Source organism: Microbacterium sp. ZW T6_19, assembly GCF_044987465.1.
In the GTDB taxonomy this organism is placed as follows: Bacteria; Actinomycetota; Actinomycetes; order Actinomycetales; family Microbacteriaceae; genus Microbacterium; species Microbacterium natoriense_A.
Window position 1 is genome coordinate 56,982 of sequence record NZ_JBJDRH010000003.1, and the last position, 55,970, is coordinate 112,951.

Sequence of the window (55,970 nt, forward strand, 5' to 3'; positions counted from 1 at the left end):
CTCCGGCTCCGCCGTCCACGGCGACCATGACGTCGCGTGTGGTCGTGGGGTCGATCTGCACCTGTGCCGAGAACGAGTAGCGCTGCCCCGGCGTGAGACCGGTGACCGTCTGGCTGATCGACGACGCGGGCGATCCGAGCACGACGATGTTGTCGCCTCGCGAGGCGTTCTTGGCCGTGCCCTCGTCCGTGCGCGCGAGCGTCACGTCTCCGATCGGATGCCACACGTCGAGCGAACCGGAGTTGAAGCCGGGGTCGTCGAGTCCGGCGTCGTGATACTCGGCCGCGGCGCGCTGCGCCCCGCCTTGAGGAACGACGACATAGGCGGCGCCCTTCTCTCCTGTGATCGTGAGCTTTCCGTCGGCCGCGTTCACGGTACCGGTCTTCTGCCGGCCCTGGTCACCCAGCCGGAAGACGTCGAACGCGGTGTTGCCGCTGAAGGCGTCGGTGAGGCCGAAGGTCTTCTCGCCGCCAGAGGCGGAGTAGAAGTACATCTTGTCGGCATCCACCGGGGATCCCGCATCCGCGTGCGAGTCGAGGCTCTGCCACGGCAGCAGGTACGAATCGCCCCGGAGCACTGTGTCACCGCCCATCGTGATGACGCGCGTGCTGCCGTCCATGGAGATCTTCACGTCGTCGGTGAGCGTCGCGCTCTGCCCGGCCTTGTAGCTGAGCAGATCGAAGTGCTGGATGAACTTCGTCGGCAGGCTCTGAGACCAGATGTTGTCGATGAAGCCGTCCCAGTTCTTGTTGCCCTGCCAGCCCTCGGCGTCGATCAGTCGCTGCTGGCCGAGGAGCGGGTCGTTGTTCCAGATGTCGGCCTGGCCGTTCTGGATGAAGCGCACCATCGTCGAGTTGATGCCCTTGTTCGTCACCCCGCCGTAGCTGAGATCGTTCGGCCAGTGCGACCAGACCGTGTTGTCGACGAACTTGTCACCCCACTCGGTCGCGACCTCGAGGCCCATTCCGTGCAGCTCGTCTGCGAGCTCTTCGGCGACCCAGCCGTTGGAGAAGTACACGTCGATGTACACGCCGCTGAGGCCAGGGACCTCGTCGCGCAGCTCGTGGAAACGGTCGATCACCCGGCCGGAACCGAGGTCGGCCTGCTGGTTGATGTAGTACGACTGATCGAGCCAGTTCCACCCCGGCTTGTAGGGGGCGGCGCCGTCGATGATCGCCGAGTCGAAGGCGTTCGCCTGCGGGTACATCTCGGTGGCGTTGACGTGCACGCTCATGTCGGCGTTGAGCTTGCCGCCTTCGTCGACGAGGTGGTTGAGGCCGGCGACCCCACCCGCCCGCTCGTTGAAGTTGTCGCCGTAGTCGGTGTTGGCCGAGTCGTGGCCCTCGCTGCCGAAGCCTTTGTTGAGCACCCACTGGCCCAGGCCGTCGGTCTGGTTGGCGATGCGCTTGGTGTTGTCGAGGGTCAGGTCGAAGTAGTTCGTCGCACTGGAGGCGAAGTTGAACGGGATGCGGCTGACGACGCGCTCCGGGACTCGGTCCGCGCCGAGACGAGGTGCGTCGATCTCGCGGTAGCGGATGCCGGCATCCTGCCAGTCCACGACATCGTCGCCATTGCGGTCGCCGGCGAACAGCACGGTGACCTTCGGCAGCTCGTACGTGGTGACTCGGCTGTCGACCGCGGTCGTCGGGTGGATGAGCCAGCTGTTCGACGCGATCTCTGCCGTGCGGCCGTCGACCTCGGTGACTCGCGTGAGCAGCCTGGTGTTCCACGATGGTGTTGCGCCTGAGGCCTGCGTGGTGGCGTTCGTGATCACACCGCCGATGACCTCGCCGTTGCCGAGGAACGCGAACGATGCGCCCTTCTGCCCGGTCGGGGTCGTGCCGTTCAGCGCGATGTGCTCGTCGGCGTTCTTCGTGCTGTCAGGGCTGATCACGGTGCGGTCGAGCGTCGATCCCGGGTCTGCCGAACTCGTCGAGAGGAAGGCGTTGTCGGGCAGCCCGAGGGTGTTGACGGGCGCCGATCCCTCGACGGCGGTCACCTCGAAGGCGACGGTTCCGTCGCCCGCGACGCGGATGCTGCTGCGCACTGTGACGTCGATCCCCGTCAGCCGTGAGACGTAGTCGATGCCGGAGGCCGAGGGCGCCGACGTGGTCTGGGACGCGTAAGAGGTGCCGTTCACGGCCCACTTGCCGCTCGATGCACGCTGGCCCCCGATGGTCGTGCCGTCGATGTCGTAGCCCACGATCTGCGGGAAGGTCTTCGAGACTGTCGCCGTGGTGCCGCCGGCGGCGATCTGCACGGTGTCGCCGGCCGGCGGGTTGCCCGGGTCGGTGGCGACCGGGGGAAGCGCCTGGTCCGAGAAGATCTCGATCTCGCCGGCGCCGCCGCCGTTGCCCGCGGGGTCCTGGGCGTCGAGCACGACGAGAGCGACGTATCGCCCGGTCTTCGCCGTGGCGAGCTCGATGCGCTGCTTCTCGTCGTTGGCGGTCGGAGCGTGCAGGGCAGCCGTCCCCACGGCCGCTCCCCACCCGCCGTCCTTCGGCGAGGCCGTCGCCACCGCCGCATCATCGGTCACGTAGACCTCGACGTTCTTGGCGTCGATGCGCTGACCCTTCTTGCCCGAGTAGTCGAGCGCCTTGATCGAGATCGGACGCTGCAGGTCGATCGAGAGCCAGTGCGGCGCGGGTGCCGGCACGGTGTAGCGCGAGACCCACTGGGTCGCATAGTCGCCGTCGAAGGCGCCGAGCGCGGTGCCGTCGAGGGCCGGTGGTGCCGGGTAGGCATCGGACTCGCTCGACACCGCCGCCAGTCGGTAGTCGGTCTTGGGCACGGGGATCAACGCGGCCGCCTGCGCGGGCACGGCTTGCAGGGCGACGCCGCCGAGCACGAGCACGGACGTCAGCAGCGTGCTGACGATGCGTGTCGCGCGGGGAGGTCGGGATGGATTCGACACGATTGCCTCTCGGACGGGCAGGTGCTCGGAGAGGGAGTCGCTCCGATGCGCCCTGGCTGTAGTCATCGTTCGCACGATGTTTGCGCAATCAACATATGGGATGTGCCCCGTGAATATCAAGGGCAACTGCCTAGCTAGCGCAAACATTCTGGATCCTGAATCCTCGAGCAGGAACACGACAGGCCGCCCTGCTCTCGAGGCAGGGCGGCCTGTGGGGGCGCAGCCGGGTCAGGATCCGATGAACTCCTCGGTCTCGCCGAACGACGGATGCTCGCGGATCTCGACGGACATGCCCAGACCGTCGGTGTCGAGCACGACGATCTCGTTCGCCCCCTGACGCCACAACGGCGCCGGGGCGTACAAGGTCTCCTGGGGGCCCACCTTCCAGTAGCGCCCCAGCAGGAAGCCGTTCAGCCAGGCCATGCCCTTCGATCCGCCCGGGAAGGCGAGCCAGGCGTCGAGCGGCTCCGCGACGTCAAGAGACGCGACAGCGACGCCGTCGGATGCAGGCCTACCGGGGGCGGCATCCGGAACGTCCTGCGGCACGACGCGATGTGTCCAGCCGTTCACGAGGCGACGTCCGATCATGACGCCCCGCATGATGCCCTTGCCCTCACCCGTGTACGGACCGTAGTTGATGCGCCCCAGGCTCTCCACCACGATCGTGAGCACACCGCTGCCGCCCGTAGCCGGAAGGGCGAGCGAGGTGACGCCGTCACGTTCGAGCGTGCCCAGTCGTTCGTCGTCGAGGAGCACCGTCGCCCGGTCGTGCAGGCCGTCGATCGTCAGCTCGGCATCACGCCCGAACGACACCTGCGCCTCATACGCGACGAGGCCGTCTTCCGCACCCAGCTGTTCGAACGTCTGCGGCCGCGGCGTCGCGACGCCTGTCGCGGGCAGCGAGCGCACGAGCTCGAGGAGCGGGCGCACAGGAGACAGCGGAGCCGATGCGGCCGCCTGACGGCGCGGAGCCGCGGGTATCGCGGGCAGCTCCCCTGCGTGGAACGGAGCGAACAGGGCGCGCAAGGCGTAGAACTTGTCGTTCAGCGTGCCGTCCTCTCCGATCGGGGCGTCGGAGTCGTAGCTGGTGACGGTGGGCTGGAGCACGCGGTCGTGATTGGCGCCGTTCCACAGGCCGAAGTTCGTGCCGCCGTGCGCCATGTACACGCTCACCGACCCGCCGGCGTCCAGCAGCTCTCCGACCGTGCCGCTCATGCTGGACGCGGAGCGGACATGATGCCGCTCGCCCCAATGGTCGAACCACCCTCCCCACAGCTCGCTGCACATCAGCGCCTCGCGGTCGCGCCGCAGCTCGACGGCTGCGGCGACTCCGGTGCCGAAGGTGAAGGTCGTCAAGGCGCCGGCCACCGAGCCGTGCTCGATCATGTCGGCGGTGATGCCGTCGGCCGTCGTGAGCATCTCGATCACGCCACGCGACCGCAGGCCGTCGCGCAGGTACGCGAGATAGCCGGCATCGCTGCCGAAGGATCCGTATTCGTTCTCGACCTGCACCGCCACGATCGGCCCGCCGTACGCGGCCTGCAGCGGGACGAGTCGCGGAATGAGCTCGTCGTACCAGGCATCGACCGCCGCGAGAAAGGCCGGGTCGCTCGTTCGCAATGATTCCACCCGGCCGGAGAGCCAGTGCGGAATGCCGCCGTTCGACCACTCGGCGCAGATGTACGGGCTCGGACGCACGAACACGTCGAGTCCGAGGTCACCGGCCAGGCGTACGAAGCGCTCGATGTCGCGCCATCCGTCGAAGCGCACATCGCCTTCGACACGCTCGTGGAAATTCCAGGCGACATAGGTGTCGACCGTGTTCGCGCCCGTCGCGGCGAGGCGGCGCAGACGGTCCTCCCACTGGTCGGGGTGCACCCGGAAGTAGTGCACGGATCCGGCCAGGATGCGGTGCGGAGCGCCATCGCGCAAGATCTCGCCGTCGCGCCAGGACAGGGCGGGGAGAGGGGGGCGGTTCGCGGATGCCGGAACGGCACTGGTCGCAGTCAGGCCGTCGACAGCGGCGGCGAGAAGGTCGGACATAAAGCTCCAAGCATGAGTGTTTGCGTTCACATTATCGCATGATCGCGTCCCCGGGTGACTGTGATTCCGCCATTTGATCGCTACCATTGACCCATGTCACCTCGCCGTCATCAGGTCGATCGCTCCCCGAGCCAAGTCGATGTCGCCAAGCTGGCCGGTGTGTCGACGCAGACCGTCTCGCGTGTCATGTCGGGACAGGACAGCGTGCGCCCCGACACCGCCCGGCGGGTGCTCGCCGCCGTCGACGAACTCGGCTACCGGGTGCATGCGGCGGCGGCTTCTCTCGCCTCTGGACGCACCCGTGTGCTCGGCGTGATCGTGGTCTCCACCGACCGCTACTCCTCTGCGGCGCTCGGGGTCGGCATCCAGCAGGCCGCCGCTGCCAACGGCTACACGGTCTCTACGGCGGCAGTCGCCGACCACGCCTCGGCTGAGGCGTTCCTCGACGCGTTCGACCGGCTGGAGCGTCAGGGCGCCGAGGGGATCATCCTCGGCATCCCCGTCGAGCTCGAGACGCCGGCGATGCGCGCGCGCATGGAGCGCACCCCCGCCACCCGCAGCGAGCGCACCTCCCTCGACGGCGACGCCCCTCTCGCGGTCGATCAACATGCGATCGCGCGCCTGGCCGTCGAGCACCTCCTTGATCTGGGACACAAGACCGTGTGGCACGTCTCCGGTGACGACTACTGGACGGAGACGCAGCAGCGCAGCGAGGCGTGGGAGCAGACTCTGCGCGACCGAGGCATCGTGCCCCCGCCGGTGATCCCCGCCGACTGGACCCCCGAGTCCGGTTATCGCGCCGGCCGCACGATCGCCGCCATCCCCGAGGTCACCGCGGTCTTCGTGTCCAGCGACGAGATGGCCTTCGGCCTCATCCGCGCCCTCCACGAAGCCGGCCGCAACGTGCCCGAGGACGTCTCGGTCGTGAGCGTCGACGACATCGCTCTCGCGGCCTACGCGTCGCCTGCGCTCACCACGGTCAGGCAGCCCTTCGAGGACATGGGTCGCGCAGCGGCCCTGCGTCTGATCGCTCAGATCGAGGGCCACGAGGCGATCGGCGAGATGCCCTCGACCGACCCTCAGCTCATCGTGCGGGCATCCACCGCTCCGCCGCCTGCCGTCAGCTGAGCGCGTTCCTGGGCTGCGTCGTGCGACCCGGCCCGGTCACCAACGGCCGTACCGGCGCTCCCAGTCCTCTTCGATGGTGCGACGTCGTCCGGCGATCCATCCTGCCGGGATCACCGCGATCAGGACGCCGACGAGCAGCAGCAGCGGTACCTGCCAGCTGCCGGTCGCCTCGTGCAGCACCCCGATGAGAAGCGGGAACAGCGCAGCCACTGCGTAGCCGATGCTCTGCGCGAACCCGCTGAGCGCGACGGCGCTCTCGGGCGTGCGAGAGCGGATGCTGAGCAGCACCAGGCTCAGCGGGAACAGCATCGGCGCGAGGCCGAACATCGCGACCCAGAGCGGAAGGCCCACCGTCGGCACGAACAGCAGCCCGGCGAGACCGATCAGGCCGCAGGCGATCCCGAAGAAGAAGACGGGACGGGTCGCGTGGAAGCGCACGATCAGGATCGGCACGAGGAGCGAGCAGGGCATGCCCATCAGACCGAACAGGGAGAGCAGCAGCCCCGCGTCGGCGGCCGACACTCCTCCGACGTCGATCAGGATCGCGGGTAGCCATGCGAACGATACGTAGGCGAGCGTCGAGGAGGCTCCGAACACCAGGGCGATCGACCAGGCCATCGGCAGCCGCCACAGCCGACCGAACACCTTGGGGTTCGCGGGACTCGTGACGATCGGACCGGTCGCCACCTCGGCCGCGTCGCGGTCGTCGGGATTCTCGACGAAAGGCGGCTTGACCAGCGCATCCGGCGCGCCGCTCGCGCCAGTGCGGTCGGTCAGCAGCATCGTCACCCACGGGATCAGCGCGAGAGCGGCGAAGACTCCCCACAGCCCGAGCGAGACACGCCACCCCGCGGAATCCGCGATCGGCACGGCCACGAGCGGCGGCACGAAGGTCGACACGGCCATGGTCGTCGAGTACACGGTCATCATGAGGCCGAGGCGATCGGGGAAGTACTTCTTGACGAGCGGCGGCATCAGGATGTTGCCCGAGCCGACACCGGCGAACACCACCGTGGTCGCCGCCAGCAGCGACATCGAGTCCACGGAAAGGCTGCGCAGCACGAGACCCGCGGCGATGAGGCCGATCGCCGCGACGGCGACGCGTTCGAGACCGAACCGCCGTTCGAACAGCGGCGTGAGCAGCCCGAACACGGCGAAGCAGACGGGCGGCGCTGCACCGATGAGCCCGGCCACGACCGAGGAGATCGGGAACTCCTCGGCGACGTGGTCGATCACCGGCGACAGTGACGCGACCGCCGAGCGCAGCGAGAACGCGACGAGGACGATGCCGAGCAGCGCAAGAGCCCGGCCCTCCCAGAGAGGCCGGCCCTTCGGCAGGCTCAGGGACCCGGACATCAAGAGGTCTGCGACTCCTCGACCCAGCTCAGGTACTCGTCGCTCACCGTGCCGGTGACATAGCGGCCGTCGAAGCAGCTCATGTCGAGTTCGGTCACGCCCGACCCCTCGGTGATCGCGGCCTTGAGGTCGTCGACCTCCTGGTAGACGAGGTGGTCGACGCCGAGCTCCGCGGCGATCTCGGGGATCGTGCGGCCGTGGGCGATGAGCTCGTGCCGAGAAGGCATGTTGATGCCGTAGACGTGCGGATGCCGCACCGGCGGCGCGGCAGAGGCGAACGTGACGGATTTCGCACCGGCATCCCGAGCCATCTGGATGATCTGCTTCGAGGTGGTGCCGCGGACGATCGAGTCGTCGATGAGCAGCACGTGCTTGCCCTTGAACTCGGTGGACATCGCGTTCAGCTTCTGACGCACGCTCTTCTTGCGCACCGCCTGGCCCGGCATGATGAAGGTGCGGCCCACGTAGCGGTTCTTGTAGAAGCCCTCGCGGTATTCGATGCCGAGCTTGCGGGCGACCTCCATCGCGGCGGGGCGCGAGGAGTCGGGGATCGGCATCACGACGTCGATCTCGTCCATCGGCACGTGCTTGGCGATCGTGTCGGCGAGGCGGTCGCCCATGCGCAGGCGCGACTCGTAGACCGAGATGCCGTTCATGACCGAGTCCGGGCGTGCGAGGTAGACGTACTCGAACGCGCACGGCGCGAGAGTCGTGTTCTCGGAGCACTGCTGCGAGTGCAGCTCGCCGTCGTTCGTGATGAACACGGCCTCGCCGGGTTCGACCTCGCGGACGACCTCGTAGTCGCCGTTCTCGAGCACCAGCGATTCGCTCGCGACGACCCACTCGCTCTTTCCCTCGACGGCGGCCGAGGGTCGACGGCCGAGGATGAGCGGACGGATGCCGAAGGGATCGCGGAACGCGAGCAGACCGTATCCGGCGATCACCGCGATGACGGCGTATGCGCCCTCGATGCGCTGATGCGTGCGGGCGACGGCCTCGAACACGCGCTCGGGGTCGAGATCGACGGTCGAGGTGGTGTTCTGCAGCTCGCCCGCGAGCACGTTCAGCAGCAGCTCGGTGTCGCTCGAGGAGTTCAGGTGGCGGCGGTCGCGCTTGGCCATGTCGGCGGTGAGCTCGCGCGTGTTGGTGAGGTTGCCGTTGTGGATGAGGATGATGCCGTACGGCGCGTTCACGTAGAACGGCTGCATCTCCTCTTCGTTCGAGGCGGTGCCCTTGGTCGCGTAGCGCACGTGTCCGAGGCCGACATTGCCGAGAAGCGCGCGCATGTCGCGGGTGCGGAAGGCCTCGCGGACCATGCCCTGCGCCTTCGCGTTGTGCATGACGCCGTTCGACTCGGCGGTGGCGATGCCCGTCGCGTCCTGCCCGCGGTGCTGCAGCAGGAGCAGAGCGTCGTAGATGTCCTGGTTGACCGGGGCCGTTCCGACCATTCCGACGATGCCGCACATGGAGTGTCTACTTCATCCGTTTCTTCAGTGAGAGGCGTATGCGCCGACGAGGCGCACCGCTCCGCCGTCGACGCCCTTGGCGCCCTGTTCGAACTCTCCGGCCGGACGTGCGCCGAAGCCCACCGTCGCGACCTGCCACGCGGGCATGCCCTCTGCGGCGAGCGCCGCGATCGCGGCATCCTTCTTGTCCTGCGCGATCACCGCGAGGAAGCCGATGCCGAGGTTCCAGGTGCCCTCCGCAGACTCGAGAGAGGAGCCGGCGATGTCGCTGAGCACGCGGAAGACCGGGCTGGGCGACCAGGTGCTGCGGTCGACTTCGGCCCAGCTCCCCTGCGGGAGCACACGTGCGAGGTTCGCCGCGATGCCGCCGCCGGTCACGTGGCTGAGCGCGTGCACGGCTGGGGCCCCTGAGCCGCCTGTCGAAGAGCCGAGCGCGTCGATCAGGCGCAGCAGAGGAAGCGTGTAGAGCCGCGTCGGCTCGAGCAGCGCCTCGCCCCAGGTCGTGCCGAAGTCGGCGGCCTGGTCGGCGTATGCGATGCCCGCGTTCGTGATGATGTGGCGCACGAGCGAGTAGCCGTTCGAGTGCAGACCGCTCGACTGCACGGCGAGCACGACGTCGCCGTCCTGCACGCGCTCGGCGCCGAGGATCGCGTCGGCCTCGACGACACCTGTCGCAGCTCCCGCCACGTCGTAGTCGCGCGGACCGAGGAGGCCGGGGTGCTCTGCCGTCTCGCCGCCGACGAGCGCCGTGCCCGTGGCCGAGCACGCCTCGGCGATGCCGCGCACGATGTCGGCGATGCGCTGCGGGACGACCTTGCCGCACGCGATGTAGTCGGTCATGAACAGCGGCTTGGCGCCCACCACGACGATGTCGTCGACGACCATGCCGACCAGGTCCTGGCCGATCGTGTCGTGCTTGTCGATCGCCTGGGCGATCGCGACCTTCGTGCCGACGCCGTCGGTGCTGCTCGCGAGCAGCGGACGGCGGTAGCCGAGCAGCGCGCTGGCATCGAAGAGGCCGGCGAATCCGCCGACACCGCCGAGCACTTCAGGGCCGTGCGTCGCGCGCACGGAAGACTTCATCAGCTCGACGGCGAGATCACCTGCAGCGGTGTCGACGCCGGCTTCGGAATAGGGATTGGTGGGGGAGGCAGCCACCCCTCGATCCTACCGTCCCGCCGCCTGCCCGATCTCCGAGAAGGCGGAGAGCGGATGCCGGGGCACCCCGCCGAGCGGAAGGTCCGGCACGCCGGTGAGTCGCTGACCCCGCCGCCCGCCCGATCCGCGGCCTCAGACGATCATCGCCAGGCCGTCGGATCCGCTCTGCGGGAACCAGATCACTCCGGTCGCAGTTCGCGCCGCTGGCAGCATCCGCCTCTCGGTTCCGGTCGCAGTTCGTGCCGCTTCCATCCGAATGAGGCGGCACGAATCGCGACCGGAACCGCCGGGACGGGCGACGAGACGGCACGAAGTGCGACCGGAACGAGGCGGATACGACGGGAAGAACGCGGCGGGATTCTCCGCGGAGGGGCGCGGCGACCGCCGCGCGAAATACGATGGGCACATGTCTGAGAAGCCGCAGTGGCTGATCCGCGAAGACGCGGGCGTTCCGGTGCTCGTCGCGCTCGCGCTGCGGCAGGCGCTCGGCATCCGCGTGCCCGCAGACCTTCCGAGCCTGCGCGATCTGCCGGTCAGAGCGCATGACGCGATCGAAGCGACTCCGGAGATCGAGAGCCAGTGGCTCGACTACTGGGACATGACGGTGGAACCGCGCGCCCACCCCTCCGGTGTGCCGCTCGAACTCGTCGACGGATTCGACACCCTCGTCGCACTGCCGGCGTCGGGCGCAGCGGAGCTCACCGCCGCGATCGCGCCGCATGCGGCATCCTCTCTGCAGTACGCACGGGCCGCTCACGATCGCTACGTGTCCTCGGTCAAGAGCCACACCGGCGGCGACTCCTACCGCGCGTACGCCAGTGCGATCGCCGAGTTCGAACGCGAAGTCGGCCGCCGCGCGCATTCCTTCGAGCTGAACGTGCAGGTGCTGCCGTTCTCGCAGCGGGGGATCTGGTGGATCGGAGCGCTCACCGTCGCAGTGACCGACGGGCTGCGTCGCGACATCGTCGCGTTCGACGGGGCGATCCGCCCCATCATCGGCGAGCTGGCGTGAGAGCGGTCAGTCGCTCTCGATGATCGTCTCGCGCTGAACCCGCACGACGTGGTCCTTGCGCCGCGCGAAGCGCTCGGCGATGAGTCCGGCGACACCGCCGAGGGCGAGGCCGATCGGCGCCGTCCACAGCAGGAGGAATCCGAAGACCTGGCCTGCGGGGTAGACGACGTTCAGCGCCTCTGAGGGCTCGAAGCTGCCAGCGAACGTGAGGACGCCTGCGACGATCACGCCGACCACGACGCCGATGCCCATGAAGACGCCGTAACGCGGAACCTTGCGCACTGTCGCGGAGGCGATCTGAGCGGAGTCTGAGGGGGCCATGCGTCCATTCTCCCACCGTTGCCTGTGGGGCGCACCGCCCTGCAGGTCGCCGCGGGCGCACACCTGCAGGGCCGAAGCCCCCCGATCCGGCCCTGCAGCGCCCCTCCGGGTGAGGCGGTCGAGCTCAGCCCTCCGCGACCTCGGCGACCTCGACCCTCCGACGTGCGATCAGCACGCCGCCGCCGACGAGGAGCAGCACGAGCACGACCCCGCCGCCGATCCACGGCCACACCGGTGCACCCTCGTGAGACGCGATCTCGGTGACCGCGCTGAGTGCCGTCGCAGCGTCCGTCTCCTCTTCGTCCGAGGCGGCGGCCACGCCGCACTCCGCCCCGACCGGGATCACCGCGCTCACCGGGTCGAGCTGCTCGCCCGCGGCGTAGGTTCCAAAGGCTGCCGCTCCGGCATCGGTCAGCGTGGCCGCAGCCGCGTCGACCGTGATCGCACCGTCGGCCGCCTCGGGCAGCGCGAACTCTGCGAAGCGGACGTCCTTCTGATCGATGCTCTCGCCCGCCTGCGTCGTGCCGCTGACGTCGACCACGATGTAGCCCGTCTCGCCCGCCAGCTCGATGCGGAAGTTCGACACGGTCGTGTCGAGAGCTCCGTCGTGACCCGTGAACGCGATGGCGCCGCCGTAGGTCACCAGACCCGCACGGGTCTCATCGTCGAGCGAGCCGCTGCCGCCGCTCCAGACGAAATCGGGGTATTCGTACGCGACGTCGGTCAGCGTCCAACCGCCGTGCGCGATGCCCTCGATGTAGGTGCGGAACGACTCCTTGAAGCCCCAGCTCAGAGTGGCGCCTTCGATCGAACACGCTCCGATCGCGGTCTGCCCGCGGGTGAGTGTGAACGCGAGTCCGCGATCGACCGAGCCCTGCAGCGTCAGCGTGTGCTCGCCGTTCTCGAGGGTCGCCGGCAGAGAGCCTGTCCAGCTGGCGGCGCCTGCGGCATCCGCGGTCACCGTGCCGAGCAGAACGGGCGTGGAGTACACGACGACTGCGATGTCCTTCTCGTTGGGCTGGAATCCGGACGCCGTGATCGTCGCTGTGCCGCCGGCCTGGAGAGCGGCGAGCGCCGCCTCGTCGATCTCGATGCCCGACGAGGAGGGAGCGGATGTCGGGATCGGCTTCTTCTTGACGACGGATGCCGCCGCCACCGTGCCCGTGGAGCCTGCAGGCGCGGCTGCCGCGGCGCCGACGGTGAAGCTCACCGGACTCAGCGCGGTGGAGTAGCCCTGCAGCACCTGATCGCGCCCGGCACTCGTGAGCGTTGCGGGCGCCTGTGAGTACGTGACCGCTCCGTTCGCCGTGATCTTCGCGGCCCGCGACAGGTCGAGAGTCGCGAAGGCGACCTGGCTGCCGCCGTTCGTCACGAACAGCGTGGCGGTGTCGGCAGTGCCGATGCGGATCTGCGGGCTCGAGATCGTGACGTCCAGCACCCCGTGGTGTCCGGTGAAGCGCACAGCGCCGACGTAGGACACCGTGCCGAGGCCGGTTGCGGCATCGAACGTGCTGCCCGCGGCCTGACCGAACTGGAACTGGCCGTTCGATCGTGTCGCGCCGCCTGACACGTCGATGGCGCCCTGCGCGATCGGGCCGGTGATGTAGTCGACGAACGAGGTCGACACCGCCCAGCGCAGAGAACCGCCGGGGACCGTGGCGACGGGGGACGTCGGCGTGCCCGGATCGACGGGGACCTCCGGTCCGGGCTTCAGGATGTCCCACTGCTGCGGCGTGATGGTCACGGCGGCCCGGGCGAGGATCGTGTCGGCGCCCGGCATGGTGTGCTGCTTCCACACGATGACCTCGTAGGCCTTCGTGCGGTCGAGCGTCTCGGCCGCCGCGGTCAGGTCGACCGTGAACGCGCCGCCGGTGATGCCGCGGACGTACTGCATGGCGGCGAATCCGCCGCCATCGGTGACCTCGGCCTCGGTGCCCGCCTCGATCAGGGCGACATAGGCGCCCGTGATCGTTCCGAGCCGCGCTCCGGCGGCGGAGATCGTGAGACCGTCCTTCGCCGTCGCGGACTTCACGGTGGCTGCGACGGAGGGCGCGTCAGGTCGAGGTGCGACAAGGTCCCAGTCCGCCTCGCTGATCGCGACGGCGGCCCGGGCGAGGATCGTGTCGGCGCCCGGCATGGTGTGCTGCTTCCACACGATGACCTCGTAGGTCTTCGTGCGGTCCAGTGCTGCGGCGGGCGCGTCGAGGGCGACCGTGAACGCGCCGCCGGTGATGCCGCGGACGTATTGCATCGCGGCGAATCCACCGCCCGCGGTGACCTGGGCCTCGGTTCCGGTCTCGATGACCGCCGCGTAGACCCCGGTGGTCGCGCCGAAGTTCTTGGCCGTCACGGTCGCCGTGATGCCGGCCGAGCCCGCAGACACGGCCGATGCGACCGAGATCGTCGGTGCTGTCGAGTAGCTCACTGCGACGCTGCGCTCCTGGTCGGCGTTCACGACACCGCCCGCGCCGTAGGTGTAGACGCCGTATGAGCCCGGCTTCGCGGGTGCGTCCTTCAGGGTCAGCGTCGCCTGGAACGTGCCGTCGGCGGCGATGTCGACCCACTGCGCGCGGATCGCCGACTGGTACTGCGTCGGCACCTGATCCAGCACGCCTTCGGCGAGCGCCCAGACCTGCGTTCCGACCGAGCGGGTGGAGGATGCGGCACCGGCGGACGGCTGCCAGTTCTCCGCGAAGTTGCCGAAGACGACGTAGGTGCCCTGAGGCAGGGTCGACGGGATCGGAACGCCGCGCCCGCCGACGTTCGCAGTCGGGTCGTAACCGGCGCCCTTCACGACGATCCGGTCGCCGGCCGTGAGCACGGCCCCTGCCGCAGGCGTGACACCGTCGGAGAGGAAGACCGAGAGCGATGCGGATGCGGGAGGCGTCGTGCCAGGGTCGGTGCCGGGATCGGTGCCCGGGTCGGTGCCGGGATCAGTCCCGGGATCAGTTCCAGGGTCGGTCCCTGGATCGGTTCCCGGCGACGTGCCGAACACGGAGTCCCACTGCCCGCCGCTGATCGCGACGTCGCCTCGCCCGTAGATCGTCGTGGCGTCGGGGTTCGAGTGCTGCTTCCAGATCAAGACCTCGTACACCTGTGCGCGGTCGAGCTTGTCGGCCGGCGCGGTCAGAGTGAACGAGCTCGCTCCGCCCGACACCGTCGGGAACGGGATCGCGAACGCCGCGTATCCACCGCCGCCGGAGAGCCCGGCTTCTGTGCCCTTGACGATCAGCGCCGCGTAAGCGCCGGTCGCGTCGGCCGGAAGCCCGGATGCCTGCACCTGAACTGTGAGCCCCGATGCGTCCGCCGACGTCACAGAGGAGGATACCGAGCCGTCAGCCGCGTGCGCGGGAACGGCGACCGAGAGCCCGGTCACGAGGAGGAAGAGCGTTATCAGGGTGGCGAGGATCGCACGGGTGCGCGTGCTCGCCGAGGATGCTGTGGCTGTGTCGTTCACGGATTCTCTCCGGACCCCGCGGGGCGCACGTGAGCGCATGCCGTCGGTGCCGCTGTACAGTCGGACGAAGGGGAGTGTTTGGTTAGGCTTAGCTAAGTCCTACCGTTTCCGACAGTAGACCGGCGCATCGGATTCCGTCAACTTTTAGGTTAGCCTTGCCTAATGCGTCGCCTTCTCGTCGTCTTCGTCGCCGTCGCTCTGGCGGCGGGCCTCACCTCTTGCAGCACCGCCGGTCCGGTGGCCGCGCCGCAGAACGTCCCCGAGGCCTGCGCGGCAGCATCCGTCCCTCTCCGCTCCCTCGATCTGGTGAGCGACGTGCGCGCGGTCACCGGGCAATCGACGGCCTGCCTGCCGAGCAGTGCGATCGAGCCGGTCGATGACAGCACCGCGCCGACGCTGCCCGTGACCGTGACCGACGACGAGGGGCGCGAGGTCGAGGTCACCGATGTCGACCGCATCCTGCCGATCGACATCTCGGGCACCATCTCATCGACGGTGTTCGCTCTGGGCCTCGGCGACCAGGTCGTCGGACGCGATTCATCCACCGACTTCGCAGGCACGGAAGACCTTCCCGTCGTCACCAAGACCGGCCACACCCTGAACGCCGAGGCGATCATCGAGCTGGCTCCGACCGTGGTCCTCACCGACACGACCATCGGGCCGAAAGAGGTCCGTCAGCAGCTGCGCGACGCGGGAATCGCCGTGGTCGTGATCTCCAGCGATCGTCGACTCGACACGACCGACCAGCTCGTCGCGCAGATCGCAGCAGCTCTCGGCATCCCGAGCCGCGGACGCGCACTGATCGAGCGACTCGACGCTCGACTCGACCAGGCCCTCGCCGAGATCGCCGAGGTCGTCCCCTCCGACGAGGGCGACCGGGCGCGCATGCTGTTCCTCTATGTGCGCGGCAGCGCGAACGTCTACTACATCTTCGGCGCGGACTCCGGGGCGGACTCCCTGATCGACGCCGTCGGAGGGGTCGACGTCGCCGGCGAGATCGGATGGGAGGGCATGAAGCCGATGACCGCCGAGGCCCTCGTCGCAGCGCAGCCGGACGTGCTCGTCATGATGACCGACGGCCTGGAGTCGGTCGGCGGTATCGACGGCCTCATCGATCGGATACCCGCTGTGGCCGAGACGCCGGCCGGCGCGAACCGCCGAGTGATCGACATGGCGGACACGGCCGTGCTCAGCTTCGGCCCGCGCTCGGCCGACATCGTGCTCGCACTCGCCCGCGCTCTCTACGCCCCCGAGCCGTCGAAGTGACCGGCGAGGTCGTCACCTCGATCCCCGCGACGCACCGCGGGCTGCGGTTCGCGCTGGTCGTGGTCGGACTCGTGGTCGCGCTCGCGATCACCTGCGCGGCCTCGATCACGAACGGCCAGTACCAGCTCTCACCCACAGGCCTCGTCGGCGTGCTCCTGCGCGGCATCGGGATCGACACCGCCTGGGCGCCGGATGTCGCCGCGGACTACGGCGTGATCTACAGCATCCGTCTGCCGCGGATCGTGCTCGGCCTGCTCGTCGGGGCGGCTCTCGCCGTGTCCGGCGTTCTCATGCAGGCGATATTCGGCAACCCCTTGGCGGATGCCGGCGTCGTCGGCGTCTCCTCCGGCGCAGCCCTCGGCGCCGCAGCCAGCATCACGCTCGGGCTCGCCGCGTTCGGCATGTGGACCACGCCGGTGTTCGCGTTCCTCGGCGGCCTCGCGGCGGTGCTCGCGGTGTACTTCATCAGCCGCTCGGGCGGCCGGACCGAAGTCGTCACGCTGCTGCTGACCGGCATCGCGATCAACGCGATAGCCGGGGCGGGCATGGCGTTCCTCACGTTCCTCGGCACCACCTCGACCCGCGAGCAGATCGTGTTCTGGCAACTGGGTTCGCTGAACGGAGCGCTGTGGTCGCACGCCGCCCTGGTCGCACCGCTCGTCGCGGTCGGTGTGCTCGTCGCGCTCCTCGTCGCGCGGAGACTCGACCTCTTCGCTCTGGGCGAGCGCACGGCCCGACATCTCGGACTCGACGTGGAGGCGCTCCGGATCGTCGTGATCGTGACCGTCGCGGTGCTCGTGTGCGCCGCCGTGTCGTTCGCCGGCATCATCGGCTTCGCCGGTCTCGTCGTCCCCCATCTCATGCGCATGATCATCGGCCCGGCCCACCTTCCGCTCGTTGTCGCGTCGGCGCTCGGCGGGGCTCTGCTGATCTCGCTCGCCGACCTGTTCGCCCGCACCGCGGTGCCGCTGGCCGACCTGCCCATCGGCATGATCACAGCCCTGGTCGGGGGCCCTTTCTTCCTCTGGCTCCTCGTCAGGACGCGGCGGCGCTCGGGGGGATGGGCGTGAGCGTGCGCCTGTCCGGTCGAGGCGTGACCGTGCGCGTCGGCGAAGGCCGCGAGATCCTCGCCGGGGTGTCGATCGAGGTCCGCGCGGGCGAAGTCCACGCGCTCGTCGGCCCGAACGGCGCCGGCAAGTCGACGCTGTTCGGGGTGCTGGCGGGCGATGTCTCCCCCGCCGAGGGAGTCGTGGAACTCGACGGCGCTCCCATCGGCGGCATCCGCCCCCGGGAGCTCGCGCGACGGAGAGCCGTACTGCTGCAGGAGAACACCGTGACCTTCCCGTTCACGGCCGCGCAGGTCGTGCGCATGGGACGCGCACCGTGGGCGCACACCGCCGCGGGCGATGATGACGACGACGACGAGATCGTGTTCTCCGCGATGACGGCGACAGAGGTGCTGCCGCTGGCCGATCGCGCGGTGACGTCGCTGTCCGGCGGGGAGCGGGCGCGGGTGGCGCTCGCCCGCGTGCTCGCACAGCGCACCGGCATCCTGCTGCTCGACGAACCGAGCGCCGCCCTCGATCTCAAGCATCACGAAGACGTCATGCGCCTCATCCGCACACAGGCCGACGCCGGCACCGCGGTGGCGATCGTGCTGCACGATCTGAATGCCGCGCTCGCTCACGCCGACCGGGTGACGCTCCTCGCCGATGGCCGAGTCGCCGCGACCGGAGCACCGGCCGAAGTGCTCACCGCCGCAAGGATCGAAGAGGTCTACGGGCAGGCGGTCGATTTGTTCCCGCACCCGGGCACGGGGGTGCCGCTCGTGGTCGCCCGGCGCTGAAGCGGTGCGTCCGCGCGCACGGAGGCGCAGGCGTCAGGGGCGCAGCGGCAGGACTCCCGAGAGATCCGCGCGGGTCCCGGAGGCGTGGGCTCGGCCGGATGCCGCGGCATCCGCCCAATCCTCGACCCCGGTCGCGACCGCGATCCAGGTCGCCGCGTCCATCTCGACCACGTTCGGCGGGGTGCCGCGGGTGTGGCGCGGCCCCTGGATGACCTGCACCGCTCCGAACGGCGGCACGCGCACCTCGACGGTGCCTCCCGGCGCCTTCTCATCGAGCAGCTGCAGCAGGTACCGCACGGCGGTGGCCAGTGACGTGCGCTGCGGTTTCTCGCCCGCGGCATCCGCGGCGCGCACCGCGTCGAGAGCCGTGCGCCCGTCGATGATGTCGATCTTCTTCGGAGGCATGATCCCAGCGTACGCACCCGCCCGATCCGGCCGCAGCGGGCATAGGCTCGAGCCGATGACTTCGAAAGAGACCCTGCACGGCGCCCGCGCCGAGCTGATCGCCGCAGCCCGGCGCAGTTCCGGGTGGGCCGCGCCCTTCCCGCCGGTCGTCGGCAGCGCGCACGAGGCGTCGGTCCTCGTGCTGTTCGGCAAGCTCGACAGCATCCCCGCGCGCACCGACGAGCTCACCGTCGCGGGCGATCTCGACGTGCTCCTGCAGCGCAGGGCGGCCACGCTCTCCTCGCATCCTGGCCAGGTGTCGTTCCCCGGCGGACGACGGGAGGAGCAGGACTCGGATGCCGTCGCCACCGCGCTGCGCGAGGCCCAGGAGGAGACCGGGCTCGACCCGGCCGGAGTCGAGGTGCTCGCGACCCTGTCCGAGTTGCCCCTGGCCGCCAGCAACCACCGGGTGACGCCCGTGCTCGGCTGGTGGCGGTCGCCCTCGCGCGTCGTCGCGGTCGATCACGCCGAGACCGTCGAGGTGTTCCGTGTTCCCGTCGCGCAGCTGCTCGATCCGAACATCCGCTTCACCTCGACCATCAGTCGCATGGGACGCACGTGGAAGGGCCCCGCGTTCGATGTCGACGGCACGATCGTGTGGGGCTTCACGGCGATGGTGCTCGACGGCATCTTCGACGCGGCCGGCTGGACGCGGTCGTGGGACCGGTCTGTCGAGCGCCCCGTCACGGTCTGACTACTCTCCGACACGAAAATAGGTCAACCGCGCCGACATGAAAATAGGTCAACCGCGCCAAAAGAGGAGAAATCCTCCGCATCCTTCCTCCATTCGTGCGGTTGACCTGTTTCGGGCAGGGGGCCGCGAAGCGAGGCAGCCGAAACCTCGCCCGGCGACCTCGGTAGTCTGGACGAGTGAAGATCCTGGTCCTCGGTTCCGGTGCCCGCGAGCACGCCATCATCCTCGCCCTCCGGGCCGAGCAGACGGCGCACGAGATCTTCGTCGCTCCCGGCAACGCCGGGATCGCGCAGGATGCCACGCCCGTCTCGGTCGACCCGCTCGACGGCGCGGCGGTGACCGCCTTCGCCAATGAGCACGCGATCGATCTCGTGGTCGTAGGTCCCGAGGCGCCGCTGGTCGCCGGGGTCGCCGACGTGCTCCGCGCGCACGGCATCCCGGTCTTCGGTCCGGGCAGAGCGGCGGCGCAGCTCGAAGGGTCGAAGTCGTTCGCGAAGCGGATCATGGATGCCGCGGGCGTGCCGACCGGACGCGCGGTCCGCGCCGCCCGCATCGCCGACGTCGAGAAGGCCTTCGATGAGCTCGGCGCTCCCTACGTGGTCAAGGCCGACGGCCTGGCCGCGGGCAAGGGCGTGATCGTCACCTCCGACCGCGCCGAGGCCCTCGCCCACGCAGAGCACTATCTGCCTGCCGGCCCCGTGCTGATCGAGGAATTCCTCTCCGGCCCCGAGGTCTCGCTGTTCTTCCTCAGCGACGGCGACACCGTGCGCGCCCTGAGCCCTGCGCAGGACTTCAAGCGCGCACTGAACGGCGACGAAGGCCCCAACACGGGCGGGATGGGCGCGTACTCTCCGCTGCCCTGGCTCGACGAGCAGTTCGGCAGCGAGAAGGCCTTCGTCGAGGAGGTCACGCGCGACGTCGCGCTCCCCGTCATCCGCCAGCTGGATGCCGAGGGCACGCCGTTCATCGGCCTGCTCTACGCTGGCCTCATCCTCACCCCCGCCGGTGTGCGGGTGATCGAGTTCAACGCCCGCTTCGGCGACCCCGAGACGCAGATCGTGCTGCCGCGCCTGGTGACCCCGCTGTCGGAGCTGCTGTTCGCCGCGGCATCCGGCACCCTCGAGGACCAGCCGGAGCCCGTCTTCGGCGACGATGTCGCGATCACCGTGGTGCTCGCGAGCGAGGGATACCCCGAGGCTCCGCAGACCGGTCGCCCGATCGAGGGCCTCGCCGACGCCGCTGCTGTCGAGGGCGTGCGTCTCGTGCACGCGGCGACGGCCTCACCCGACGCTCCCGGCGGCTCGCTCATCGCGACGGGAGGCCGCGTCTTGAACGTCGTGGCCGTGGCATCCGACTTCCGCACCGCCCGCGACCGCGCGTACGAGGCGATCGCGAAGATCTCCCTCGACGGATCCCACTACCGCACCGACATCGCCGCCCGCGTCGCGGAGTAGCGGCGCGCATCGCGGCGCGCGTCGAGATCACGCGAAGTCGTCGAGTGCACGGCCCCTCGACGCGAACTTCCCGAGCGCTCGGCGAGTGCACGGGAAGTCGACGCGGAATGCGCAGAGAAGCGGATGCCGCGCTCAGAGCACCTTGGAGAGGAAGTCCTTCAGGCGCTCGTTCTTCGGAGCTCCGAACAGCTCGGCAGGCGGGGCCTCCTCGACCACGACTCCGCCGTCCATGAACACCGTGCGACCCGAGACCTCGCGGGCGAAGCCCATCTCGTGGGTCACGAGCACCATGGTCATGCCGCCGGACGCGAGATCGCGGATCACCTGCAGCACCTCGCCGACCATCTCGGGGTCGAGTGCGCTGGTCGCCTCGTCGAAGAGCATGATCTCGGGGTCCATCGCGAGTGCGCGGGCGATCGCCACACGCTGCTTCTGGCCACCGGAGAGGGATGCGGGCCTCGCATCCGCCTTCTCCGCCAGGCCGACGCGGTCGAGCAGCGAGATCGCGCGCTCGCGAGCCTCGGCTTTCGACATCCGTCCGAGCTCGATCGGGGCGAGCGTGATGTTCTCCAGCACGGTCATGTGCGGGAACAGGTTGAAGTGCTGGAACACCATGCCGATGCGCTGACGCACCTCGTCGAGCTTGACGCTCTTGTCTGTGAGGTCCACGCCGTCGACGATCACGTGACCCGCCGTGGGCTCCTCGAGCTTGTTGAGGCAGCGCAGCAGCGTGGACTTTCCCGAACCGGAGGGCCCGATCACGGCCACGACCTCGCCGTCGCCCACCTCGAGATCGATGCCCTTGAGCACCTCGTTGTCTCCGAAGGCCTTGTGCAGGTCCTTCACGACGATCTTGCTCATGCGTTGAACTTCCTCTCCAGACGGTTGGCGAGCAGCGTCAGCAGCGTGATCACGACGAAGTAGATCACGGCGACGATCGTCAGCACCTGGGCCGACAGGTAGGTCGAGGCGATGATCTGCCGCGACTGGAAGGTCAGCTCGGCGAGTCCGATCACGCTGATCAGCGAGGTGTCCTTCAGGGTGATGATGCCCTGGTTCACGAACGACGGGATCATGATGCGGAACGCCTGCGGGAGAACGACCTTCTGCATGGTCTTCCAGTGGCCGAGACCGAGCGAGCGCGACGCCTCGTTCTGACCGGGGTCGACCGCCTGGATGCCGCCGCGGATGATCTCGGTCATGTAGGCGCCGGTGTTGAGCGACAGCGTGATCGCGCCGGCGACGAAGGGGTTGAACGTGAGCCCGGGGAACAGCTGCGGGATGGCGAAGAACACGAAGAACGCCTGCACCAGGATCGGCGTGCCGCGGAACACGTAGACGTAGGCGGTGGCGAGCCAGCGGAACAGGAAGAAGCCCGAGATCCGGCCGAACCCGAACACGATGCCGAGCACGAATGCGGCGACGAGGGCGACAAGCGTCGCGAGGATCGTCAGCCACAGGCCGTTCATGAGAGCCGGCCAGTACTTCACGGCGACCGAGATGATGTCGGTGGGCTGATCGGATGCCTCGCCGCTCAGGTAGGTGTCGACGATCTTGTCGTAGTCGCCCGAGGCCTTCAGGTTCGCGAGGCCCTCGTTGAACATCTCGACGAGCTCGGGGTTCTGGCCCTTGTTGACTGCGAAGCCGTACTCTCCGCCGAGCTCGGGGTCGCCCACGAGGCGGAAGCCCGAACCCTGCTGAATGCCGTACGCCAGCACCGGGAAATCCTCGAAGTAGCCGACGGCCTGGCCGGCTTTGACGGCATCCACCATGTCGGTCGTGTCCTGATAGGGGGTGACCTTGAAGCCGTACTTCTCCTGGTTCTCCTCGGCGAAGGTCTGTCCCTGCGTACCCGTCTTGACCGCGACGGTCTTGCCGTCGAGGTCGTCCAGCGACTGGATGTCGCTCGCATCGAGCACGCCGAGCTGGATGCCGCTGGTGAAGTACGGATCGCTGAAGTCGAAGGTCTTCTTGCGCTCGTCGGTGATCGACATCCCCGCCATGACGGCGTCGACCTGGTTGGACTGCAGCGCCTGCACGGCCGCGTCGAATCCGAGCTGGCGGATCTCGACCTCGAAGCCCTGGTCTTCGGCGATCGCGTGGAGCAGGTCCATGTCGATGCCGACCAGCTCGCCGTCGGAGTTCGTGAACTCGAACGGGGCGAAGGTCGTGTCGGTGCCGATGATGTACTTCTCATCGGCGGCGGTCGCGGTCGACGAGACGCCGAGAATCGCGCCTGCAGCGAGGAAGGCGGTGATGGTCGCGGCGCCGGCGACACGGCCCAGTCTGCGCAGATGCGCGATCGCGGAAGAGGGGTTTCGGATCACGACGGATGCTCCTCGGGGTCGGATCAGACGACCGTTTGACCGTCGACCACCCACCTTATCCGCCGCTCGTCCGCTCACCCGCAGGACGAGCGGACGTCGGAACGCGAAGATGCCGGGCGACGGATGCCGTTACAACGTGACCCAGTACCGGCGCAGCAGGGCGTGGCCGCGCTCCGACTGGTCGCTGACGTCCTGCAGCACACCACCCGCTCGCTCGATCGTGCGCGCCGAAGCGATGTTGTCGTCGTCGCAGGTGATGAACACGCGGTCGAGTCCGATCTCGCGTGCACGGTCGAGCGCGAGCGCGAGGGCCGCCGACGCGTATCCGCGCCGGCGACGCGACGCGCGCACGGCGTAGCCGATGTGGCCGCCTGCCTCGCGCAGCCAGTCGTTGAGCGTGTGCCGGAACGACAGGAACCCCACGACCTCTCGGCCGTCCACGATCCAGTACAGGTCGTTGTGCACGCGGTCTTCGGGCGGCGCCACGGACGTGTCGGCGAGCCGGGCCGCGTTCTCGATGAGCTCGTCGAGGGTGACCCGACCGGGGATGACCGGCGCCTGCAGACCAGAACCGTCGATGTGCCCGCCACCGAACTCGGCCACAGCAGCGGCCCAGCTGTCATAGAGGTCGGCGGTAGGACGGATGAGCGCGATCGTCATCACCCGAGCACATCACACGACCTCTTGTCCTGCCAAAACGACCGCCGAGCGCACGGCCTGTCGCCGAGTGCACGGGCGCATTGCGGCGACGAGCCGTGCGGTCGACAGCAACCGGTGCACTCGGCGCCGGGCGGCCGCGCGGCCGCCCGGCCGGCGGATTCAGCCCTTCGGCGCGTCGGCCGGATCGTACCGACCGAGGAACAGCGAGGCCACGAGTGCGACGGCCATGACGCACGCCGGCAGCACGATCGCCTGCGCCATGCCCGCGGAGAACCCGTCGGCGACCTGCGGGGGCAGCGCGCCGCCCGTGCCGATGCCGGCAGGGGCGTCCGACAGGCCGGGCAGGTTCGCCTCGAGACGCGCCTGCATGAACGCGGCGATCGACGCCGAGCCGATGACCGAGCCGATCGTGCGGGTGGTGTTGTAGATGCCCGCGCCGGCGCCGGCCTGACGCGGCGGCAGCTTGCGGGTCGCGGTGGTGGCGAGCGGACCCCACATGCCGGCGTTCCCTACGCCCATCAGGGCCGACGGCAGCAGGAACATCCAGATCGGCGTGTCCATGTTGATCAGAGCCGAGTACCAGACCAGCGCTCCCGCCACGCTGAGCAGGCCGGGGACCAGGATGATCCGCGGATCGATGCGGTCGAGCAGCTTGCCCGCGAACGGAGCGAGCGCGCCGGAGAGCACCGCCATCGGGATCATGAGCAAGGCGGCTTCGGTCGGGGTGAGACCGCGCGCGATCTGCAGGAAGAACATCAGCGGCAGCGACATGCTCGTCACAGTGAAGCCGACGGCGGCGATCGCGACGTTGGCGCCCGAGAAGTTGCGGTCGCGGAACAGGCCGAGCGGCACGAGGGCCTCACTGCGCGTGCGCGCCTGCTGCACGATGAACAGCGCGAGCACGACGAGACCCGCGATGATGAGGCCCCACACCGAGATCGGGCCCCAGATGACGCCCCAATCGAACTTCTCGCCCTCCTGCAGTCCGAAGACGAGAAGGAACAGGGCGACAGCGCTGAGCACGACGCCGAGCACGTCGAAACGATGCGGGTGTGTCGCGAGCTTCGGCACGTAGATCCACGCCAGGACGAATCCGATGACGCCGACCGGAAGGTTGACGAAGAAGATCCACTCCCAGCCGAGCCCGTCGACGAGCAGCCCGCCGACGAGGGGACCGACGAGAGTCGCCATGCCTGCGGTCGCGCCCCACAGCCCCATCGCGGCCCCGCGCCGCTCGGCGGGGAACGTGCGGGTGATGACGGCCATCGTCTGCGGAGTCATGAAGGCTGCGCCGAGACCCTGCACCGCACGAGCGACGATCAGGCCTTCGAGCGTCGTCGACAGACCGCACCACAGCGAGGCGAGAGTGAAGACCGCAAGCCCGATCAGGTAGATGTTCTTCGGGCCGAACCGGTCGCCGAGACGTCCGGTGATGAGCAGCGGTACGGCATACGCGAGCAGGTAGGCGCTCGTGACCCACACGACGTTGTCGAGGTTGTTCGTCGACGGGTCGAGGGCGGCCTTGATGGCCGGATTCGCGACCGAGACGATCGTGGTGTCGACGAGGATCATGAAGAAGCCGATGACCAGCGCCCAGAGGGCGGGCCAGGGGCTGCGAGGCTTGTGCCCGACGGAGTATGTGCCGGTCGACGGCCCCGAAGGGGCGCGCGTCGGCTCCGCGGCGGAAGAGGATTCGGTCATTGCTGGGCGGCCTTTCGCTGAGCGAGATAGCGGTCGGTGTTCTCGAACGCGCGCGGACCCCAGGGGAACGCGGCGGCGTCGAGGCGGGTGAGGAGCGAGTCGAGCCAGCGCAGCTCGGCCTCGAGCAGCACCTCCTGGCGCTCGAACTCGACGAGGACCTGTTCCGGCACCTTCTTCGTGCGCGCTCCTGCGAGTCCGTCGCGATGGGACGCGTGCGCGTCGACGAGGGCGTTGCGACGGAGGCGAAGGCTTTCGATCACGTCGTCGCGTTCGAGGTTGTGCGCCTCTGCGAGCGCGATGCGGAAGTCGGACGGATGGTCGATGCGGGACAGTTCGCGCCGCAGCCAGCCGACGAGGGCATCGACCCCTGCGTCGGTCAGCGTGTAGGTGGTGCGCTCGGGACGGTTGCCCTCGCGGTCGACGCCGACCTCGTCGAGCAGTCCTGCCCGCTGGAGTCGCGCGACAGTGTGATAGAGCGTCCCGTTCGTGATCGTCAGCAGCCGATCGTCGCGTCGTGCGCGCATGAGCCGCACCATCTCATAGGGGTGCATGTCGCCCTCGCGCAGCAACGCGAGCACCATCACCCCCATCGGGGTGAGCTGATCGACGGCGTCCTTCATCGGTAGTCCATTCCGGTTAGTCCAGATGGACTATATCACCGGGCGGCGGTGCATCTCCGGGTATGGTCGGATGCACGACGGCGGATCCGGGGGGACGACGATGACGAACGACGTGAACAGCGACGGACGCCGCCACACGATGCGCGCCGGCGCACTCTCCGTCGCGGTCGCTCTCATGCTCGCGCTCACCGGATGCGGACCGGTCGACGCGGGCACAAGCGCGGCGGAAGCCTTCGAACGCGATTTCGCCGACGTCGACGGGGTCGCTTCGGTCGACGCGGGCGGACACAACAACCTGCCCTTCTCAGGAAGCGTGGACGCGCATGTGACCGCCGACCCGGATCTCTCCGACGTGCAGGTCGACCGACTGGCCGCGACCTTCTCCGAGTACATGCGCACGCACTCCGCCAACGTCTCGTGGAACGCGTCGGTCACGATCGGCGGCATGACAGTGGGTGTCGGCGAGGATGACGACTTCGGCGTGCTGAACATCGAGGTCGCCCGCGAGCTCATCGCCACGCCGCATGTCCAGCTCGTCGAGGTCGGCCTGATCTACAGCGACGAGAAGGTTCTGGTCGCTGTCGACAGCCCGGACGCACTGGCCGACGGCTACGGTGCGGCCGCCGCCGCAGTGCAGAGACTGGGCATCACCGACGGCCGCTCCAATGCTCACGCCATCAGCACTCCCGCCGGTTTCGAGATCGACGACGAGTCCTGGGACGGCGAGGCGACACGGATCACGCCCGCGCTCACTCTCTTCCAGCTGCTCCTCGAGCGCTTCGCGCTGATCGGCGCCGAGGTCACCCCTGCTGAACTCTCCGTGCGGACAGCCGGCGAAGACGACGTCCCGGCCGTTGAGGCGTTCCTCGCCGGAATCCCGCTCCCCGTCGATCTCGTGGTCGACGTCCAGGGCGGAGCGACCACGATCGATGGAGCCACACAGGCGGCGCGCTCCGTCGCAGAGGCCATCGCCGATCTCGAGGTGTCCGCCGAGATCCACGCCTCGGAGAACTACGTCAACGTCACCGTCCCCACGGCCGCAGACGCCGACAGCGTGCTGGCAGCGGTCGGCGACCTCCCCGAGTTCTCTGACGTGAGCGGGTTCGGCATCCGCACCGAGACGCAGGACTTCAGAGTCTTCGATCGCCCCGCCGACTTCGCGGATTCGCTCGCGATCGCCCGGGCCGCACTCGCGCTGCCCGGCGTCGACAAGATCGAGATCAGTCGACCCGATGCAGACGACCAGGAACCGACGGCGCGGTTCGAGTTCGCCGACTCCGATGAAGCCACCATCTCCGCCTTCGCGACCACGATGAAGCCGCTGCTTCTCGAACGCGGCTGGCACACCTGGATCAACGCCGCCGGATCAGTGGAGTGGTTCACCGCGGCGGACCCGCTCGTCCTCGACGACAGAGTCAGCGGGAAGCGCGACGCCGAGGAGCAGGAGTTCGCCGACATGCTGGTACGACTGTGGGACGCGGCCGCGGGATAATGATCCCGTGAGCGAAGCACTGAGCATCCCCGGCTGGCGGCACGTCTACTCCGGCAAGGTCCGCGACCTGTACGCCTCCGAGGACGCGGAGGACACGCGCATCCTCGTGGTGGCGTCCGATCGGGTGAGCGCGTTCGACGTCGTGCTCTCCCCCGGCATCCCCGACAAAGGAGCCCTGCTGACGCGACTGAGCCGATGGTGGTTCGCTCAGCTCTCCGACGTGCCGAACCACCTCGCGGAAGGTGAGCTGCCGGCATCCGTCGCCGATCGCGCCATGCTCGCACAGTCCCTCGAGATGCTTCCGATCGAGTGCGTCGTGCGCGGCTACATCACCGGCTCCGGCTGGATCGAGTACCAGGAGAGCGGAACCGTCTGCGGCATCCCGCTGCCCGCCGGCCTGAACAACGGCGATCGCCTTCCCGAGCCGCTGTTCACCCCTGCGTACAAGGCGCCGATGGGCGAGCACGACGAGAACATCACGTTCGAGAAGACCGCCGAGCTGGTCGGCGCCGAGCGCGCCGCCGAGTTGCGCGACGTCTCTCTGGCCCTCTACGCACGCGCTGCCGAAGTCGCCGAGGCGAACGGGCTGATCCTCGCGGACACCAAGTTCGAGTTCGGGACGGATGCCGAGGGTGTGCTGCGACTGGCCGACGAGGTGCTCACGAGCGACTCCTCGCGCTACTGGGATGCCGCGGCCTGGGAGACCGGGACCACCCCGAGCCAGCGGATGGCGAGCTTCGACAAGCAGATCGTGCGCGACTGGCTCGCGGCGAACTGGGACAAGCAGGGCGAACCGCCCGCCCTCCCGAAGGACGTCGTGGAGCGCACCTCCGCCCGCTACCGCGAGCTGATCGAGCGACTCGGAGCCTGAGCCGACGGCCTGCGCTCTCCGAGTGACGCACGGCGGAGGCAGAAGAGCACCCAGGCAACACTCAGGAATCGGTAGTGTGGCGGAAGCACTCCCCCACCCCCGATCCTGAGGAGCCCGCATGCCCCTGTGGAAGATCCACGGAGACGGCCGCACCGTCGAACCCGGCGCCGTCGTGCGCCCCGAAGAACGTCTGAGCTGGCCGGCGACCATCGCGATCGGCGCGCAGCACGTCGTCGCCATGTTCGGTGCGACGTTCCTCGTTCCGATCATCACCGGATTCCCCGTGACGACGACGCTGCTCTTCTCGGGCGTCGGCACGCTGCTGTTCCTGCTGCTGACCCGCAACCGCCTGCCCAGCTACCTGGGCTCGTCGTTCGCCTTCCTCGCGCCGATCACGGCGCTCAACGGCGGCAACACCCTGGAGACTCCCGAGCAGATCACGCAGGCTCTCGTCGGCGTCGCCGCGGTGGGCGTGCTGCTCGCCGCGATCGGCTTCCTCGTGCAGGCGGTCGGCACGGGCTGGATCGACCGCCTGATGCCGCCGGTCGTCGCGGGCTCCATCGTCGCGCTGATCGGCTTCAACCTCGCACCCGCCGCGTGGAACAACTTCAAGCTGCAGCCCGAGCTCGCGACGGTCACCCTGATCGCCGTCATCCTGTTCAGCGTGCTGTTCCGCGGCTTCCTCGGCCGCATCTCGATCTTCCTCGGCGTGATCGTCGGCTACATCGTGGCGGCGCTCACGGGACAGCTCGCGTTCGACGGCATCGAAGACGTCGCGTGGATCGGCCTGCCGCAGTTCCACCTCGCGGCCGTGACCGACCCTGCGGCGTGGAAGCTCGTGCCGATGTTCCTGCCCGTCGTACTCGTGCTGATCGCCGAGAACGTGGGGCACGTGCGCGGCGTCGCCACCATGACCAACGACCCGGCGATCAACAAGAGCACCGGTCGCGCGCTCGTCGCCGACGGCGTCGCGACGACGATCGCCGGCGCCTTCGGCGGTTCGGGCACCACGACGTACGGCGAGAACATCGGCGTCATGGCGGCGACCCGCGTGTACTCGACCGCGGCCTACTGGGTGGCCGGAATCGTGGCGATCCTCCTCGCCTTCTCACCCAAGGTCGGCTTCGTGTTCAACACGATCCCCGCCGGCGTCCTCGGCGGAGTCACGACCGCGCTCTACGGCCTCATCGGCGTGATCGGCATCAAGATCTGGGTCGACAACCGCGTCGACTTCTCGCGCCCGGTGAACCAGTACACGGTCGCGGTGTCGTTCGTGATCGCGATCGCCGGCTTCGCGATGGGCTGGGGCGACTTCCAGCTCGGAGCGATCGTGGTGGGAACGGTCGCCGCGCTGCTGATCTACCACCTGGGCAACGCGATCGCGCGCTGGCGCAAGACCGGTGCAGACGACGGCGGCCCCATCCCCGCGGTCGGACCGCTGGGCGGCGACCCCGCCTGAGTCACGACGGAGATCCCGGATGCCGCAGCCGCAGCATCCGGGATCTCGGCGTCTGCGGACCCCTGGCCTTCTTCCCCTTCCCCTTCTCTCGCTTCATGTGGCACCCCGCGCCGCATTCACGCGCGCGGCCCGACCCCGGGTGCCACACGAAGCCGCAAGGAGAAGGGAGGGACTAGGGCTGGGCACACACGACGGTGCCCGACGCCCGTGGGCGCGGCTCGCCCTCGCGCGCCGGCAGGGGCAGCGGCAGCGGATGCTGCGGCTCAGGCAGTCCGTACAGCCGATGCACCCAGAGCCGGGCGTCTTCGATCGGATAGGTGTCGCCGAACACGGCGAACTTCACGAACACGCCCTCGAGGACGCTGCGGAGCATGACCTCCTCGAGCGCCGGGTCGGCAGCGCCCCGCGCGCGGAACAGGTCGCGGACCGCGTCCTCCGCGGCGGTCACGCCCGCGGCGTGCCTCTGCTCGGACTCGGCGAACAGGCGATGCGTCGCGGGTTGCTGCTGCATGGCGAGCACGGCGCGCTGCAGCGGCACGGCGAAGGCGGTGGCCATGAGCGCGCCGTCGATCACTGCGGCGAGAGCCTCGTCGGGTGCGCCGTCGACGCGCGCGAACGAGAGCACCGTCTCGAACCAGCGGTCGATCACGGCGGAGACGAGCTGATCCTTGCCGCCGAAGTGGTAGTTCACCAGGCCCTGAGCGACGCCGGCCCGGCTCGTGATCTCTGCGATGCTGGCGCCGGCCACACCGCGCTCGCTGAACAGGACGATCGCCGCCTGAAGGATGTTCTCGCGTGCCTTCTCCCGCGCGTGACGGTTCTGCTCATCGGAGCGTGCCATGCGGCATCCTCCTCTGCGATGCGGACGACGGTCTTCTCGGAACGGGCTTCGTCCGTATAGATTACTCACTGAACATCCATTCAAGCTAAGAGGATCCGCCGGGTCCCCCAGTTCCAGGAGCCCTCATGCGCCCCGCCGCTCGCGTCGACTTCAACAACGTCTTCTCCATCATCGAGTGGCTCCTCTCGCAGTGGTGGGTGTGGGTCATCGTGGGCGTCGTGGTGGTGTTCTTCCTCGTCGTCTGGATCATGCCCGCGGCGAAGGTGAAGGCCGACGAGAAGCACTCGACCGCCGACACCGAGGCGAACGAGATCGCTCTCGGCTTCCTCCAGATCGTGAACCTGCCGTCGGGACACTGGAACGACCCGACTGCGTCGCTCCTCGGCGACCGTCAGAAGAAGGTCCTCATCGACCAGTGGGGCGTTCACACGCGCGAGGACTGGCTCGACAACATCGAGCGCCTGCTCACCGTGCGCCGCCGCCGCGAGATGTGGTCGCTCTACCTCGCCGTCCGCGCGCAGCTCGCGGAGCAGCTCGGCCGCGTTCCCAAAGCCAAGGAATGGCTGAACGCGATCGTCGCCGAGGGCGGCGACAAGCGCGACGCCCGCACGTTCGTCACCTCGATCGAGTACACCGAGGGCCTGATCCGCAAGCGGGTCGGCAAGGACATCGTGACGCCCGACCTCTTCGTGAAGACTCTCGACGGATACGCGCTCGGACAGGCCGTCGGCATGACGACCTGGGGCGTCGCGCTCGGCCACGGCAACGTGGCCGAGGCCCGCCAGATCATCCACCGCATCAACGTCGAGGGCCGCCCCGCCTTCTCGTCGTGGGCGGACTTCGGCCTCAGCTACGTCGCGGGCCGCGTGATGCACTGGAGCGACGGCAACGTCGATGAGAAGTCGTTCGAGAAGTTCGGCGACGGATGCGTCGACTTCCAGGCCGCGGCCACCGCGAAGCGCAACGGCCCGTGGGCGACGCTGTCATGGAGCCTGTGAAGGTAGATCTCGAGCCGCTGCGGCATGCAGCGGGCTTCGGCGACATCCTCGCGTACGAGCGGATCTGCCGGACTCCGCCGCACCGGCGCTTCCTCGTCATCCTCATCGCCGTCCTGCTGTTCGCCGCCGCCATGCTGGCGGGTCTGTGGTTCCTCGGGCGCAGCGACATCCTGGCCGTGGCGCCGATCCTCGGCGTGTTCGTGGTCGGTTACACGGTGCTCGCCGCCGTGAGCTTCGTCTGGTACGCGGTGAGTCTCGCGCGCCGGGTGAAGGTGGCCGCGTTCGCCTGGCGGAACGGCTGGGCCTACGCCGACCTTCTCGAGAACACACGGCGGCCCGGTGCGCCGTTCGCCCGCGTGGCCCGTGGGCAGGAGCGCGCAGTCGTCGCCTGCGACGACGAGCGGATGCCGTTCGAGCTGGGCGTTCATCGCTCGGTCGCGCGCGGACAGGAGAGCGCCACGATCCAGCGTCCGTTCGCGTTCATCGAGTTGCCGCTGCCCTCGTCCGTGCCGCACATCGTGCTGGCGAATCGTCGTCGCAGCATCATCCCGACGCTCGGCCTCGGACGCGGCGCGGCCCGCATGGAACTCGAAGGCGAGTTCGCGACCGTGTTCCGGCTGATCGTGCCAGAGGGCTACCAGCAGGATGCGCTGTACATCTTCACGCCCGACCTCATGGCGCGCGTGCTCGATCTCGGATCGGGTGCCGAGATCGAGCTCGTCTCCGACCGCCTGTACGTATATCTCCCCGGAGGAACGCGCTTCGACCGGCCGGCGACGATGGCGGCAGCGGTCGTGCTCGCCGAGGAGTTCCACCGCCGCTTCTCGGTGCGGACCGAGCTGTACCGCGACGACAGCGCAGGCGCTCTCGCTGCGCGTGCGGGCGTCGCAGTGGGCCTGCGCGGACAGCGCCTCGGCGGCAGCGGCGTCTCGATCATGGCTATCGCCGCGACAGCAGGAGTGCTGCTGCTCTCGGCCGGCGTCACCGCGCTCTCGCTGTTCGGCGGCGAGATCCTCAGCGGTTTCGGCGGCTCATAGACTCACGGGTGCGGACCTTCCTGGAGGGGCGTCAGGTCCGTGCCCGTGTTCCTCGAAGACTCGATCGCGAGCGGTTACCAGGAGAGTTCTTCGCGGCCCTCGGATGCCGAGCGCCCGGCCGCGCCCGCAGCGCCGATGTCGGGCTCGAGCTCGTCGTCGGGCTCGAGCTCGAGCGCCATCAGATCCTGCCCGCGACGACGGTTGCGCTTGTCGCCGCGTCCGCCGGCTCCGCCTCCGGCCATACCGCCGCCCGCCATGGCTCCGCCACGACCGCCGTTCGCCGCCCCGGGCTGGGCGACGACACCGGAAGCTCCGGCGCCCGATGCCGATCCGACTCCGCCAGCACCGCCGACCATGCCTCCGCCACCGGCGAGCAGGCCGCCCCCGCCGCCGAGGCGGTTGGCCAGCCCCGCGGCGCCAGACGCTCCGCCGAGCACGCCGCTCAGGCCACCGCCGACCGATCCTGTGGTTCCGCCACCGGTGCCGCCACCGGGAACGCCGACCGTACCGCCAGTGCCGCCGCCGGGAACCACGCCATCGGTGCCGCCGTCGACGCGCGGGTCGTCGGTGCCGTCGGTGTCGGGGAACCAGGGGTCCTTCACGTAAGGCGGGTCGACATAGGGCGGGTCGACGTGAGGCGGATAGTGGACGAGCGGCGGACCCACGATCGTGCCACCGCCGCCACCGCCACCGGTGCCGCCCGTACCACCCGATCCTGAGCCGCCGCCTGTGACGCCGCCGCCGGAGCCGCCGCCGTTCACCCCGGGGTCGTCGACCCCCGGGTTGCCCCCCGTGCCGTCGTCCCCCGAGGGGTCGGGCGTGGGCTCGGGCTCGTCGTAGTCCGATACTGGGATCGTGTCCATGATGTCCTGCAGCGTCGCGTCGAGGGCGGCCGTCACCTTCGCGGCCGCCTCCTCCTGCGCTGCCGCCGCCTGATCGAGGTAGTACTGCTTCGCCTCGGCCGAGGTCATCGTCACACCGGGTGACACCTGCACCGGGCTGTTCGTCTGCGCGGCCATGTCGATCGTGTTCTGCTGCTGCGACGACAGCCCGGAGTCCGGAAGATCGCCCGTGCCGTCTGCCGCCGCCTGCAGCGCCTGATTCGCGGCCTCGATCGCCTTGCTCAACGCCGCCTGATGCGCCGCGAACTTGTCGATCTGCTTGTGCAGCTCGGTCAGCGCGGATGCCGCCTCATCGCCGTAGTCACCCTCGAAACCCTCGGTACGAGCCGCCTTCAGCGCGCTCGATGAGGCATCGTTCGCCGACACCGCGGCCACGGTGCGCTGAGTCGACTGCGCAAGCCGGATACCGATGATGCCGGGATTCGATTGGTTGGCACGCAACCGGTCGAGGCGTTCCTTGTTCTGTCCCATGACGTTCCCCCTCAGACCGCGGTCGCGCCGTCGGTTGTCACTTTGTCGGCGCTGTCGAGCATTGCGATGTAACGCTGCTGGGTCTCCTCGTCGAACTGCGTCGTCGAGTCGATCGCGAGGCGCAGGATCTCCCGTGCGCGATCCAACTGGGACTCCAATGCCTGCCTCCAGGCCAACGTCGCGTTATAGCGGGCCGTCAACATCGAGGCCAGTTCCACCGACTTGCCGTCCGCGGTCCAGACCGACGTGGTCTGCCCCTCGGCGACAGCTTGCAACGTGGTCTTGGACGCAGCCAACGACTTGTACGCGTCCACCACCAGCTTCACCTGACGCTCGGCCATGTCCCGATCCATCCGGAACATCCGCTTCGCCACCGACCCATCCGGCACCGGCATGATGATCATCGCGCTCCCCCTCCGACAAACCTACGCACGGCGATCCTACCCATCGCAGCAACCAGTCCACATGGGGAGGACTCCCCATGTGGACCGCACGTACACCGAGCAACCGCTCGCCGTCGGGCAGCATCAGTTGCCCGTTTCCTCACATGCTGCGTCCCTCACACAGGCCGACGAATGAACCGCTTCAAGTCAGCCCCACGCACATCGGCGCGGCTCACACCCCGTGAACGCCGGCTTTCTGGGGGTCATTCAGTTCACGCCCTCGCCATTCGGATCACAGGTCAGCGTCGCGTCGTAGGAAGCCTGTATGACCGCTTCACGCTCGGATCCTGTCACCGTCTCGCCAGCGGCGATGACTTGAAGTGTCTCGTCTGAAAGGTCCGAGTCGTAGAGGAACCGGCCGACGCAAGGATAGAAGTCCGGCATGTCGTCATAGTCGGTGACGCCGCCGGCGCGCACTCCGGCGGCGAATCCGTCCGCGATCTCCTCGGGTGAGGGCCGCTCCTCGCTCGTTCCCGTCGTAGGCGATTCGGTGGAGGTCGTGGATGGCGTGTCTGTGGGGATGATCGGATCGACCGGACCGGCGAGGTTCGCGAGCAGCGAGACCACGAGCACGACCGTGCCGATGGCTCCGCCGACGACCGCGACGATCATCCCGACGATCGACGGCCACTTCACCGCGCCCTTGCGGAACAACCCGACCAACGACACCACGAACCCAGCCAGCAGCACGACCACCCCGACGCCGAACACCGCAGGAACGCACGCAAGCACCGTACCCAGCACCGCCAGGCCCAGACCCACGAACCCCAGAACCGGCGACACAGAACCGCCCGCAGCAGGCGCAGACGTCACCGGAGCCGCCGACGCAGGGGCACCGCCCTGAGCGGGAGCGAAGTCATCCGTCCACCGCTCCCCATCCCACCACCGCTGCCGACCCGAACCATCGTCATACCACCCAGCCTGCATAACCACACCCTCCTCATCGACACAGCTCACACCGCGCGAACACCAGCCTACGGTGACAGTCCCACGCGACCGCTGCTGCCCGAGCGCCCGATACATCGACTACTTCTATTCAGCCCCCCGCACCCTCGCCATTCGGGTCACAGGTCAGTGTTGCGTCTGTGATCACCTGCTCAGCAGCGTTGCGCTCGGACTCGAGCGGATCCTGGGCGGATGTGATCAGGCGAAGAGTCTCGTCGGACAACTCGGAGTCGTATAGGAACTGCCCCACACACGGATAGAAGTCAGGCATGTCGTCGTAGCTCGTGTTTCCCGCGGAACGCAACGTGGCCGCGAATCGCTCGCCGAGCTCTTCTGGTGTGAACTGCCGCTGGTCTGCGCCCGTCGTAGGCGTGCCGGAGGGCTGCTCGGTGGAGGTCGTGGATGGCGTGTCTGTGGGGATGGTCGGATCGACCGGACCGGCGAGGTTCGCGAGCAGCGAGACCACGAGCACGACCGTGCCGATGGCTCCGCCGACGACCGCGACGATCATCCCGACGATCGACGGCCACTTCACCGCGCCCTTGCGGAACAACCCGACCAACGACACCACGAACCCGGCCAGCAGCACGACCACCCCGACGCCGAACACCGCAGGAACGCACGCCAGCACCGTACCCAGCACCGCCAGGCCCAGACCCACGAACCCCAGAACCGGCGACACAGAACCGCTCGCAGCAGGCGCAGACGTCACCGGAGCCGCCGACGCAGGGGCACCGCCCTGAGCGGGAGCGAAGTCATCCGTCCACCGCTCCCCATCCCACCACCGCTGCCGACCCGAACCATCGTCATACCACCCAGCCTGCATAACCACACCCTCCTCATCGACACAGCTCACACCGCGCGAACACCAGCCTACGGAGACGTCTTTTCGTCTCGCAGTGCCCGTTGACCGCCCCGAGGAGAGGCACCCTGCTCACCTTCGACGTCTGGCGAGGGTGAGCAAAGACCTTCGTCCAGGCGAGCCCCCGCGAGTTTCTCACCTGAGTACAGAAATCCTCCGGCGCGCCGTTGCATCTCTTGACCGGCGCGAATCGCCGCGGTTACCGTGAGCGGGCTTCGGCTCGATCGGTGGAGCAAAGACGCCCACCTCGCCGGTCCGTGGCCCGCTCGCCGACCAGGCGGGCGGAATCGCTCAGATCGAAAAGGATCATTGCATGCGACTCATCAGAACCCTCGCGTTCGCCGCCACCGCGGCCGCGGCGCTCAGCATCGGCGCGGTCATCCCCGCATCCGCTGCGACCTCGGTGGACGACGGCTCCGCTCCCTCCTTCCAGGAGTTCGCGGCGTCGACCTACCGGGACGTCGACGGAAGCTACATCGTCAACGGTGACGAGGTGATCTCGAACCGGAGCGACCTGCGCGCCTTCTACGACGTGCTCATCGGCCCCGAGACGCGCAACGACGGACTCATCGTCAACACGGTCAGCGGCATCGACGACAAGTGGTCCGACGCGCAGGTGAGCAACCTCACCTACTGCGTCAGCACGAAGTTCGGCGCTCGTCACGCCGACGTCGTGAACGCGATGGCCAGCGGCGCCGCGCTGTGGGAGGCCGCGTCGTCGAAGATCGACTTCCAGTACGTCAGCAGCGCTGACGGCAACTGCACGACCCGCAACAAGTCGGTCCTGTTCTCGGTCGAGCCCGTACAGACCTCTCAGTACATCGCCCGGGCGTTCTTCCCGAGCACACCGGATCGCCAGCAGAACGTGCTGATCGACGACTCGATCTGGAGCTCGGGCTCCTGGACGCCGACGAACATCCTGGGCCACGAGCTCGGCCACGTCCTCGGATTCCGTCACGAGCACACCCGCCCCGAGTCGGGCACCTGCTTCGAAGACACCAACTGGCGCCCCCTGACGCCCTACGACTCCTCGTCGATCATGCACTACCCGCAGTGCAACGGCTCTTCCGACGACCTGTCGATGACGAGCACCGACGTCGCGGGTGTCGTCTCCCTCTACGGCAACTGACGTTCCCCAGAAGGCAGCAGGCCCGGTCGACCACGACCGGGCCTGCTGTCCGTGCGGCCGGCCAGTCCCGTCTGCAGGGTCGGATTCCGTCCGCAGGGGCAGATCGGCATTCTCGGCATGCAGACGGGATCTCGGCCGACGGACGGCACGGCGCCTCGGGGTCCGCTCAGGCCGAGGCGCGCACGACGAGCTCGGTCGGCAGGATCGTGGTCCGCTCGGGGCTCTTCCCCGCGAGCCGCGAGAGCAGCACCCCGGCCATCGCCTCACCCTGCGCGTACATGGGCTGGCGGATGGTCGTCAGCGGAGGTTCGGTCGTGAGGGCGACGGCGGAATCGTCGAAGCCGACGATCGCGACGTCCTCCGGAACGCGGATGCCGGCGGTGCGCAACGCCATGATCGTGCCGCGCGCCATCAGGTCGCTCGCGACGAAGATCGCGTCGGGTCGCCCGGCCGCGAGGATGCGGCGCACCGCCTCAGCGCCGGAGGCCTCGGAGTAGTCGCCCGCCTCCTCGGCGAACGGGGTGAGTCCGGCATCGGCCAGCTCGTCTCGATACCCCTGCACGCGATCGTTCGAGGCGACCATCGTCAGCGGGCCCGAGATGGTCGCGATGCGCGTGCGTCCGATGCCGATCAGCCGGCGGGTGGCGACGCGGGCAGCAGCGACGTTGTCGACGTCGACGACGTAGTCCCCGTCGCGTCGCCGCACGGGGCGGCCGCCGTACACGACCGGCACGGCATCCGCGATCCTCTCGATGAAGGCGTCGCTGGTGTGGTGCGACACGATCAGCGCGCCGTCGACGCCGCCGTTGCGCATGAACCCCGAGACCTTGTCGCCGGGGTCGTCGCTCGCGATGAGCAGGTTGAGCAGGTAGTCGGATGCCCCGAGCGCGCCCGTGATGCCCGCGACGATCGCCGCGAAGAAGGGGTCGCCGAAGAACCGCGTCGTGTCCTCGGGCACGACCAGCGCGATCGCGTGCGTCTGCCTCGACGCGAGCGAACGCGCCGCACGGTTGGGCACGTAGTTCATCTCGGCGATCGTCTTCTGCACGGCGGCGAGCGCCGCAGGACTCACGGCCGTCGAGCCGTTCACGACACGGGACACGGTCGACCGCGACACCCCGGCGGCTGCTGCCACCTCTTCGATGGTCGGCCTGCTCATCGGGTCTCCCGTCGTCTTTCGAATCGCGTGAATGACTGCATCCAGGCTCAGGATACGGTCATCCGCGCGATTCGAAAGACACCGGGATGCTCAGAGGGCGCGTGCTGCGATGATGCGGGCGTACTCTCGGCCCGAATCCTTCACCGTGCGCTCCTGGGTGTCGTAGTCGACCCGGACGATGCCGAAGCGCTTGTCGTAGCCCCAGGCCCATTCGTAGTTGTCGAACAGCGACCAGTAGAAGTATCCGCGCACGTCGACGCCCGCCTCTGCGGCGTCGAGCACCGCGCCGAGATGCAGCCGGAGGAACTCGGCACGATCGGCGTCGTGCACCTGCCCGTCGACCGACACGACATCGTCGTAGGCGGCGCCGTTCTCGGTCATGTACAGCACGGTGCCCGCCGGCTGCGCGTACTCGTCCCACACCCGGTGCAGCAGGCGGGTGAGCCCCTCGGGCTGCACCTCCCAGTTCTGCGCGGTGCGGGGCAGACCCCGCTCGACCGCGTGGATGCCGGCATCCGAGGGGTACGGGCTGCGCCCGGGCCGGGTCGTCGCCGGTCCGCCGGAGGGCGGCGACGACGCGGGAGCCTCCCCCGCCACGAGATCGCCGTGGTAGTAGTTCACGCCCTGTGTGTCGATGGGCTGCGCGATCGTGGCGAGGTCGCCGTCGTGCACGGCCTCTTCGAAGCGGCGCACCGCCGCGGCATCCACCGCCCTGACGTCCTCGACGATGTCGGCCGGATACTCGGCCCGGTAGATCGGGTCGAGGAACCAGCGGTTGAACTGCCCGTCGACCCGGCGGGCAGCATCGACGTCGGCCGGGTTCTGCGGGTCGGCCGGGTCGGCCACCGTGTGATTCAGCGTGATCCCGAGGTTCAGTGACGAGTCGCGCGAACGCAGCTCGCGCACCGTCGCGCCGTGCGCGAGCAGCAGGTGATGCGATGCGAGCAGTCCTTCGGCGACGCTCGTGTGCCCGGGAGCGTGCTCGCCGCCCGTATAAGAGAGGAAGGATGCGCACCAGGGCTCGTTCAACGTCGTCCACACGTTCACCCGGTCGCCGAGGGCATCGTGCATGGTGCCCGCGTACTCGAGGAAGCGCTCGACCGTGTCGCGGTTGGTCCAGCCGCCGACCTCCTGCAGAGCCTGCGGCATGTCCCAGTGGTACAGGGTCAGCCAGGGCAGGATGCCGGCGCCGAGCAGCTCGTCGACCAGCCGCTTGTAGAAGTCGACGCCCTGCTTGTTCACGGCCCCGCCATCGGGGCGCACCCGCGACCACGAGGTCGAGAAGCGGTAGGTCTCGAGACCCAGCTCCTTCATCAGCGCCACGTCCTGCGGGTACCGGTGATAGTGGTCGCACGCCACGTCGCCGTTGTCGCCGCCGATCACGGCGCCCGGCACACGGGAGAACGCGTCCCAGATGGATGCCGTGCGCCCGTCTTCGAAGGCCGCACCTTCGATCTGGTACGCCGCGGTCGCGGCGCCGAACAGGAAGTCCTTCGGGAAGGGGCGGGTCATAGGGGTCATCCTTTCACCGCGCCGGCCATGATTCCACTGACGAGCTGCTTGCCGGCGACGACGAACAGCACGAGCAGCGGAAGCGTGGCGAGCACGGCTCCTGCGAGCACGATCGAGTAGTCCACGTAGAAGCCCGACTGCAGCTGGCTGAGCGCGGTCTGCAGTGTGGGGTTCTGCGGGGAGAGCACGATGAGCGGCCACAGGTAGTCGGTCCATGCCGTCATGAACGTGAACAGGCCGAGGATCGCCATCGCCGGGCGCGCCGCGGGGACGCCGACGGTGAGGAAGGTGCGGAACTGGTTCGCGCCGTCCATTCGCGCCGCCTCGATGAGCTCGTCGGGGATCACGTCGACAAGGTACTGACGCATGAAGAACACACCGAACGCCGTGACCAGGGTCGGCACGATCACCGCTCCGATCGAGCCGGTCCAGCCGAGCTGACGCATCAGCATGAACAGCGGGATGATGCCGAGCTGGGTCGGGATCGCCATGGTCACGATCACGAACACCATGAGCCCGTCGCGCCCTTTGAAACGCAGCTTCGCGAACGCGTAGCCGGCGAGGGTCGAGAAGGTCACGACCGAGATCGTGATGATGGCGGAGATGAGGACCGAGTTGCCGAGCGCCTTCCAGAACGGGATCGCATCGAGCACCTTGACCGCGTTCGCGAAGAAGTTGCCGCCCGGGATCAGGGGCAGCGTCTCGCCCCTGGTCGAGTTCGTTCCACTCGCGACCACGAACGACCACCACAGCGGATACGCGCTGCCGATCAGGAAGGCCGCGAGCAGGCCGTAGGTGAGGAAGCCGGGGCGACTGCCGATGCCCGCCGTGCCGCTCTGACGGTTGCGGCGGATGCGCTCGGGGACGCTGAGGGCCTGGGTGGCGGTCATCGGACGCGCTCCTTCCGGCGACGTTTCGGAGCATCTCCTGTGGAGATGCTCCGCGAGATGAGGAAGTTGACGAGTCCGATGCCCACGATGAGCACGAACAGGAGGATCGCGACGGCCGAGGCCTCGCCGAGATTGCGGCGGAAGAACGCGAGCTCCCAGAGGAACAGCACGGTCGTCTGGAACTGGCGTTCGCTGCCGCCGATCCCGCCGGCTGTCGACACGTCGAACAGCCGCGGCTCGGCGAAGATCTGCAGACCGCCGATCGTCGCCGTGATGATCACGAAGATGAGGGTGGGACGGATGCTGGGGATCGTGATCGAGAAGAACCGGCGCGCAGCGCCCGCCCCGTCGATCGCCGCCGACTCGTACAGGTCGCGCGGCACCGCCTGCATCGCGGCGAGCAGGATGAGGGCGTTGTAGCCGGTCCAGCGGAAGTTCACCATCGTCGCGATCGCGATGTGCGACAGGAAGGTGTTGTGCTTCCACTCCTGGTCGACGATGCCGATGAGGTTCAGCAGGTTGTTCGCGAGGCCGTCGGCCTCGTTGAAGATGCTGGAGAAGATGATCGCCGTGGCCACCGGCGTCACCACGAATGGGATCAGCACGCTCATGCGCCAGAACGAGGGGGCGCGCAGCCCCTGGTCGAGCAGGTAGGCGATCACCAGGGCGACGGCCAGCTGCGGAATCGCCGACAGCAGGAAGATGCTCAGCGTGTTGCCGATGGAGTTCCAGAACATGCCGTCGCCGAGGATCTCGGTGAAGTTCGCGAAGCCGACGAAGCCGCCTTCACCCTTCAGCAGATCCCAGTCGTGCAGCGCCACCCACACCGTGTACAGCAGCGGGAACAGCCCGATCAGCCCGAACAGCAGGAAGAAGGGCGAGATGTAGAGGTACGGCGATCCCTTCTGATCGACGCGCGAGAGGCGATGCCGCCAGGACGGCTTGGGAGCGGCATCCGTGCTCCTGCTCTTCGGCAGAGCGGATGCCGTCGCCTGCTGCTCTTCGGTGAGAGTCATGTTCTGTCCTTCGTGTGCGGCGTTTCGTCTCGTCGCTGCGCTCCTCGCTCAACGGCCGGGCACGAGACCCGGCCGTTGAGCGAGCGAAGCGAGACGAAACGCAGAGAAGAGATACTGCTCAGTCGTTCGGGACGAGCTCGTGCAGCAGCCCGATCGCCTGCTCCCAGGCGCCCTTGGTGTCGGTCTCGCCGCGGTCGAGCGCCGTGATCGCCGGGCCGAACACGTTCTCCTGGATCACGGAGTCGTCAGCGCCCTTGTACTGCGCGACCACGCCCTTGGCCCGCTCGGCGAGGATCGCGCCGGTGGGGGCTCCGTTGAAGATCTCGTTCGGGGTCGCCTCCTCGGCGAGGGTCTCCTGCGCCTTGACGGTCGACGGGAAGTTGCCTGCGGCAGCCGATTGCTTCACCTGCTGCTCGGGCTGGGTCAGCCAGTCGGCGAGCTCTGCCGCCGCCTTCTTGTGCTCGGAGGTCTCGGGGATGGACAGCCAGGCGCCGCCCCAGTTCACTGGGCCGCCGGGGAACGCGTCGGCGAAGTCCCAGCCGGTCGCAGCGTCGCCGCCACCCGATTCCAGCTTGCCCTGCACGACTCCCAGCATCCATCCGGGGCAGACCATCGTGGCGAAGGTGCCGTCGACGAACGACTTGCCGCCGTTCCAGTCCCACTGCGTCTCGGCGGCCGACAGTCCGCCCTCGGCTGCGGCGCCCAGCTGTTCGAACCGCTTCTTGAGCTCGGCGTTGCCTTCCACGTTCAGCTCGCCGTCGGCGGTGTAGTAACCCTCGTCGAGCTGGTTCACCATCGAGTTCCACACGAAGCCGGACTGGTCGAACCACGCCTTGCCGGTCTTGGCGGTGTAGTCGGCGCCGACCGCGAAGTAGTTGTCCCAGTCGCCGTCGAGCAGCGTCGCGACCGACTCGCGGTCGCTGGGGAGCCCTGCGGCCTCGAACGCCTTGGTGTTGTAGCAGATGCCGGAGGGCCCGACATCCGTGCCGTAGCCGATCACACGGCCGTCGGGATCGGTCGCCTGGTCGTACTTCCAGTCGAGCCAGTCGCTCTTGCGGTCCTCGATGCCGTAGTCACGCAGGTCGACGAACGTGTCGGACACGTCCATGATGGCGCCGAGCCAGCCCTCCTCGATCGCGACGACGTCGCTGAGGCCGGATCCCGCGGCGATCTTCGTGAACGCGTCGGTGCGGGCGTTGCCGCCGGTGTCGATGTTCGTGGCCTCGATGGTCACATTCGGGTGGAGCTTCTCGTACTCCTTGTAGAGGTCGTCATAGCCGAACGTGCCGAAGGTGGTCACGGTCAGCGTGATCTTCTCGTCGGCGCCGTCGGCACCGTCGTCGGCGCCGGGTGAGGCGCAGCCGGCGAGGGCGATGGCGGAGACGGATGCTGCGGCTGCAGTCGCCAAGAGGCGTCGGCGGGCACGTGTGTTCACAGGTCACTCCTTTGTGCAGGTCGTGCGGTGGGTGGTGCTTTCGGGACGTCGTGGGAGCGCTCCCACGAACTGCAGAGCACTCTATGGGAGCGCTCCCACGAATGTCAAGCCCTCACCCACCGCCCGCTCGGCGGAGGAGCGGCGATGTCACCGCGAGGTGCACACCCGCCCATTGAGCCGGAACTGCCAGGGCACTGTCGCATCCCCCTTGCCGACCACGACCACACCGGCCGTCTCACCTGTGTCGAGGCCGGGTGAGCGCTTCGTGCCGCTCACCGCGATTTCTGTCCCCTGCTGCGTGAATCGCCCACCCAAGGCCGTGACCACCTTCTGGCCCTGGTCGTAGCGCCAGGTCAGCGACCAGGGTTCGATCTTCTGGGCAGTGGCGTTGGTGACCGACACCGTCGACATGAACACGCGTCCGAGCTGGATGGTCGAGATCGTGACGTCGCACGAGAGCGGCTCGATCAGAGGCGAGGCGAAGGAGACGAGTTCGCGCGCCTGCTCCGAGAACCATTGACCCGCCGCAGGGTCTTCGATTCCGCGTGCCGGATCGAGCGGCCCGCCCGTTCCGCGATAGCACTTGCCGTCGGACTCGCCTGGCACCTTGACCCACAGGAATGCGTCGGCGAGAGGAACGCCTGTGGTGGTCGTCGGCCGGGCACCGGCTCCGCGCCCAGGAGGGTTGCACCAGTCTTCATGCTGGGGGTAGGTGTTCGCCGGGTACTCCCACGGGCCGATTCCGTTGCGGCTCGTGTCGACGATGAAGCGGGCGCTCGGTTCGATCGATCCCAGCTGCTCGGCGTAGCGGGAGTCGAGACCCGCTGTGCTCAAGGCGGGGTTCGAAGCATCCGAGGCCCATTCGCCGTATTGCGACATCGTCACGCCCTGCCAATCGTTGGCCGGCCCGCCGTTCCAGTACTGGTTGCCGCAGTCTCCGAACGCGCCTTCCGCCACCTGGGTGGCATACGCGATGCACGATGAGATCCAGGTGCCGTAGGCCGTATTGTTCGCCGTGTACAGGTAGTTGGAGACGTTGAGGAAGAAGCCCGTCGCGCGTTCGACGCCGGCGGACACGAGCCGTGAGGAGACCTCGCCGACGTTCAGCCACGCGGCGTTGGTGCCGTCGAGGTAGCTTCGCACCCCGGGATGCGCAGCGAAGGCGTCGACCGCGTGGTTGAGCTGCGCGAAGCGCGCAGGCGCTGCCGTCGCGGGATCGGCCTCTGCAGGCCGACACGAGTCGAGGCTGCCGTCGAGGGTCGTGTAGTGCGGGATCACGCCGAGGCCGTCTGGTTCGATCATCACGACGGCTTTGCGATCGCCGATCGCGTCCGCGAAGGCGTCGATCCATGCGTTGTACGCCTCGGTGTCGGCTGCGCCTCCCGCGGAGTACAGGGAGCAGTCGCGGTAGGGCACGTTGTAGGCCACCAGGACCGGCAGCGTTCCTTCTGCGAAGGCATCGCTCACGACCCGGTCGACGGCGTCGTGCACCTCTTCGGGAGTGCCCCCGGTGAACCAGGTCGCGGAGGGGATGCTGGCGAGCAACTGGGCATCCGCCCGAGCCTGCCCGGTGAGCGCCTGCGCCGACTCGAGCGTCGTGCTCAACGGATCGACGTACAGCTCGAGGCCCTCGATCGCGTCCGGCTCGGCGGCAGGAACGGGCGCTGCGGATGCGTGTACCGCCGATGGCACGAGCACCGCCGCGCTTCCGATGAGTGCGACGGCGGCCATGAGGCCCGCGCGCGGTCGTCTGTGGATCATGTCACTCCTTTGTGCGATGTCATCCTGTGCAGCCAGAGTCGCTCCCGGTCGTGGGAGCGCTCTCACTTACTGGTCAGTAACCATATGGAGCCGTCCACCGACTGTCAAGCCTCTCGGCGGGCGTAGCCTTGACCAGTGCCCGAAACTGAGCTGTCCCCCGCCCTCGTCCGCGCCGCATCGCTGATCCGCTCGATCCCGGACTACCCGGAGCCCGGCATCGTCTTCCGCGACATCACGCCTCTGCTGGCGGATGCCGAGGCGCTGAAGGTGACCACCGACGCGATCATCGCGCCGTTCGCCGGTCAGTTCGACGTGGTCGCCGGCATCGAAGCACGCGGGTTCATCCTCGCCGGAGCCGCCGCGATCGCTGCCGGCGTGGGGCTCATCCCGATCCGCAAGGCGGGCAAGCTGCCGCGGCCGGCGGCATCCGTCGACTACGCCCTCGAGTACGGCACCGCCACCATCGAGATGCACGACGACCTGCCGGCGGGCTCCCGCGTCCTGCTCATCGACGACGTGCTCGCGACCGGCGGCACCCTCGCCGCAGGGCGCGAACTCGTCGAGCGACTGGGCAGCCACGTGATCGGAATCTCCGTGCTGTTCGAGATCGACGGCCTCGGCGGACGCGAGGCCGTCGGCGACCTTCACACGGTCTTCCACGCCTCCTGACGCCGCACATCGGGGCTCGTCGAGTTCACGTGCACTCGACGAGTGCACGGCATCCGCCCGGCAACGCGCCGTGCACTCGGCGACAAGCCGTGCGGTCGGCGGCCGTGGAGCTCGCGTAAGTCGACTTGCGCAAGCCGGTAGACTGGTGCCGCCCGTCTGCCTGTGAGTCCTGGAGCGTTCATGCCCACCATCGTCGTCGACGTCATGCCCAAGCCCGAACTGCTCGACCCGCAGGGGAAGGCCGTGTCCGGCGCATTCGCGCGTCTGGGCGTCGAGGGCTTCACCGATGTCCGCATCGGCAAGCGATTCGAGCTCACCGTCGAGGGCGAGGTCACCGACGAGATCCTCGCCGAGGCCCGTCGCATCGCAGACGAGGTGCTCTCCAACTCCGTGATCGAAGACGTCGTCGGCATCGAGGTCGCCGAGTGACCACTCGCATCGGGGTCATCACCTTCCCGGGCTCGCTCGACGATCGCGACGCGCAGCGCGCGGTGCGCATCGCCGGCGCCGAACCCGTCGCACTCTGGCACGGTTCGCACGACCTCGAGGGTGTCGACGCTCTCGTCCTGCCCGGCGGCTTCAGCTACGGCGACTACCTGCGCGCCGGTGCGATCGCCGCACTCTCGCCGATCATGAGCGAGGTCAAGGATGCGGCCGCCAAGGGCATGCCGATCCTCGGCATCTGCAACGGATTCCAGATGCTCGTCGAGGCGCACCTGCTGCCAGGCGGACTGATCCGCAACGATCACCAGCACTTCGTGCGCCGTGACCAGAGGCTCACGGTCGAGAACTCCGACACCGCCTGGACGAACACGTTCCGCCGCGGCCAGGAGATCGTCATCCCGCTGAAGAACGCCGACGGCGGCTACATCGCCGACGAGGACACGCTCGACCGCCTCGAGGGCGAAGGACTCGTCGCCTTCCGCTACGCGGGCGTGAACCCGAACGGGTCGCTGCGCGACATCGCCGGCCTCACGAACGAGGCGGGCAACGTGGTCGGACTCATGCCGCACCCCGAGCACGCCACCGAGCCCGGCTTCGGGCCTGACACATCGGCCGCCATGCGCTCGGGTGTCGACGGCCTCGGCTTCTTCGCGAGCGCGATCGCCGCCGTCGCACGCGTCGCGGCGTAAACACCGCGCCGCGTCCGCGCCGGTCGCCTCACCCTCGGGACGTCTGCAGGACCCAGGCACGTCCGCAGGAGCATCCGCCGACTTCTCGTCCCGCATTCGTGCCCCGTTCCTGCAGACGTACCAGGCGAACACCCACCGTGGAAGCGGACCGACGAGTAGCATGCCGTGCATGCCCATCACACTGGAGAATGTCGGCATCGCCGTGCGCGATCTCGACGAGACCATCGCCTTCTTCACCGATCTGGGCCTCACGGTTCTCGGTCGCGACACCATCAGCGGCGAATGGGCCGACACGGCGGTCGGGCTCGACGGCAACCACGCGAAGATCGCCGTGCTGCAGACGCCGGACGGTCGCGGGCAGCTGGAGTTCTTCGAGTACATCCACCCCGAGGCGATCGAGACGGAGCCCACGCTCCCCAACGAGATCGGCATGCACCGCGTCGCTTTCTCGGTCGACGACATCGACGAGTCGCTCGCGATCGCCGCCCGGCACGGGTTCCACCCGCTTCGCGGAGTCGCGACGTACGAGGACGTCTACAAGCTCACCTACCTGCGCGGGCCCAGCGGCATCCTGGTGATGTTCGCGCAGGATCTCAGGAAGGGCGCGAACGCCTAGCCGAGCGCCGGGGGCCAGACCCCGATGATCACGGCCATCACGACGACGGTCACGAGTTCATGCGCGATGTTCAGCGTCGTGAGCCTCGTGGATCGCCCTTCGAAGGCGTCGTGGGTGATGAAGCGGGCCGCGGTGAAGCCCGCCCACAGCGTCACGGCCGTGACGACCGCGCTCCAGAAGAATCCCCCGCCGTAGAAGTGCCAGGCGATGGCGGATGCTCCGGCGAGCACCCATGCCGTGATGAAGCTCACGATCACCGTCGTGATGATCGCCATGGTCGCGCTGGCACCGGGGCGATCCATGTCGACGTTCGCGAGCTTCGACCAGCGCGTGCCGAAAACCTTCGGTGCGTACCAGATCGAGCCGACGATCATGCTCGACGCGGTTGCGAGCAGAACAGCCCAGTAGTTGATCTCGGGAACCATGACAGCCTCCATCGGATCGGATGCCGCCACACTACTCCCCGGCACGGCGGCGCCGGGGACCGCACCGGCGCATCCCCGAAATGGTGGGGCAGGGCCATGCAACAACTCCCGCAACCGACACTGTCCGCACCGATTCCGAACCGATTCGATTCCCTCCCTGGCGCGAGTGTAAGCGTTTGCACTAATCTGATCGCATGGCACAGCTTGAGCAGATCGCAGCCCCCGGTTCCGAGTGGTGGCGCAGCGCGGTCATCTACCAGATCTACCCCCGATCCTTCGCCGACGCGTCGGGTGACGGCATCGGCGACCTGCCCGGCATCACGAGCCGCCTCGACTCCCTCAAAGAACTCGGCGTCGACGCGATCTGGCTGAGCCCGTTCATGACCTCGCCGCAGCGCGACGCCGGCTACGACGTGGCGGACTACCGCGACGTCGACCCGCTCTTCGGCACGCTGGCGGACTTCGACCGCATGCTCGAAGAGTCGCACGCGCGCGGCATCCGCGTCATCGTCGACCTCGTCCCGAACCACTCCTCCGACCAGCACGTCTGGTTCCAGGAGGCGCTCAAGGCGGCGCCCGGCAGCCCCGAGCGCGCCCGCTACGTGTTCCGCGACGGCCGCGGCAAGAACGGCGAGCTCCCCCCGAACAACTGGGAGTCCGTGTTCGGCGGCGGCATGTGGGAGCGCGTCACCGAAGCCGACGGCACCCCGGGCCAGTGGTACCTGCACATCTTCGACGCCACCCAGCCCGACTTCGACTGGACCAACGAAGAGGTCAAGGAGGAGTTCCGCAGCATCCTGCGCTTCTGGCTCGACCGCGGCGTCGACGGCTTCCGCGTCGACGTGGCGCACGGCATGGTCAAGGAGGCCGGTCTCCCCGACTACGCCCCCGTGGCCGATGCCGATTCCATGGGCGGCGGCGAGGAGAACGTGCCGTACTGGGGACAGGACGCCGTGCACGACATCTACCGCGACTGGCACAAGGTGCTCGCCGAGTACGACGGAGACCGCGCCCTGTGCGGCGAGGCCTGGCTGCCCACGCTCAAGAAGACGGCTCTGTGGGTGCGCCCTGACGAGATGCACCAGACCTTCAACTTCCCGTATCTGATGACCCCGTGGGACGCGAAGGCTCTCGGCGACGTCATCCGCGAATCCCTCGACGAGTTCGGTGCGGTCGGCGCGCCCAGCACCTGGGTGCTGTCGAACCACGACGTCGTCCGTCACGCGACCCGCCTCGCCCTCACCGACGAGAACCCGCAGGGCGAGGGCATCGGCCCGAACACGCCGAACAAGCCCGACACGAAGATCGGTCTGGCGCGCGCCCGCGCGGCGACGACGCTCATGCTCGCCCTCCCCGGCTCCGCCTACCTGTACCAGGGCGAGGAGCTCGGACTGCCCGAGGCGATGGAGATCCCCGACGAGTTCCGTCAGGACCCGACTTGGTTCCGCACGAACGGCGAACGCTACGGACGCGACGGATGCCGCGTGCCGCTGCCGTGGGAGGCGGATGCTCCGGCCTTCGGCTTCAACGAGACCGGCCTGTCGTGGCTGCCGCAGCCTGCCGACTGGGCCGCGTACTCACGCGACACCGAGGAGGGCGACCCCCTCTCGACGCTCTCGCTGTACAAGGAGCTGCTGGCCGCCCGCCGCGAGCACGGCTTCGGCGCAGGTTCTCTGGTGTGGGAGGACGCGGGGAAGGATGCCGTGGCGTTCCGACGCGGAGACGTCCATGTGCTCGCGAACCTCGGCACGAAGCCGCTGGCGCTGCCGGCCGGTGCGAGCGTCGTGCTCAAGAGCCAGCCCTTCGAAGGCGCTTCGGTGCCGGTCGACACGACGGTCTGGTACACCAAGGCCTGAGCCGCCCCCGACCGTGAGACATCAGTTCCGGCATGAGACACCACCGCTCGCGTGGTGTCTCACGCGGAATCTGATGTCTCACGGAGTCAGAGAGAGAAGACATGGCGAGCATCGATGAAGTCGCCCGGCTCGCCGGAGTCTCGACCGCGACGGTCTCGCGCGCGCTGAGCGGGCGGGGCCACGTATCCGAGTCCGCCCGCGAGCGCGTTCAGGCGGCCGCGAAGTCGCTGGGCTACGTCGTCTCTTCGCGCGCGTCGAGCCTCGCCTCCGGCCGCACGCGCAACATCGGTGTGATCGTGCCGTTCCTGGACCGCTGGTTCTTCAGCACCGTGCTCTCGGGGGTCTCCGCCGCGCTGATGCGCGAGGGCTACGACATCACCCTCTACAACATCACCGCCGACAAGGACGTGCGTCGGCACGTGTTCGACACGTTCCTGCGCCGCCAGCGCGTGGACGCCGTGATCGCCGTGTCGATCGAACTCGACGAGGACGAGACGCAGTATCTGCTCGATCTGGGGCTGCCTGTGATCGCGATCGGCGGACCGAACCCGAAACTCGACACCCTCACGGTCGACGACGTCGCCGTCGCCCAGCTCGCGACCGAGCACCTGATCGGCCTCGGCCACCACGACATCGCGCACATCGGCGCCAACCCCGAGTTCGACCTCGACTTCCACATCCCGACGAACCGCCGCCTCGGCTTCGAGAAGGCGCTCGCCAAGGCCGGCATCCCGCTGAATCCGGCGTTCCTCGAGCCGGCCGACTTCACGGTCGAGGGCGGCTATCGTGCCGCGAAGCAGCTTCTCGGTCGGCCAGGACCCCGTCCGACCGCCGTGTTCGCGGCATCCGACGAGATGGCTATCGGCGCGATCCTCGCCGCGCGCGACCTGGGATTCGGAGTGCCGGAGGACCTCTCGATCGTCGGCATCGACGGCCACGAGCTCGGAGAGTTCTTCAAGCTGACGACGGTCGATCAGTTCCCGCTCGGGCAGGGCGAGAGGGCCGCGGATGCCGTGCTCGCGAAGCTCGCTGACGACGGCACCAGCCGGGCGCCCGGGGCGCTGCCGTACGAACTGAACGTCCGAGGCACGACCGCGCGGCTCCAGTAGCGGGTTCCGCCTGGGCGGCCGCGTCCAGGCGATCACCCGTCTGCGGCTGTGGGGAGCAACCCAGCCCCCGGTCAGCGCAATGCGCGAAGCGAGGCCGCGACTGCGTCGAGAGCACCGTCCGCAAGGGCGAAGTACGCCCACTTGCCGCGCTGCTCGCGCGTGACGAGACCGGCCTCGGCGAGGAGCTTCATGTGGTGCGACACCGTGCCCTGCGAGAGTCCGACCGGGTCGATGAGGTCGCAGATGCACGCCTCGCCGCCCTCGGCCGCGGCGATCAGCGACATCAGCCGCACCCGCGTCGGGTCTGCCAGCGCTTTGAAGACGTGCGCGATGCGCTCGGCGTCTTCGCTCGTCACCGATGACGACAGCGGCGGCGTGCAACACGACGACGTCTCGCGAATGGTCACCGGCAGGGTCATACTCACATCATGACACGTATTGACAATCTTCGATACGTGCGCAACGCTTCTCATATTGAAGCCTTTCGATGTGAGGAGTGGTGATGTCGCAACTGCCGGTCGTGGTCGTCGGCGCAGGACCCCAGGGACTCGCCGCCGCGGCGCATCTCACCGAGCGGGGTCTCGACACGATCGTGCTCGAGAAGGGCGAGCGCGCCGGAGCAGCGATCGCGGAATGGGGACAGGTCCGTCTCTTCTCGGCATGGCCCGAGCTGACAGACACCGCCGCCCGCCGCATTCTCGGGCAGACCGGATGGAGCGCACCCGCCGCCGGATACCCGACCGGGGCCGAGTGGGTGCGCGACTACCTGACCCCGCTCGCGGATGCTCTGGGCGACCGCATCCGCTACGGCACGACTGTCACGGGCATCGCCCGCCAGGGACGGGACAAAGTAGTGGATGCCGGCCGGAAGAGCCAGCCCTTCGTCGTGCACACCCGCGACAGTGACGGCGGCGAGGGCCGCATGCTCGCTCGCGCCGTCATCGACGCGAGCGGCACCTGGACTCTCCCCAACCCGGCGGGCGCCGACGGGTTCCCGGCGATCGGCGAAGCCGCAGCATCCGATCGCATCTCCTATCGGATCCCCGACGACGTCTCCGAGCTCGCAGGCGCCCACGTCGTGGTCGTCGGCGCGGGACACTCGGCGACCCACACCGTGCTGCGGCTGAGCGAGCTGGCCCGCAGGGCGCCCGGCACGCGCGTCACCTGGCTGCTGCGTCGCGGCAGCGTGTCGAACGTCTTCGGCGGAGGAACAGGAGACGACCTTCCCGAGCGCGCCGCGCTGGGAACCCGTGCCCGCAAGGTGATCGAGTCGGGCGTCGTCGACGTGATGACCGGGTTCCGCGTCGACGCGGTCGACAGGCTGTCCGGTCTGCTGACGATCCGCGCCGAAGACGGCCGCGAGGTGACAGGGGTCGCGCAGGTCTTCGCGCTCACGGGGTTCCGTCCCGACACCGAGATCCTGCGCGAGGTGCGGATCGACCTCGACGCGACGCTCGAGGCCGTCGCGGGAATCGCCGCAGACATCGATCCGAACATCCACTCCTGCGGGTCGGTCGCGGCGACCGGCGCGCGGCAGCTCGCTCAGCCCGAGCAGGGACTGTTCATCGTCGGCGCGAAGTCGTACGGCCGCGCTCCGACCTTCCTCGCCCTGACCGGATACGAGCAGGTGCGCAGTGTCGTCGCGCACCTCGCGGGCGATCACGAGGCGGCAGCACGCAACGAGCTCACCCTCCCCGACACCGGCGTCTGCGGCGGCGCGGGAGACTTCGACGAATCGGCGAGCGGATGCTGCGCCGCCCCCGCCGTGCTGCAGATCGGCTCGCGGACGCTCGGCGCTTCCGCAGCATCCGCCCTTACCTTGGAGTCACGATGACCGACACGACCACCACGCCCTCCGTCCTGTTCGTGTGCGTGCACAACGCGGGCCGTTCGCAGATGGCCGCTGGGTTCCTGCGCGACATCGCCGGCGACCGCATCGAGGTCCGCTCGGCGGGGTCGATGCCAGCCGAGCAGATCAACCCGATCGCTGTCGAGGCGATGGGCGAACTCGGCATCGACATCACCGCAGAGCAGCCCAAGGTGCTCACGACAGAGGCCGTGCAGGCGTCCGACGTGGTCATCACGATGGGCTGCGGCGACGCCTGCCCGTTCTTCCCCGGCAAGCGCTACGAGGACTGGAAGCTCGACGACCCCGCAGGCCAGGGCATCGAGGCGGTGCGTCCGATCCGCGACGAGATTCGCCGCCGGATCGAGCAGCTCACGAGCGAGCTGCTGCCCTGAGCGACCGCGGGAGCACCCCTTCCGGTCGCGATTCGTGCCGTCTCTTCGGCTTCGAAGCGGCACGAACTGCGACCGGAACGCGGGACGGATGAGGGAAACGGCACGAACTGCGACCGGAACGCGGGAGCACCGACAGCAGGCTCAGGGGGAATCCGTCAGCGCGCGACGATGAGCCCCTTCGTCGCCTCCTGCGCGGCCAGGAACCGGCGCAGCACATCGGGCCAGTTCACGATCTCCCAGAACGCCTTCACGTAGTCGGCGCGCACGTTGAGGTAGTCGAGGTAGTACGCGTGCTCCCACACGTCGAGCTGCAGCAGCGGCGTGACGCCGAGCGGAGCGTTGCCCTGCTGATCGAACAACTGGAAGACGACCGGCCGCGCACCCACAGCGTCCCACGCGAGTACGGCCCAGCCGGAGCCCTGCACGCCGAGAGCGGTGGCGGTGAAGTGCGCGCGGAACGCGTCGATCGAGCCGAACTCGTCGGCGAGTGCCGCCTCGAGCTCACCCTCCGGGTTGCCGCCGCCGTCGGGCGAGAGGTTCTCCCAGAACACCGAGTGGTTGATGTGGCCTCCCAGGTTGAAGGCCAGGTCCTTCTCGAGCTTGTTCACGTTGACGAGGTCACCGGCACTGCGGGCCGCGGCGAGCTGCTCGAGGGCGGTGTTGGCTCCTGTGACGTAGGCCTGATGGTGCTTGGAGTGGTGCAGCTCCATGATCGTGCCGGAGATGTGCGGGGCGAGTGCCGAGTAGTCGTAGGGCAGCTCGGGGAGGGTGTAGGGCGTGGACATGGCGTCTTCCTTTCAGTGGTCGGTGTCGGTCGGAAGTGCGTGGAAGCGGCGGTCGAGATAGACGAGCGGACGGCTGGATACGCCCGACAGCACCTCGACGACCTCGGCGATCACCACGGTCGACGAGCCGACCGCCACGGTCTGGATCGGTCGGCAGCGCAGGGCCGCCCTGGCCTCGGGCAGGTGCGGCTCGCCGGTCGGCAGCGTCGCCCACCCCTGTTCCGGAGTGAAGCGCTCGGAGCCGCTGATCGCGAAGCTCTGTGCCAGGGTGGCGTGCTCGTCGTCGACCAGGTGCACCACGAAGGTCTCGGCGCCGAGGATCGCCCCCGCCGACCCCGTGGCCCTGGTCACCGAGAACACGATCGCGGCGGGGTCGACCGCCACCGAGGCGACGCTCGATGCGGTGAGCCCGACCGGCCCCTCCGGGGTGCTCGCGGTGATGATCGCGACACCGGCCGGGTGCGTGCGGAAGGCGGCCTTGAGTCCTTCGCCGACAGGTGTGGCTACGGGCTTCGCGGTCAGCCGTTCGTCGACGGTCATGCGTGTTCTCCCTGCGGCGCGAGCGCCGCGATGATGGGGTGGTCGAAGGCGAGCATCCCGGTCTTGGCGGCACCACCCGGGGAGCCGATCTCGTCGAAGAACTCGACGTTGGCCTTGTAGTAGTCCTGCCATTCGGCGGGCAGATCGTCTTCGTAGTAGATCGCCTCGACCGGGCACACCGGCTCGCAGGCGCCGCAGTCCACGCATTCGTCGGGGTGGATGTAGAGCGACCTCTCACCCTCGTAGATGCAGTCGACGGGACATTCGTCGATGCAGGCCTTGTCCTTCACATCGACGCACGGCAGAGCGATCACATATGTCATCGCGGGGTCTTCGTTCGGGTCACGCTGTTCCTCGTTCGGATCGAGCGGCCCGCATCGGGGCCGCATTACTACCGTAAAACCTCAAGTACACTTGAGATCAAATCGAGGGAAGGATGCCGGATGGATGACGCCGCCGATCACGCCGCGCACGGCCCCGACGAGCCGCTCACGATCGGAGAGATGACCCGGCGCACGGGCGTCGCCGCATCTGCTCTGCACTTCTACGAGAATCTCGGCCTCATCGCGTCGACCCGCACCCCCGGGAATCAGCGGCGGTACGCCCGGCACATGCTGCGCCGGGTCTCGCTCATCACGGTCGCGAAGCGCCTCGGCATCCCGCTGGCCGATGTGCAGGACGCCTTCGCCGACGTTCCGCTCACCCAGACTCCGAGCCATGCCGATTGGCAGCGCGCGTCGCGCCGCTGGAAGCGCGAGCTCGAGAAGCGCCGCGAGGGCATCGAGCGGCTCGAGCGCGAGCTGACCGGATGCATCGGCTGCGGCTGCCTGTCGATGAAGGCGTGCGGGTTGCTGAACCCCGATGATGCGCTCGGCAGTCAGGGCGTCGGCCCGCAGCGGCTGCGCGAGGACTGAGCCTGCCCTTCCCGGCGACGAAACGGCGTCAGGACACCGCGAACCCCGCGCTCAGCAGCACGTCGTCGCGCGAGCTCGGGCCCACGAGGAGCTCGAACTCCCCTGCCTCCACGAGGCGTACGCCCGCCGCATCCACGATCGTGCACTCGGCGACGGGAAGCTCGACGCGCACCCGCGCCGATTCGCCGGGGGCGAGGTCGACCTGGCGGTACGCCTTGAGCTCCTTGTCGGTCCAGCTGACGCTCGTCACGGAATCCCGCACGTAGACCTGCACGGTCTCGCGCACCGCGCGAGCACCGGTGTTCGTCACCGTCACTTGCGCGACCACCGAATCGCCGCGGCCGAGCGCGGTCGACTCCAGCGCCAGCTCGGAGTACGCGACCGTCGTGTACGACAGCCCCTCGCCGAACGCCCAGGCCGGAGACTGCGTGAGGTCGGCATAGCGATCGCCGTGCTGACCGCGGATCTGGTTGTAATAGGTCGGCTGCTGGCCGACGTGACGTGCGAACGAGATCGGCAGCCGTCCCGACGGCTCGACCGCGCCGGAGATGATCTCCGCCAGCGCGCGGCCCCCCTGCATCCCGGGGTTCGC

At 68.6% G+C, this 55,970-nt stretch carries 52 protein-coding genes (2 of these 52 cut by a window edge); 22 read left to right on the forward strand and 30 right to left on the reverse strand.

The genetic code is table 11. From position 1 onward, the window contains the following. Both ACI3KT_RS05300 and ACI3KT_RS05305 read right to left on the reverse strand, forming a co-directional pair. Positions 1-2,914 carry the 5' portion of an endo-alpha-N-acetylgalactosaminidase family protein gene (locus ACI3KT_RS05300; RefSeq protein ID WP_404902932.1) on the reverse strand. The gene continues 2,288 nt to the left of window position 1, outside the view, so the window shows 2,914 of its 5,202 coding nt (coding positions 1-2,914); the start codon lies at positions 2,912-2,914; its stop codon lies off the left edge, out of view. 228 nt (positions 2,915-3,142) lie between these two features. After that, positions 3,143-4,957, reverse strand: coding sequence for a glycoside hydrolase family 35 protein (locus tag ACI3KT_RS05305; protein WP_404902934.1), 1,815 nt, complete (start codon positions 4,955-4,957; stop codon positions 3,143-3,145). 93 nt (positions 4,958-5,050) lie between these two features. On the opposite strand from ACI3KT_RS05305, the gene ACI3KT_RS05310 reads away from it, so the two are divergent. Continuing rightward, entirely contained in the window at positions 5,051-6,085 is a 1,035-nt protein-coding gene (locus ACI3KT_RS05310) for a LacI family DNA-binding transcriptional regulator (RefSeq protein ID WP_404902935.1), read from the forward strand. A gap of 36 nt (positions 6,086-6,121) precedes the next feature. On the opposite strand, the gene ACI3KT_RS05315 is transcribed toward ACI3KT_RS05310, so the two are convergent. The 3 genes from ACI3KT_RS05315 to purM are packed head-to-tail and all read right to left on the reverse strand — an operon-like array spanning position 6,122 to position 10,065. After that, positions 6,122-7,441: an MFS transporter gene (locus ACI3KT_RS05315; RefSeq protein ID WP_404903319.1), complete on the reverse strand. Its 1,320-nt coding sequence runs from the start codon at positions 7,439-7,441 to the stop codon at positions 6,122-6,124. Then, positions 7,441-8,907 carry an amidophosphoribosyltransferase gene (gene purF, locus ACI3KT_RS05320; RefSeq protein WP_404902937.1) on the reverse strand — a complete coding sequence of 489 codons (1,467 nt, stop codon included), beginning with the start codon at positions 8,905-8,907 and terminating at the stop codon, positions 7,441-7,443. Before purF ends, ACI3KT_RS05315 begins: the two co-directional genes overlap by 1 nt. A 24-nt stretch (positions 8,908-8,931) precedes the next feature. Continuing rightward, complete coding sequence (gene purM / locus ACI3KT_RS05325) at positions 8,932-10,065, reverse strand: phosphoribosylformylglycinamidine cyclo-ligase (RefSeq protein ID WP_404902938.1); 1,134 nt, start codon at positions 10,063-10,065, stop codon at positions 8,932-8,934. A 406-nt stretch (positions 10,066-10,471) separates the two neighbouring features. Between purM and ACI3KT_RS05330 the strand changes: the two genes are divergently transcribed. Then, positions 10,472-11,077 (forward strand): zinc-binding alcohol dehydrogenase, encoded by a 606-nt coding sequence (locus tag ACI3KT_RS05330; RefSeq protein ID WP_307294093.1) that lies wholly within the window; start codon positions 10,472-10,474, stop codon positions 11,075-11,077. Between the two features lie 6 nt (positions 11,078-11,083). On the opposite strand, the gene ACI3KT_RS05335 is transcribed toward ACI3KT_RS05330, so the two are convergent. Then, complete coding sequence (locus ACI3KT_RS05335) at positions 11,084-11,398, reverse strand: potassium transporter Trk (RefSeq protein ID WP_404902939.1); 315 nt, start codon at positions 11,396-11,398, stop codon at positions 11,084-11,086. Between the two features lie 124 nt (positions 11,399-11,522). Continuing rightward, a complete protein-coding gene (locus ACI3KT_RS05340; RefSeq protein ID WP_404902940.1) occupies positions 11,523-14,855 on the reverse strand; it encodes an HtaA domain-containing protein in 3,333 nt (1,110 codons plus the stop codon). A gap of 162 nt (positions 14,856-15,017) precedes the next feature. Between ACI3KT_RS05340 and ACI3KT_RS05345 the strand changes: the two genes are divergently transcribed. Genes ACI3KT_RS05345 through ACI3KT_RS05355 form a run of 3 tightly spaced genes read left to right on the forward strand, consistent with a single transcriptional unit; the run spans position 15,018 to position 17,967 of the window. Next, complete coding sequence (locus ACI3KT_RS05345; RefSeq protein WP_404902941.1) at positions 15,018-16,121, forward strand: hemin ABC transporter substrate-binding protein; 1,104 nt, start codon at positions 15,018-15,020, stop codon at positions 16,119-16,121. After that, positions 16,118-17,191, forward strand: coding sequence for a FecCD family ABC transporter permease (locus tag ACI3KT_RS05350; RefSeq protein ID WP_404902943.1), 1,074 nt, complete (start codon positions 16,118-16,120; stop codon positions 17,189-17,191). The genes ACI3KT_RS05345 and ACI3KT_RS05350 overlap by 4 nt, the downstream gene beginning before the upstream one ends. Continuing rightward, positions 17,182-17,967 carry a heme ABC transporter ATP-binding protein gene (locus tag ACI3KT_RS05355; protein ID WP_404902945.1) on the forward strand — a complete coding sequence of 262 codons (786 nt, stop codon included), beginning with the start codon at positions 17,182-17,184 and terminating at the stop codon, positions 17,965-17,967. Before ACI3KT_RS05350 ends, ACI3KT_RS05355 begins: the two co-directional genes overlap by 10 nt. A 33-nt stretch (positions 17,968-18,000) precedes the next feature. Here the strand turns inward: ACI3KT_RS05355 and ACI3KT_RS05360 are convergent, their stop codons facing one another. After that, positions 18,001-18,372, reverse strand: a complete 372-nt coding sequence (locus ACI3KT_RS05360; RefSeq protein ID WP_404902946.1) for a sterol carrier family protein — start codon at positions 18,370-18,372, stop codon at positions 18,001-18,003. Between the two features lie 55 nt (positions 18,373-18,427). Here ACI3KT_RS05360 and ACI3KT_RS05365 point away from each other — a divergent pair, with 55 nt between their 5' ends. After that, the gene (locus ACI3KT_RS05365; protein WP_404902948.1) at positions 18,428-19,105 is read left to right on the forward strand and encodes an NUDIX hydrolase; all 678 of its coding nucleotides are present in this window, start codon (positions 18,428-18,430) and stop codon (positions 19,103-19,105) included. Positions 19,106-19,281: 176 nt separating this feature from the next. Then, positions 19,282-20,559 carry a phosphoribosylamine--glycine ligase gene (gene purD, locus ACI3KT_RS05370; RefSeq protein ID WP_404902950.1) on the forward strand — a complete coding sequence of 426 codons (1,278 nt, stop codon included), beginning with the start codon at positions 19,282-19,284 and terminating at the stop codon, positions 20,557-20,559. A gap of 132 nt (positions 20,560-20,691) precedes the next feature. Here the strand turns inward: purD and ACI3KT_RS05375 are convergent, their stop codons facing one another. The 5 genes from ACI3KT_RS05375 to ACI3KT_RS05395 all read right to left on the reverse strand — a co-directional run bounded on the left by ACI3KT_RS05375 (position 20,692) and on the right by ACI3KT_RS05395 (position 25,867). Next, entirely contained in the window at positions 20,692-21,420 is a 729-nt protein-coding gene (locus ACI3KT_RS05375) for an amino acid ABC transporter ATP-binding protein (protein WP_292907460.1), read from the reverse strand. Beyond that, a complete protein-coding gene (locus ACI3KT_RS05380) occupies positions 21,417-22,886 on the reverse strand; it encodes an amino acid ABC transporter substrate-binding protein/permease (RefSeq protein ID WP_307294078.1) in 1,470 nt (489 codons plus the stop codon). The genes ACI3KT_RS05375 and ACI3KT_RS05380 overlap by 4 nt, the downstream gene beginning before the upstream one ends. Positions 22,887-23,015: 129 nt before the next feature. After that, positions 23,016-23,546 carry a GNAT family N-acetyltransferase gene (locus ACI3KT_RS05385; RefSeq protein WP_307294077.1) on the reverse strand — a complete coding sequence of 177 codons (531 nt, stop codon included), beginning with the start codon at positions 23,544-23,546 and terminating at the stop codon, positions 23,016-23,018. A 159-nt stretch (positions 23,547-23,705) separates the two neighbouring features. Continuing rightward, positions 23,706-25,247, reverse strand: a complete 1,542-nt coding sequence (locus tag ACI3KT_RS05390; protein WP_292907454.1) for a DHA2 family efflux MFS transporter permease subunit — start codon at positions 25,245-25,247, stop codon at positions 23,706-23,708. Further along, positions 25,244-25,867: a PadR family transcriptional regulator gene (locus ACI3KT_RS05395; RefSeq protein ID WP_404902952.1), complete on the reverse strand. Its 624-nt coding sequence runs from the start codon at positions 25,865-25,867 to the stop codon at positions 25,244-25,246. The genes ACI3KT_RS05390 and ACI3KT_RS05395 overlap by 4 nt, the downstream gene beginning before the upstream one ends. A 100-nt stretch (positions 25,868-25,967) precedes the next feature. Here ACI3KT_RS05395 and ACI3KT_RS05400 point away from each other — a divergent pair, with 100 nt between their 5' ends. From ACI3KT_RS05400 to ACI3KT_RS05410, 3 genes are all read left to right on the forward strand, one after another. Continuing rightward, positions 25,968-27,359: a hypothetical protein gene (locus ACI3KT_RS05400; RefSeq protein WP_404902953.1), complete on the forward strand. Its 1,392-nt coding sequence runs from the start codon at positions 25,968-25,970 to the stop codon at positions 27,357-27,359. Between the two features lie 7 nt (positions 27,360-27,366). After that, on the forward strand, positions 27,367-28,230 hold the full coding sequence (locus ACI3KT_RS05405; protein ID WP_404902954.1) for a phosphoribosylaminoimidazolesuccinocarboxamide synthase: 864 nt from the start codon (positions 27,367-27,369) through the stop codon (positions 28,228-28,230). A gap of 118 nt (positions 28,231-28,348) precedes the next feature. Beyond that, positions 28,349-29,689 carry a uracil-xanthine permease family protein gene (locus ACI3KT_RS05410; protein ID WP_404902955.1) on the forward strand — a complete coding sequence of 447 codons (1,341 nt, stop codon included), beginning with the start codon at positions 28,349-28,351 and terminating at the stop codon, positions 29,687-29,689. Positions 29,690-29,861: 172 nt separating this feature from the next. Here ACI3KT_RS05410 and ACI3KT_RS05415 read toward each other — a convergent pair whose 3' ends face one another. Then, positions 29,862-30,530: a TetR/AcrR family transcriptional regulator gene (locus tag ACI3KT_RS05415; protein WP_307294069.1), complete on the reverse strand. Its 669-nt coding sequence runs from the start codon at positions 30,528-30,530 to the stop codon at positions 29,862-29,864. Between the two features lie 125 nt (positions 30,531-30,655). Between ACI3KT_RS05415 and ACI3KT_RS05420 the strand changes: the two genes are divergently transcribed. Together ACI3KT_RS05420 and ACI3KT_RS05425 are read left to right on the forward strand one after the other, a co-directional pair. Then, positions 30,656-31,528 (forward strand): DUF1266 domain-containing protein, encoded by an 873-nt coding sequence (locus ACI3KT_RS05420; RefSeq protein ID WP_404902956.1) that lies wholly within the window; start codon positions 30,656-30,658, stop codon positions 31,526-31,528. Then, positions 31,525-32,565 (forward strand): hypothetical protein, encoded by a 1,041-nt coding sequence (locus tag ACI3KT_RS05425; RefSeq protein WP_404902957.1) that lies wholly within the window; start codon positions 31,525-31,527, stop codon positions 32,563-32,565. The genes ACI3KT_RS05420 and ACI3KT_RS05425 overlap by 4 nt, the downstream gene beginning before the upstream one ends. A 74-nt stretch (positions 32,566-32,639) precedes the next feature. Here ACI3KT_RS05425 and ACI3KT_RS05430 read toward each other — a convergent pair whose 3' ends face one another. The 4 genes from ACI3KT_RS05430 to ACI3KT_RS05445 form a co-directional block, all read right to left on the reverse strand. After that, a complete protein-coding gene (locus ACI3KT_RS05430) occupies positions 32,640-33,938 on the reverse strand; it encodes a hypothetical protein (protein WP_404902958.1) in 1,299 nt (432 codons plus the stop codon). A gap of 11 nt (positions 33,939-33,949) precedes the next feature. After that, positions 33,950-34,342, reverse strand: a complete 393-nt coding sequence (locus ACI3KT_RS05435) for a hypothetical protein (protein WP_292907437.1) — start codon at positions 34,340-34,342, stop codon at positions 33,950-33,952. Positions 34,343-34,588: 246 nt separating this feature from the next. Next, on the reverse strand, positions 34,589-35,308 hold the full coding sequence (locus tag ACI3KT_RS05440; RefSeq protein ID WP_404902959.1) for a DUF2510 domain-containing protein: 720 nt from the start codon (positions 35,306-35,308) through the stop codon (positions 34,589-34,591). Between the two features lie 109 nt (positions 35,309-35,417). Then, a complete protein-coding gene (locus ACI3KT_RS05445; RefSeq protein WP_404902961.1) occupies positions 35,418-36,152 on the reverse strand; it encodes a DUF2510 domain-containing protein in 735 nt (244 codons plus the stop codon). A gap of 349 nt (positions 36,153-36,501) precedes the next feature. Here ACI3KT_RS05445 and ACI3KT_RS05450 point away from each other — a divergent pair, with 349 nt between their 5' ends. Further along, a complete protein-coding gene (locus ACI3KT_RS05450) occupies positions 36,502-37,317 on the forward strand; it encodes a M57 family metalloprotease (RefSeq protein ID WP_292904279.1) in 816 nt (271 codons plus the stop codon). Positions 37,318-37,483: 166 nt separating this feature from the next. On the opposite strand, the gene ACI3KT_RS05455 is transcribed toward ACI3KT_RS05450, so the two are convergent. The 6 genes from ACI3KT_RS05455 to ACI3KT_RS05480 form a co-directional block, all read right to left on the reverse strand. Then, positions 37,484-38,476 (reverse strand): LacI family DNA-binding transcriptional regulator, encoded by a 993-nt coding sequence (locus tag ACI3KT_RS05455; protein ID WP_404902962.1) that lies wholly within the window; start codon positions 38,474-38,476, stop codon positions 37,484-37,486. A gap of 90 nt (positions 38,477-38,566) precedes the next feature. Further along, complete coding sequence (locus ACI3KT_RS05460) at positions 38,567-39,988, reverse strand: glycoside hydrolase family 1 protein (RefSeq protein WP_404902963.1); 1,422 nt, start codon at positions 39,986-39,988, stop codon at positions 38,567-38,569. 5 nt (positions 39,989-39,993) lie between these two features. Continuing rightward, positions 39,994-40,878, reverse strand: a complete 885-nt coding sequence (locus ACI3KT_RS05465) for a carbohydrate ABC transporter permease (RefSeq protein ID WP_307294055.1) — start codon at positions 40,876-40,878, stop codon at positions 39,994-39,996. Next, on the reverse strand, positions 40,875-41,894 hold the full coding sequence (locus ACI3KT_RS05470) for a carbohydrate ABC transporter permease (RefSeq protein WP_292910731.1): 1,020 nt from the start codon (positions 41,892-41,894) through the stop codon (positions 40,875-40,877). Before ACI3KT_RS05470 ends, ACI3KT_RS05465 begins: the two co-directional genes overlap by 4 nt. Positions 41,895-42,012: 118 nt before the next feature. Beyond that, positions 42,013-43,329: an ABC transporter substrate-binding protein gene (locus ACI3KT_RS05475; RefSeq protein WP_292910729.1), complete on the reverse strand. Its 1,317-nt coding sequence runs from the start codon at positions 43,327-43,329 to the stop codon at positions 42,013-42,015. Between the two features lie 147 nt (positions 43,330-43,476). Next, entirely contained in the window at positions 43,477-45,090 is a 1,614-nt protein-coding gene (locus ACI3KT_RS05480; protein ID WP_404902964.1) for a glycoside hydrolase family 6 protein, read from the reverse strand. A gap of 135 nt (positions 45,091-45,225) precedes the next feature. Here ACI3KT_RS05480 and ACI3KT_RS05485 point away from each other — a divergent pair, with 135 nt between their 5' ends. The 4 genes from ACI3KT_RS05485 to ACI3KT_RS05500 all read left to right on the forward strand — a co-directional run bounded on the left by ACI3KT_RS05485 (position 45,226) and on the right by ACI3KT_RS05500 (position 47,508). Further along, entirely contained in the window at positions 45,226-45,759 is a 534-nt protein-coding gene (locus tag ACI3KT_RS05485) for an adenine phosphoribosyltransferase (RefSeq protein ID WP_292910725.1), read from the forward strand. Between the two features lie 180 nt (positions 45,760-45,939). Next, positions 45,940-46,188 (forward strand): phosphoribosylformylglycinamidine synthase subunit PurS, encoded by a 249-nt coding sequence (purS, locus tag ACI3KT_RS05490; protein ID WP_292910723.1) that lies wholly within the window; start codon positions 45,940-45,942, stop codon positions 46,186-46,188. Further along, entirely contained in the window at positions 46,185-46,892 is a 708-nt protein-coding gene (gene purQ / locus ACI3KT_RS05495; RefSeq protein ID WP_292910721.1) for a phosphoribosylformylglycinamidine synthase subunit PurQ, read from the forward strand. Before purS ends, purQ begins: the two co-directional genes overlap by 4 nt. A 169-nt stretch (positions 46,893-47,061) precedes the next feature. Beyond that, entirely contained in the window at positions 47,062-47,508 is a 447-nt protein-coding gene (locus tag ACI3KT_RS05500) for a VOC family protein (RefSeq protein ID WP_404902965.1), read from the forward strand. Here the strand turns inward: ACI3KT_RS05500 and ACI3KT_RS05505 are convergent. Beyond that, on the reverse strand, positions 47,505-47,933 hold the full coding sequence (locus tag ACI3KT_RS05505; protein ID WP_292910717.1) for a DUF1761 domain-containing protein: 429 nt from the start codon (positions 47,931-47,933) through the stop codon (positions 47,505-47,507). The genes ACI3KT_RS05500 and ACI3KT_RS05505 overlap by 4 nt on opposite strands. Positions 47,934-48,127: 194 nt before the next feature. Between ACI3KT_RS05505 and ACI3KT_RS05510 the strand changes: the two genes are divergently transcribed. Beyond that, a complete protein-coding gene (locus tag ACI3KT_RS05510; RefSeq protein ID WP_307294039.1) occupies positions 48,128-49,789 on the forward strand; it encodes a glycoside hydrolase family 13 protein in 1,662 nt (553 codons plus the stop codon). Positions 49,790-49,890: 101 nt separating this feature from the next. Then, positions 49,891-50,898, forward strand: a complete 1,008-nt coding sequence (locus ACI3KT_RS05515) for a LacI family DNA-binding transcriptional regulator (RefSeq protein ID WP_307294037.1) — start codon at positions 49,891-49,893, stop codon at positions 50,896-50,898. Between the two features lie 71 nt (positions 50,899-50,969). Here the strand turns inward: ACI3KT_RS05515 and ACI3KT_RS05520 are convergent, their stop codons facing one another. Beyond that, complete coding sequence (locus ACI3KT_RS05520) at positions 50,970-51,317, reverse strand: helix-turn-helix transcriptional regulator (protein WP_307294035.1); 348 nt, start codon at positions 51,315-51,317, stop codon at positions 50,970-50,972. 83 nt (positions 51,318-51,400) lie between these two features. Here ACI3KT_RS05520 and ACI3KT_RS05525 point away from each other — a divergent pair, with 83 nt between their 5' ends. Next, positions 51,401-52,732: an FAD-dependent oxidoreductase gene (locus ACI3KT_RS05525; protein ID WP_404902966.1), complete on the forward strand. Its 1,332-nt coding sequence runs from the start codon at positions 51,401-51,403 to the stop codon at positions 52,730-52,732. Continuing rightward, complete coding sequence (locus ACI3KT_RS05530; protein ID WP_307294031.1) at positions 52,729-53,139, forward strand: arsenate reductase ArsC; 411 nt, start codon at positions 52,729-52,731, stop codon at positions 53,137-53,139. Before ACI3KT_RS05525 ends, ACI3KT_RS05530 begins: the two co-directional genes overlap by 4 nt. A 155-nt stretch (positions 53,140-53,294) precedes the next feature. On the opposite strand, the gene ACI3KT_RS05535 is transcribed toward ACI3KT_RS05530, so the two are convergent. Genes ACI3KT_RS05535 through fdxA form a run of 3 tightly spaced genes read right to left on the reverse strand, consistent with a single transcriptional unit; the run spans position 53,295 to position 54,787 of the window. Next, entirely contained in the window at positions 53,295-53,924 is a 630-nt protein-coding gene (locus ACI3KT_RS05535) for a superoxide dismutase (RefSeq protein WP_404902967.1), read from the reverse strand. A 12-nt stretch (positions 53,925-53,936) separates the two neighbouring features. Beyond that, on the reverse strand, positions 53,937-54,464 hold the full coding sequence (locus tag ACI3KT_RS05540) for a flavin reductase family protein (RefSeq protein ID WP_307294028.1): 528 nt from the start codon (positions 54,462-54,464) through the stop codon (positions 53,937-53,939). Continuing rightward, a complete protein-coding gene (gene fdxA, locus ACI3KT_RS05545; protein WP_404902969.1) occupies positions 54,461-54,787 on the reverse strand; it encodes a ferredoxin in 327 nt (108 codons plus the stop codon). Before fdxA ends, ACI3KT_RS05540 begins: the two co-directional genes overlap by 4 nt. A gap of 120 nt (positions 54,788-54,907) precedes the next feature. Between fdxA and soxR the strand changes: the two genes are divergently transcribed. Then, entirely contained in the window at positions 54,908-55,378 is a 471-nt protein-coding gene (gene soxR, locus ACI3KT_RS05550) for a redox-sensitive transcriptional activator SoxR (RefSeq protein WP_292910699.1), read from the forward strand. Positions 55,379-55,406: 28 nt separating this feature from the next. Here soxR and ACI3KT_RS05555 read toward each other — a convergent pair whose 3' ends face one another. Then, positions 55,407-55,970, reverse strand: the 3' portion of a protein-coding gene (locus ACI3KT_RS05555) for a glycoside hydrolase family 3 N-terminal domain-containing protein (RefSeq protein ID WP_404902971.1). The gene runs 1,665 nt beyond the window's last position; the window shows 564 of its 2,229 coding nt (coding positions 1,666-2,229); its start codon lies beyond the right edge, outside the window; its stop codon occupies positions 55,407-55,409.

What these genes read in the sequence shown, in the direction of transcription:
- ACI3KT_RS05465 (WP_307294055.1), bottom strand. Translation starts at nt 40,878, where the DNA reads ATGACCGCCACCCAGGCCCTCAGCGTCCCCGAGCGCATCCGCCGCAAC.
- ACI3KT_RS05520 (WP_307294035.1), bottom strand. Translation starts at nt 51,317, where the DNA reads ATGACCCTGCCGGTGACCATTCGCGAGACGTCGTCGTGTTGCACGCCG.
- soxR (WP_292910699.1), top strand. Translation starts at nt 54,908, where the DNA reads ATGGATGACGCCGCCGATCACGCCGCGCACGGCCCCGACGAGCCGCTC.
- ACI3KT_RS05395 (WP_404902952.1), bottom strand. Translation starts at nt 25,867, where the DNA reads ATGAAGGACGCCGTCGATCAGCTCACCCCGATGGGGGTGATGGTGCTC.
- ACI3KT_RS05355 (WP_404902945.1), top strand. Translation starts at nt 17,182, where the DNA reads ATGGGCGTGAGCGTGCGCCTGTCCGGTCGAGGCGTGACCGTGCGCGTC.
- ACI3KT_RS05515 (WP_307294037.1), top strand. Translation starts at nt 49,891, where the DNA reads ATGGCGAGCATCGATGAAGTCGCCCGGCTCGCCGGAGTCTCGACCGCG.
- ACI3KT_RS05420 (WP_404902956.1), top strand. Translation starts at nt 30,656, where the DNA reads ATGCGCCCCGCCGCTCGCGTCGACTTCAACAACGTCTTCTCCATCATC.
- ACI3KT_RS05315 (WP_404903319.1), bottom strand. Translation starts at nt 7,441, where the DNA reads ATGTCCGGGTCCCTGAGCCTGCCGAAGGGCCGGCCTCTCTGGGAGGGC.
- ACI3KT_RS05500 (WP_404902965.1), top strand. Translation starts at nt 47,062, where the DNA reads ATGCCCATCACACTGGAGAATGTCGGCATCGCCGTGCGCGATCTCGAC.
- ACI3KT_RS05435 (WP_292907437.1), bottom strand. Translation starts at nt 34,342, where the DNA reads ATGATCATCATGCCGGTGCCGGATGGGTCGGTGGCGAAGCGGATGTTC.
- ACI3KT_RS05400 (WP_404902953.1), top strand. Translation starts at nt 25,968, where the DNA reads ATGACGAACGACGTGAACAGCGACGGACGCCGCCACACGATGCGCGCC.
- ACI3KT_RS05415 (WP_307294069.1), bottom strand. Translation starts at nt 30,530, where the DNA reads ATGGCACGCTCCGATGAGCAGAACCGTCACGCGCGGGAGAAGGCACGC.
- ACI3KT_RS05510 (WP_307294039.1), top strand. Translation starts at nt 48,128, where the DNA reads ATGGCACAGCTTGAGCAGATCGCAGCCCCCGGTTCCGAGTGGTGGCGC.
- ACI3KT_RS05345 (WP_404902941.1), top strand. Translation starts at nt 15,018, where the DNA reads ATGCGTCGCCTTCTCGTCGTCTTCGTCGCCGTCGCTCTGGCGGCGGGC.
- fdxA (WP_404902969.1), bottom strand. Translation starts at nt 54,787, where the DNA reads ATGACATATGTGATCGCTCTGCCGTGCGTCGATGTGAAGGACAAGGCC.
- ACI3KT_RS05530 (WP_307294031.1), top strand. Translation starts at nt 52,729, where the DNA reads ATGACCGACACGACCACCACGCCCTCCGTCCTGTTCGTGTGCGTGCAC.
- ACI3KT_RS05540 (WP_307294028.1), bottom strand. Translation starts at nt 54,464, where the DNA reads ATGACCGTCGACGAACGGCTGACCGCGAAGCCCGTAGCCACACCTGTC.
- purF (WP_404902937.1), bottom strand. Translation starts at nt 8,907, where the DNA reads ATGTGCGGCATCGTCGGAATGGTCGGAACGGCCCCGGTCAACCAGGAC.
- ACI3KT_RS05365 (WP_404902948.1), top strand. Translation starts at nt 18,428, where the DNA reads ATGACTTCGAAAGAGACCCTGCACGGCGCCCGCGCCGAGCTGATCGCC.
- ACI3KT_RS05360 (WP_404902946.1), bottom strand. Translation starts at nt 18,372, where the DNA reads ATGCCTCCGAAGAAGATCGACATCATCGACGGGCGCACGGCTCTCGAC.
- ACI3KT_RS05470 (WP_292910731.1), bottom strand. Translation starts at nt 41,894, where the DNA reads ATGACTCTCACCGAAGAGCAGCAGGCGACGGCATCCGCTCTGCCGAAG.
- ACI3KT_RS05410 (WP_404902955.1), top strand. Translation starts at nt 28,349, where the DNA reads ATGCCCCTGTGGAAGATCCACGGAGACGGCCGCACCGTCGAACCCGGC.
- ACI3KT_RS05440 (WP_404902959.1), bottom strand. Translation starts at nt 35,308, where the DNA reads ATGCAGGCTGGGTGGTATGACGATGGTTCGGGTCGGCAGCGGTGGTGG.
- ACI3KT_RS05480 (WP_404902964.1), bottom strand. Translation starts at nt 45,090, where the DNA reads ATGATCCACAGACGACCGCGCGCGGGCCTCATGGCCGCCGTCGCACTC.
- ACI3KT_RS05445 (WP_404902961.1), bottom strand. Translation starts at nt 36,152, where the DNA reads ATGCAGGCTGGGTGGTATGACGATGGTTCGGGTCGGCAGCGGTGGTGG.
- ACI3KT_RS05310 (WP_404902935.1), top strand. Translation starts at nt 5,051, where the DNA reads ATGTCACCTCGCCGTCATCAGGTCGATCGCTCCCCGAGCCAAGTCGAT.
- ACI3KT_RS05335 (WP_404902939.1), bottom strand. Translation starts at nt 11,398, where the DNA reads ATGGCCCCCTCAGACTCCGCTCAGATCGCCTCCGCGACAGTGCGCAAG.
- ACI3KT_RS05535 (WP_404902967.1), bottom strand. Translation starts at nt 53,924, where the DNA reads ATGTCCACGCCCTACACCCTCCCCGAGCTGCCCTACGACTACTCGGCA.
- ACI3KT_RS05305 (WP_404902934.1), bottom strand. Translation starts at nt 4,957, where the DNA reads ATGTCCGACCTTCTCGCCGCCGCTGTCGACGGCCTGACTGCGACCAGT.
- purS (WP_292910723.1), top strand. Translation starts at nt 45,940, where the DNA reads ATGCCCACCATCGTCGTCGACGTCATGCCCAAGCCCGAACTGCTCGAC.
- ACI3KT_RS05330 (WP_307294093.1), top strand. Translation starts at nt 10,472, where the DNA reads ATGTCTGAGAAGCCGCAGTGGCTGATCCGCGAAGACGCGGGCGTTCCG.
- ACI3KT_RS05505 (WP_292910717.1), bottom strand. Translation starts at nt 47,933, where the DNA reads ATGGTTCCCGAGATCAACTACTGGGCTGTTCTGCTCGCAACCGCGTCG.
- ACI3KT_RS05430 (WP_404902958.1), bottom strand. Translation starts at nt 33,938, where the DNA reads ATGGGACAGAACAAGGAACGCCTCGACCGGTTGCGTGCCAACCAATCG.
- ACI3KT_RS05450 (WP_292904279.1), top strand. Translation starts at nt 36,502, where the DNA reads ATGCGACTCATCAGAACCCTCGCGTTCGCCGCCACCGCGGCCGCGGCG.
- ACI3KT_RS05525 (WP_404902966.1), top strand. Translation starts at nt 51,401, where the DNA reads ATGTCGCAACTGCCGGTCGTGGTCGTCGGCGCAGGACCCCAGGGACTC.
- ACI3KT_RS05375 (WP_292907460.1), bottom strand. Translation starts at nt 21,420, where the DNA reads ATGAGCAAGATCGTCGTGAAGGACCTGCACAAGGCCTTCGGAGACAAC.
- ACI3KT_RS05390 (WP_292907454.1), bottom strand. Translation starts at nt 25,247, where the DNA reads ATGACCGAATCCTCTTCCGCCGCGGAGCCGACGCGCGCCCCTTCGGGG.
- ACI3KT_RS05385 (WP_307294077.1), bottom strand. Translation starts at nt 23,546, where the DNA reads ATGACGATCGCGCTCATCCGTCCTACCGCCGACCTCTATGACAGCTGG.
- ACI3KT_RS05455 (WP_404902962.1), bottom strand. Translation starts at nt 38,476, where the DNA reads ATGAGCAGGCCGACCATCGAAGAGGTGGCAGCAGCCGCCGGGGTGTCG.
- ACI3KT_RS05460 (WP_404902963.1), bottom strand. Translation starts at nt 39,988, where the DNA reads ATGACCCGCCCCTTCCCGAAGGACTTCCTGTTCGGCGCCGCGACCGCG.